At 68.9% G+C, this 55,711-nt stretch carries 53 protein-coding genes (1 of these 53 cut by a window edge); 24 read left to right on the top strand and 29 right to left on the bottom strand.

Annotated elements, in window-relative coordinates:
- The first annotated feature begins 115 nt into the window (after positions 1–115).
- Positions 116–811, top strand: coding sequence for an SDR family oxidoreductase (locus ACESMY_RS14100; RefSeq protein WP_372785237.1), 696 nt, complete (start codon positions 116–118; stop codon positions 809–811).
- A gap of 219 nt (positions 812–1,030) precedes the next feature.
- Here the strand turns inward: ACESMY_RS14100 and ACESMY_RS14105 are convergent, their stop codons facing one another.
- Entirely contained in the window at positions 1,031–3,220 is a 2,190-nt protein-coding gene (locus ACESMY_RS14105; protein ID WP_372785238.1) for a TonB-dependent receptor, read from the bottom strand.
- 160 nt (positions 3,221–3,380) lie between these two features.
- A complete protein-coding gene (locus ACESMY_RS14110) occupies positions 3,381–4,967 on the bottom strand; it encodes a carboxylesterase/lipase family protein (protein WP_372785239.1) in 1,587 nt (528 codons plus the stop codon).
- Between the two features lie 300 nt (positions 4,968–5,267).
- On the opposite strand from ACESMY_RS14110, the gene ACESMY_RS14115 reads away from it, so the two are divergent.
- Entirely contained in the window at positions 5,268–6,050 is a 783-nt protein-coding gene (locus ACESMY_RS14115; RefSeq protein ID WP_372785240.1) for a FadR/GntR family transcriptional regulator, read from the top strand.
- A gap of 4 nt (positions 6,051–6,054) precedes the next feature.
- Here ACESMY_RS14115 and ACESMY_RS14120 read toward each other — a convergent pair whose 3' ends face one another.
- The 9 genes from ACESMY_RS14120 to ACESMY_RS14160 form a co-directional block, all read right to left on the bottom strand.
- On the bottom strand, positions 6,055–7,521 hold the full coding sequence (locus ACESMY_RS14120; RefSeq protein WP_372785241.1) for an AMP-binding protein: 1,467 nt from the start codon (positions 7,519–7,521) through the stop codon (positions 6,055–6,057).
- 37 nt (positions 7,522–7,558) lie between these two features.
- Positions 7,559–8,341, bottom strand: coding sequence for an SDR family NAD(P)-dependent oxidoreductase (locus ACESMY_RS14125; protein ID WP_372785242.1), 783 nt, complete (start codon positions 8,339–8,341; stop codon positions 7,559–7,561).
- Positions 8,341–10,458: an acetate--CoA ligase family protein gene (locus ACESMY_RS14130; protein ID WP_372785243.1), complete on the bottom strand. Its 2,118-nt coding sequence runs from the start codon at positions 10,456–10,458 to the stop codon at positions 8,341–8,343. Before ACESMY_RS14130 ends, ACESMY_RS14125 begins: the two co-directional genes overlap by 1 nt.
- 2 nt (positions 10,459–10,460) lie before the next feature.
- A complete protein-coding gene (locus tag ACESMY_RS14135) occupies positions 10,461–11,270 on the bottom strand; it encodes an enoyl-CoA hydratase/isomerase family protein (protein ID WP_372785244.1) in 810 nt (269 codons plus the stop codon).
- 19 nt (positions 11,271–11,289) lie between these two features.
- Entirely contained in the window at positions 11,290–12,216 is a 927-nt protein-coding gene (locus ACESMY_RS14140; RefSeq protein WP_372785245.1) for an acyl-CoA dehydrogenase family protein, read from the bottom strand.
- Between the two features lie 4 nt (positions 12,217–12,220).
- Complete coding sequence (locus ACESMY_RS14145) at positions 12,221–13,357, bottom strand: acyl-CoA dehydrogenase family protein (protein WP_372785246.1); 1,137 nt, start codon at positions 13,355–13,357, stop codon at positions 12,221–12,223.
- Between the two features lie 30 nt (positions 13,358–13,387).
- Entirely contained in the window at positions 13,388–14,521 is a 1,134-nt protein-coding gene (locus tag ACESMY_RS14150) for an acyl-CoA dehydrogenase family protein (RefSeq protein ID WP_372785247.1), read from the bottom strand.
- Positions 14,521–15,552, bottom strand: a complete 1,032-nt coding sequence (locus tag ACESMY_RS14155) for an acyl-CoA dehydrogenase family protein (protein WP_372785248.1) — start codon at positions 15,550–15,552, stop codon at positions 14,521–14,523. The genes ACESMY_RS14150 and ACESMY_RS14155 overlap by 1 nt, the downstream gene beginning before the upstream one ends.
- Positions 15,553–15,790: 238 nt before the next feature.
- Positions 15,791–17,299 (bottom strand): carboxylesterase/lipase family protein, encoded by a 1,509-nt coding sequence (locus ACESMY_RS14160; RefSeq protein ID WP_372785249.1) that lies wholly within the window; start codon positions 17,297–17,299, stop codon positions 15,791–15,793.
- 145 nt (positions 17,300–17,444) lie between these two features.
- Between ACESMY_RS14160 and ACESMY_RS14165 the strand changes: the two genes are divergently transcribed.
- Genes ACESMY_RS14165 through ACESMY_RS14180 form a run of 4 tightly spaced genes read left to right on the top strand, consistent with a single transcriptional unit; the run spans position 17,445 to position 22,572 of the window.
- Positions 17,445–18,455, top strand: a complete 1,011-nt coding sequence (locus ACESMY_RS14165) for a Gfo/Idh/MocA family protein (protein ID WP_372785250.1) — start codon at positions 17,445–17,447, stop codon at positions 18,453–18,455.
- Entirely contained in the window at positions 18,452–19,819 is a 1,368-nt protein-coding gene (locus ACESMY_RS14170) for an MFS transporter (protein WP_372785251.1), read from the top strand. The genes ACESMY_RS14165 and ACESMY_RS14170 overlap by 4 nt, the downstream gene beginning before the upstream one ends.
- Before the next feature lies 1 nt (position 19,820).
- The gene (locus ACESMY_RS14175) at positions 19,821–21,518 is read left to right on the top strand and encodes a thiamine pyrophosphate-binding protein (RefSeq protein WP_372785252.1); all 1,698 of its coding nucleotides are present in this window, start codon (positions 19,821–19,823) and stop codon (positions 21,516–21,518) included.
- Positions 21,519–21,546: 28 nt separating this feature from the next.
- The gene (locus ACESMY_RS14180; protein ID WP_372785253.1) at positions 21,547–22,572 is read left to right on the top strand and encodes an LLM class flavin-dependent oxidoreductase; all 1,026 of its coding nucleotides are present in this window, start codon (positions 21,547–21,549) and stop codon (positions 22,570–22,572) included.
- 4 nt (positions 22,573–22,576) lie between these two features.
- Here the strand turns inward: ACESMY_RS14180 and ACESMY_RS14185 are convergent, their stop codons facing one another.
- From ACESMY_RS14185 to ACESMY_RS14210, 6 genes are read right to left on the bottom strand one after another with little or no spacing between them, the layout of a single operon-like run.
- Positions 22,577–23,659: a Zn-dependent alcohol dehydrogenase gene (locus tag ACESMY_RS14185; protein WP_372785254.1), complete on the bottom strand. Its 1,083-nt coding sequence runs from the start codon at positions 23,657–23,659 to the stop codon at positions 22,577–22,579.
- Positions 23,659–24,924, bottom strand: coding sequence for a cytochrome P450 (locus ACESMY_RS14190; RefSeq protein WP_372785255.1), 1,266 nt, complete (start codon positions 24,922–24,924; stop codon positions 23,659–23,661). The genes ACESMY_RS14185 and ACESMY_RS14190 overlap by 1 nt, the downstream gene beginning before the upstream one ends.
- Entirely contained in the window at positions 24,921–25,148 is a 228-nt protein-coding gene (locus ACESMY_RS14195) for a ferredoxin (protein WP_372785256.1), read from the bottom strand. Before ACESMY_RS14195 ends, ACESMY_RS14190 begins: the two co-directional genes overlap by 4 nt.
- The gene (locus ACESMY_RS14200) at positions 25,148–25,921 is read right to left on the bottom strand and encodes an SDR family NAD(P)-dependent oxidoreductase (protein ID WP_372785257.1); all 774 of its coding nucleotides are present in this window, start codon (positions 25,919–25,921) and stop codon (positions 25,148–25,150) included. The genes ACESMY_RS14195 and ACESMY_RS14200 overlap by 1 nt, the downstream gene beginning before the upstream one ends.
- Positions 25,918–26,712: an alpha/beta fold hydrolase gene (locus tag ACESMY_RS14205; protein WP_372785258.1), complete on the bottom strand. Its 795-nt coding sequence runs from the start codon at positions 26,710–26,712 to the stop codon at positions 25,918–25,920. Before ACESMY_RS14205 ends, ACESMY_RS14200 begins: the two co-directional genes overlap by 4 nt.
- A complete protein-coding gene (locus ACESMY_RS14210) occupies positions 26,709–28,379 on the bottom strand; it encodes an FAD-binding protein (RefSeq protein ID WP_372785259.1) in 1,671 nt (556 codons plus the stop codon). Before ACESMY_RS14210 ends, ACESMY_RS14205 begins: the two co-directional genes overlap by 4 nt.
- Positions 28,380–28,476: 97 nt before the next feature.
- Between ACESMY_RS14210 and ACESMY_RS14215 the strand changes: the two genes are divergently transcribed.
- On the top strand, positions 28,477–29,667 hold the full coding sequence (locus ACESMY_RS14215; RefSeq protein WP_372785260.1) for a serine hydrolase domain-containing protein: 1,191 nt from the start codon (positions 28,477–28,479) through the stop codon (positions 29,665–29,667).
- A gap of 10 nt (positions 29,668–29,677) precedes the next feature.
- Here ACESMY_RS14215 and ACESMY_RS14220 read toward each other — a convergent pair whose 3' ends face one another.
- The gene (locus ACESMY_RS14220; protein ID WP_372785261.1) at positions 29,678–30,721 is read right to left on the bottom strand and encodes a TauD/TfdA family dioxygenase; all 1,044 of its coding nucleotides are present in this window, start codon (positions 30,719–30,721) and stop codon (positions 29,678–29,680) included.
- A gap of 154 nt (positions 30,722–30,875) precedes the next feature.
- On the opposite strand from ACESMY_RS14220, the gene ACESMY_RS14225 reads away from it, so the two are divergent.
- The 6 genes from ACESMY_RS14225 (at position 30,876) to ACESMY_RS14250 (ending at position 37,483) form a co-directional block, all read left to right on the top strand.
- Positions 30,876–31,619, top strand: coding sequence for a class II aldolase/adducin family protein (locus ACESMY_RS14225; RefSeq protein ID WP_372785262.1), 744 nt, complete (start codon positions 30,876–30,878; stop codon positions 31,617–31,619).
- A gap of 39 nt (positions 31,620–31,658) precedes the next feature.
- Positions 31,659–32,735 carry a tartrate dehydrogenase gene (locus ACESMY_RS14230; protein ID WP_372785263.1) on the top strand — a complete coding sequence of 359 codons (1,077 nt, stop codon included), beginning with the start codon at positions 31,659–31,661 and terminating at the stop codon, positions 32,733–32,735.
- Complete coding sequence (locus tag ACESMY_RS14235; RefSeq protein ID WP_372785264.1) at positions 32,736–33,815, top strand: zinc-binding dehydrogenase; 1,080 nt, start codon at positions 32,736–32,738, stop codon at positions 33,813–33,815.
- A 28-nt stretch (positions 33,816–33,843) separates the two neighbouring features.
- Entirely contained in the window at positions 33,844–35,295 is a 1,452-nt protein-coding gene (locus tag ACESMY_RS14240; RefSeq protein WP_372785265.1) for an NAD-dependent succinate-semialdehyde dehydrogenase, read from the top strand.
- A 647-nt stretch (positions 35,296–35,942) separates the two neighbouring features.
- Positions 35,943–37,139 carry a molybdopterin-dependent oxidoreductase gene (locus ACESMY_RS14245; protein WP_372785266.1) on the top strand — a complete coding sequence of 399 codons (1,197 nt, stop codon included), beginning with the start codon at positions 35,943–35,945 and terminating at the stop codon, positions 37,137–37,139.
- Positions 37,136–37,483 carry a cytochrome c gene (locus ACESMY_RS14250; protein ID WP_372785267.1) on the top strand — a complete coding sequence of 116 codons (348 nt, stop codon included), beginning with the start codon at positions 37,136–37,138 and terminating at the stop codon, positions 37,481–37,483. The genes ACESMY_RS14245 and ACESMY_RS14250 overlap by 4 nt, the downstream gene beginning before the upstream one ends.
- A 246-nt stretch (positions 37,484–37,729) precedes the next feature.
- Here the strand turns inward: ACESMY_RS14250 and ACESMY_RS14255 are convergent, their stop codons facing one another.
- Entirely contained in the window at positions 37,730–37,888 is a 159-nt protein-coding gene (locus ACESMY_RS14255) for a hypothetical protein (protein ID WP_372785268.1), read from the bottom strand.
- A 92-nt stretch (positions 37,889–37,980) separates the two neighbouring features.
- Between ACESMY_RS14255 and ACESMY_RS14260 the strand changes: the two genes are divergently transcribed.
- Positions 37,981–38,427, top strand: a complete 447-nt coding sequence (locus ACESMY_RS14260; RefSeq protein ID WP_372785269.1) for a PAS domain-containing protein — start codon at positions 37,981–37,983, stop codon at positions 38,425–38,427.
- Here ACESMY_RS14260 and ACESMY_RS14265 read toward each other — a convergent pair.
- Complete coding sequence (locus ACESMY_RS14265; protein ID WP_372785270.1) at positions 38,399–38,800, bottom strand: recombinase family protein; 402 nt, start codon at positions 38,798–38,800, stop codon at positions 38,399–38,401. The genes ACESMY_RS14260 and ACESMY_RS14265 overlap by 29 nt on opposite strands.
- A 306-nt stretch (positions 38,801–39,106) precedes the next feature.
- The gene (locus ACESMY_RS14270) at positions 39,107–39,868 is read right to left on the bottom strand and encodes a PEPxxWA-CTERM sorting domain-containing protein (RefSeq protein ID WP_372785271.1); all 762 of its coding nucleotides are present in this window, start codon (positions 39,866–39,868) and stop codon (positions 39,107–39,109) included.
- A 230-nt stretch (positions 39,869–40,098) separates the two neighbouring features.
- Between ACESMY_RS14270 and ACESMY_RS14275 the strand changes: the two genes are divergently transcribed.
- Both ACESMY_RS14275 and ACESMY_RS14280 read left to right on the top strand, forming a co-directional pair.
- Positions 40,099–41,211 carry a helix-turn-helix transcriptional regulator gene (locus tag ACESMY_RS14275; protein WP_372785272.1) on the top strand — a complete coding sequence of 371 codons (1,113 nt, stop codon included), beginning with the start codon at positions 40,099–40,101 and terminating at the stop codon, positions 41,209–41,211.
- A 429-nt stretch (positions 41,212–41,640) separates the two neighbouring features.
- Positions 41,641–44,112: an ATP-binding protein gene (locus ACESMY_RS14280; protein WP_372785273.1), complete on the top strand. Its 2,472-nt coding sequence runs from the start codon at positions 41,641–41,643 to the stop codon at positions 44,110–44,112.
- Between the two features lie 58 nt (positions 44,113–44,170).
- Here ACESMY_RS14280 and ACESMY_RS14285 read toward each other — a convergent pair whose 3' ends face one another.
- Positions 44,171–44,659, bottom strand: coding sequence for a nuclear transport factor 2 family protein (locus tag ACESMY_RS14285; RefSeq protein ID WP_372785274.1), 489 nt, complete (start codon positions 44,657–44,659; stop codon positions 44,171–44,173).
- Between the two features lie 230 nt (positions 44,660–44,889).
- On the opposite strand from ACESMY_RS14285, the gene ACESMY_RS14290 reads away from it, so the two are divergent.
- Complete coding sequence (locus ACESMY_RS14290; RefSeq protein WP_372785275.1) at positions 44,890–45,372, top strand: SgcJ/EcaC family oxidoreductase; 483 nt, start codon at positions 44,890–44,892, stop codon at positions 45,370–45,372.
- 30 nt (positions 45,373–45,402) lie between these two features.
- On the top strand, positions 45,403–45,840 hold the full coding sequence (locus ACESMY_RS14295) for a MerR family transcriptional regulator (protein WP_372785276.1): 438 nt from the start codon (positions 45,403–45,405) through the stop codon (positions 45,838–45,840).
- A 299-nt stretch (positions 45,841–46,139) separates the two neighbouring features.
- On the opposite strand, the gene ACESMY_RS14300 is transcribed toward ACESMY_RS14295, so the two are convergent.
- The 7 genes from ACESMY_RS14300 to ACESMY_RS14330 are packed head-to-tail and all read right to left on the bottom strand — an operon-like array spanning position 46,140 to position 50,471.
- Complete coding sequence (locus tag ACESMY_RS14300) at positions 46,140–46,496, bottom strand: MarR family winged helix-turn-helix transcriptional regulator (RefSeq protein ID WP_372785277.1); 357 nt, start codon at positions 46,494–46,496, stop codon at positions 46,140–46,142.
- 9 nt (positions 46,497–46,505) lie between these two features.
- The gene (locus ACESMY_RS14305) at positions 46,506–46,730 is read right to left on the bottom strand and encodes a hypothetical protein (RefSeq protein ID WP_372785278.1); all 225 of its coding nucleotides are present in this window, start codon (positions 46,728–46,730) and stop codon (positions 46,506–46,508) included.
- 25 nt (positions 46,731–46,755) lie between these two features.
- Positions 46,756–47,208 carry a MerR family transcriptional regulator gene (locus ACESMY_RS14310; RefSeq protein WP_372785279.1) on the bottom strand — a complete coding sequence of 151 codons (453 nt, stop codon included), beginning with the start codon at positions 47,206–47,208 and terminating at the stop codon, positions 46,756–46,758.
- Positions 47,205–48,551 (bottom strand): sensor histidine kinase, encoded by a 1,347-nt coding sequence (locus tag ACESMY_RS14315; protein ID WP_372785280.1) that lies wholly within the window; start codon positions 48,549–48,551, stop codon positions 47,205–47,207. The genes ACESMY_RS14310 and ACESMY_RS14315 overlap by 4 nt, the downstream gene beginning before the upstream one ends.
- Positions 48,548–49,330 (bottom strand): response regulator transcription factor, encoded by a 783-nt coding sequence (locus tag ACESMY_RS14320; protein WP_372785281.1) that lies wholly within the window; start codon positions 49,328–49,330, stop codon positions 48,548–48,550. Before ACESMY_RS14320 ends, ACESMY_RS14315 begins: the two co-directional genes overlap by 4 nt.
- Positions 49,331–49,341: 11 nt before the next feature.
- Entirely contained in the window at positions 49,342–50,010 is a 669-nt protein-coding gene (locus ACESMY_RS14325; RefSeq protein ID WP_372785282.1) for a cytochrome b/b6 domain-containing protein, read from the bottom strand.
- Entirely contained in the window at positions 50,010–50,471 is a 462-nt protein-coding gene (locus tag ACESMY_RS14330; protein ID WP_372785283.1) for a cytochrome c, read from the bottom strand. The genes ACESMY_RS14325 and ACESMY_RS14330 overlap by 1 nt, the downstream gene beginning before the upstream one ends.
- Before the next feature lie 305 nt (positions 50,472–50,776).
- Here ACESMY_RS14330 and ACESMY_RS14335 point away from each other — a divergent pair, with 305 nt between their 5' ends.
- The 6 genes from ACESMY_RS14335 to bioD form a co-directional block, all read left to right on the top strand.
- Positions 50,777–51,799 carry an efflux RND transporter periplasmic adaptor subunit gene (locus ACESMY_RS14335; RefSeq protein WP_372785284.1) on the top strand — a complete coding sequence of 341 codons (1,023 nt, stop codon included), beginning with the start codon at positions 50,777–50,779 and terminating at the stop codon, positions 51,797–51,799.
- A gap of 47 nt (positions 51,800–51,846) precedes the next feature.
- Positions 51,847–52,461 carry an ABC transporter ATP-binding protein gene (locus tag ACESMY_RS14340; protein ID WP_372785285.1) on the top strand — a complete coding sequence of 205 codons (615 nt, stop codon included), beginning with the start codon at positions 51,847–51,849 and terminating at the stop codon, positions 52,459–52,461.
- Positions 52,458–53,681: an ABC transporter permease gene (locus tag ACESMY_RS14345; protein WP_372785286.1), complete on the top strand. Its 1,224-nt coding sequence runs from the start codon at positions 52,458–52,460 to the stop codon at positions 53,679–53,681. The genes ACESMY_RS14340 and ACESMY_RS14345 overlap by 4 nt, the downstream gene beginning before the upstream one ends.
- Before the next feature lie 14 nt (positions 53,682–53,695).
- Positions 53,696–54,928, top strand: coding sequence for an ABC transporter permease (locus tag ACESMY_RS14350; RefSeq protein ID WP_372785287.1), 1,233 nt, complete (start codon positions 53,696–53,698; stop codon positions 54,926–54,928).
- A gap of 170 nt (positions 54,929–55,098) precedes the next feature.
- The gene (locus tag ACESMY_RS14355) at positions 55,099–55,527 is read left to right on the top strand and encodes a hypothetical protein (RefSeq protein ID WP_372785288.1); all 429 of its coding nucleotides are present in this window, start codon (positions 55,099–55,101) and stop codon (positions 55,525–55,527) included.
- A gap of 51 nt (positions 55,528–55,578) precedes the next feature.
- A protein-coding gene (gene bioD / locus ACESMY_RS14360) for a dethiobiotin synthase (protein WP_372785289.1) crosses the window boundary here: on the top strand, positions 55,579–55,711 show its start. Its footprint extends 491 nt past the window's final position; 133 of the gene's 624 nt are visible here — the first part of the coding sequence; the start codon lies at positions 55,579–55,581; its stop codon lies beyond the right edge, outside the window.

Consider the following 55,711-nt stretch of genomic DNA (forward strand, 5'->3'; position numbering starts at 1 on the left):
ACGCTGAAGAACTGCCATTCCTTGCGCGCGGTCAATCGCTGCAGCACGAGCGCATTCTGCCTCAGAATTGCGGCACGCAGCGGCGAAATGAGTCTCGCGCGCTAGAATCAGGTTCATGCAGACCAGCCGTTTTCTCATCACCGGCGGCAGCCAGGGTATCGGCGCCGCCATCGTCGGACGCGCGCGCAAGGCGGGCCATCAGGTCGTGTTCACCGGCCGCAACGATCAGCTGATCGGATCGGTCGCTCAGCAGACCGGCGCGCACGGTGTACGCGCCGACGTGTCGGCGGCCGACGACAACGCGCGGACACTCGAGGCGTGCCAGACGCACATGGGCGGCGTCGACGTGCTGATCAACAACGCCGGCTATGCGTATCGCGCGGAGATCGGCAGCCTCGATCTCGATGCGATGAAGCGGATGTTCGAGACGAACGTGTTCGGCCTCGTCGACCTGACCAATCGCGTCGTGCCGTCGATGAAGGCGCAGAGCCAGGGCGACATCGTGAACCTCGCGTCGACGTCGGGAATGAAAGGCGCGGCGACCGCGACGCCGTATGCCGCCAGCAAGTGGGCGCTGCGCGGGATCACCCAGTGCTGGCAGGCGGAGCTGCGGCCTCATGGGATCCGCGTGACCTGCGTGTGCCCGTCGGAGGTGCAGACCGGGTTTGGCGGGCGGACCGGCCGCAACAATCCGAACAAGCTGTACGCGGACGATATCGCCGGCACGATCATGGCGGCGCTCGACATGCCGCGCCGCGTGCTGTGGCCCGAGCTGGCGGTGTTTGCGAGCAATCCGTGGAAGGAAGACTAGACCGCCGGGAAACGAGCGCGCGCCCGGGGTGCCGCGCGCCCGGGCGGTCACATTTGGGCCCCCGTATAGCGACCCCCCCGCCGCGGGCGGTCGGGGGTTGGCTTTTTAGGGGGGTATTCTTTTACGGCCGGCCCGTAATACGGAGGGGCGCCGGGGGTTGGGCGCGGGGCGACCTTTGCAACGCCCGGGGCTCCCGCCCCGGTCGTGACCTGACGCGGTCTAGAAGGACTTGCTGATCCGTCCCCCGACCATCCGCGGCTCGTTGAGGAAGCCGGCATAGCCGCCGGTGATCACCGGGGCGTTGAAGCCCAGCTGCAGGTAGTCCTTGTCGAACAGGTTGCGCGCCCAGAGCTCAAGCTTCAGGCCGTCGGCGCTTTCCACCCCGATCCGGGCGTTGACGATGCTGAAGGCCTTCTGGAACAGGAACGGATCGAGCGCCTGGCTGAGGTACATGCTGCTCTTGTAGGAGTATTCGCCGCGCACGTAGCCGGCCCAGCTCGAGCCGCCCAGCGGGTGGCGATATTCGACCGAGCTGTTGAAGGAATTCCGCGGAGCCTCCGCGAGCGGCCGCCCGCTCAGGTCGCAGATAGGCGTCGCGGCGCCGGCCGGGCACTGGCCGTTCTTGAAGTCCTTGTAGGTCGCGTCGGTATAGGCGTAGGCCGCCTGCACCCGCAGCCCTTCCAGGGGCCGGGCGATGATCTCGGCCTCGAAGCCCTGGGTGATGAACCGCTTGGCGTTGGTGGTCACCAGGTTGAAGCCGTCGAAAGCCAGGGTCTGGAAGTTGTTGTAGTCGGTGTGGAACGCCGCGCCGGTCAGGGTCACCCGCCGGTCCATCAGATAGGCCTTCACGCCGATTTCCATGTTGTTGTTGGTTTCCGCCGCGAACTGCAGGTGCGTGAAGTTCGGCAGGCGGGTCAGGTCGAAGCCGCCCGGCTTGAAGCCCCGGGCGTAGGTCGCATAGGTCATCACGTCCGGCGTCCAGTCGTACTTCGCCGTCAGGGTGTAGGTGGTCGCGCTGTCGTCCCTCGTGCTGTGGATAGAGCCGAGATTGGCGAAGGCGAAGCTGTTGGAAAGCTGGGTGAAGTCGACGGTCTGATGTTCCTGCGTATAGCGGGCGCCGGCGGCCAGGGTGGCTTGCGGGGTCAGGTGGTAGGTCAGGTTGGCGAACACCGCCTTGGAAGTGTCCTCGTGGTCGGACGCGATGTTCGAGCGTCCGTCGGTGCCGGGCTTTCCGAGGCCCGCGATCCCGACGTACTGCTGATCAACCGCGTCGTGGGTGAAGTAGTACAGGCCCCCCACGTATTCCAGCTTCTGACCGGTCGGCGAGGTGATCCGCAGTTCCTGGCTGAATTGCTTGTGGTGCTGGTGGACGAAGAGACCGTCGATGATGTCGAGCGGCAGGGCGTCGGTGTCGCTGTCGGCCGAGATCGTCCAGTTCCGCGCCGCCGTGACCGAGGTGATCACATTGCCGCCGGCGATGGTCCAGTTGCCTTCGCCGGAGACACCGCCGCCGCGGTTCTGGTTGGTGTTGACCCGATTGGTGACGGTGGTGCGGCTGTAGGGGAAGCCGGGAGGCGCCAGCGGCGCGACCGGGATGCCGAGAATGTTGGCGCCCGGCTTCAGCGCGATGAACAGGTAGGCGCAGCACTCGTCGTTCTCACGCTGCACGTCGCCGGTCAGGGTGTAGTTGAAGTTCTCGCCGACGTAGCGGAGCTTGGCCCGCATGCCGGTCTTCTTCTGGTCGTCGACATCCCGCTTCAGGGTCGCGTTGTAGACGATGCCGGAGCGGTCGACCGAGTAGCCGGCCAGGCTGAAGCCGAGCTTTCCGGGAATGATCGGCCCGGTGACGCTGCCGCGGACCTCGACGCGATTGTAGTTGCCGACCACGCCCTCGGCGTAGCCGTGGAACTCGTCGATGTTCGGCGAGGCGGTGATGATGCTGATCAGCCCGGCCGCGGTGTTCATGCCGAACAGCGTCCCCTGGGGTCCGCGCAGCACCTCCACCCGTTCGATGTCGAGCAGGTCGCTGATGCCCATGCCGATGCGCGACATGAACACGCCGTCGACGAAGATGCCGATCGAGGACTGCTTGCCCTGGTCCTGGGACGAGCCCACGCCGCGGATACTGACCGTCGCGACGCGCGAGTCGCCATTGTTGTTGATGACCATGGTCGGCGTGTACTGCTCGAGATCCATGAAGCTCGTCAGGCCGGCCTTCTTCACCTCGACCGACGAGATCGCGGTCATGGCGATCGGCACGTCCTTCAGGCTTTCCTCGCGCTTCTGCGCGGTGACCACCAGCTCATCGACTTCTCTGGAATTGGCGCTGGCGGCGACGGCCGGCATGGCTGTGAGGGCGACGCCCGACAACAGCACCGCCATCAGGCATTTACGACCCAGTTGGACCACGGCATTCCCCCTTGTACCGGCATCTGATTGCGGCGCCTCGCCGGTCCGAGGCGGCGCCTATCGGGATAATAAACCTAAATATTAGCCTATATCCAGCGCTATTTACGCCGTAACGCATTGGCGGCGGCGCGCGGGCCGCGGACGCCTCGAAAACGCCGGCTCAGCCGCCGCCCGGCATCCGCACCGCGACCCCGTCGATGAACCGCAGCCGCTCGAGATTCGGGACCGGCCCCACGTGCACGCTGTCGCCGATGTGCAGCACGCCGGCCGCCCCGCCGCCGTAGCGCGGCCACCGCGGCAGAGGCCCGCGGCCCGCGGCCGCCCGCGGTCCGTTCGGGTTTCCGCGGGTCGCGAAGTTCACCCAATAGGTCTGCAGCAGGCCGGACAGCGCGCGGTCCGCGGGTTCGAAGTCGCGATCGATCGTGTCCAGGGTCGCGAACACATAGGGCAGCTCCGCGGCGTGATAGGCCCCGAAGCGTGAGGCCGGTTCGATCTCCGAGAAATGCTGCCCGGGCCGGAAAGGGCTCCGCCGCTCGAAGTGGTAGAGGTAGACCGGCTGGCCGCTCCGCGCGTGCAGGCGGGCGCCGCGGTAAATGCGCGCCGCGAAGCCGACGTCGCGCGTGAGTTCGAGGCTCTGCTCAACGGCGTCGGCGTCGGTGGGCGTCGCAAAGAACGCGCCCGCCCGTTCGGCGTTGGCCCCGAAGACCGCCTGCAGCACATTCCGGAACGCCGCCCGCGTCGGGAACACCGGATATTTTGTTCCCTCGTCGCTGTTCCACCCGGTCAGCAGGGGAACCCGCGCCTCGCCCCCGCGGGCGAAGGTGGCGCTAAGCGTCTCGCTCAGGAAACGCCCGTCGACGATCGGCGGCGCGGCCAGCTCCGGCGCGAGGAAGCTGTCGGCCGGCAGCGTCCGCAGCTCGGCCAGCGAGGCGGCCCCAAGGGTCGCGGCGATCTTCCGTCCGTTCGCCTCGCCCTGCGCCAGACTCCCAAGCTCGAACAGCCCCAGGCTCTCGGCGATCGCCCGCTGGAAGAGCCCCCGCGCCAGGGGCGAGGCCATCAGCGCATAGACGCTCCCCGCCCCGGCCGACTGGCCGAAGATGGTGACGTTGGCCGGATCGCCGCCGAATGCGGCGGCGTTGCGCTTCACCCAGGCGAGCGCCGCCACCTGGTCCAGGAAGCCGTAGTTTCCCGATGCGCCGCCGCCCTCCGCCGTCAGCTCGGGATGGGCCATGAACCCCAGCACGCCGACCCGGTAGTTGAAGCTCACCACCACCACGCCGCGCCGGGCCAGGCGCGCGCCGTCGTAGACCGGATAGCCCGCCGACCCGTGGTCGAAGGACCCGCCGTAGATCCAGACTATCACCGGGGCCCTGGCGCCTGGCTTCGCCGGCGGCGCCCAGACGTTGATCGTCAGGCAGTCTTCGCTCTGCGGGGGCGAGCCGTAGACTTCATAGCCGAGCGAGGCCGGCGGGGTCGGGCGCTGGACGCACTGCGGACCGGCGGCGACGGCTGCTTTCACCCCCGTCCAGGCGCGCGGAGGATGCGGCGGCTTCCAGCGCAGGTCGCCCAGCGGCGGCGCGGCGAAGGGTACGCCCAGATAGGCCCGGACGGCGGCGTTCTCGCGCCAGACACCGCTGACCTGCCCGCCATCGACGCCGATGGGATCGCCCGTGACGGCGGCCAGGGCCGGTGCGGCGGGGCGCGCCAGACAGAGGCAAATCGCCAGGGCCAGGACGCGCCGCATCATAATCGTTTCCTCCGCCCACGGATCGAGAGCCGCGGTTGTCATCGAATTATTATACTGTATGACGCGGATGACTGTGGAAGCGCGCACCCATTCTATCGCCGCGGTGAAAATCGCAGCCGCGCCGGCGGCTCACGCCCTGCACGCCCACAACTTCGGGTTGGCTTTCTGGCGGTCTCTTGCGCCTCGGCAGTCGATGCCGCAGGGTCAGCGACGGGCAAATGAGTGCAGTTCACCCATCCGACGGGCGTTCGCAGTTCGCAAAGGGCGCTCCGGCTGGAGCGAGAGGCTGAGGGAATCAGGTTGAGAAAGAAAGCCATCGCGCCAGAGGCGGGCGAGGCCATTCGATCCGAGCGGTCTATACGGGTTCCCAAAGCAGCCGAACTGATCGCCGAGACCATTCGCCAGCGCGTGGTCCAGGGCGAGCTCAAGTCCGGCGACGCCCTGCCGTCCGAGCCCGACCTGATGGTCGAGTTCCACGTCTCGAGGGCGTCGCTGCGCGAAGCCTTCCGGATCCTCGAGGCGGAGTCGCTCATCGAGGTGAAGCGCGGCGCGCGTGGCGGGGCCCGTATACGGCTTCCGCGCGACGACACCGCGGCCAAGTCGGTCGGCATCCTGCTGCAGATCCGCGGCGCGACGCTGCGGGAGATGTTCGACGCCCGGCTGATCATCGAGCCGCCGCTGATCCATCACCTGGCCAACGTCCGCACCGACGAAAACCTGGAAGAGCTGCGCCAGCACATCGAATACGAACGCGAGCACCTCACCGACTTCCGGGCGTTCGGCGTCGCCGCGGCTGAATTCCACCGCATCCTGGTGCGGCAGGCCGGTAACATCACCCTGGCCCTCTTCGTGGGCATGCTGGACGAGCTCTACCTGCGCCATCTCACGCGGTTCATCGCCCGCGCCAGGCCCGACCAGGTCTCGCTGAACAAGGCGGCCTTGAACGGACACAGCCAGTTGCTCGAGATGATCGCCGCGCGCGACGGCGAGGCCGCCGAGACCATCTGGCGCTACCACATGCAGCGCTCGCGCAAGGTGATCCTCGCGGAACTCGGCGAAGACACCCCGCTCGCCGTCTACTGAGGGCTCAGCGCCCGGTCGGCTCGGCGAGACGCTGGTCGCGCAACCGGCTGCGGCGCACCTTGCCGGACTCGTCGCGCAAGGGCTCATCCGTCAGCTCGTAGCTGCGCGGCCGTTTGTAGCCGACAAGGCGTTCGCCCAGGTGGCGCGCCAGGTCGTCCAGGTCCAGGCCCGGCCGCGGCTGGATGATGGCGTGGATCTGCGATCCCATATCCTCATCCGGCAGGCCGATGACGGCGCAGGACTGGACCAGCGGATGGTCCTCCAGGGCCGCCTCGACCTCGGCCGGATAGACGTTGGCCCCGCCCACCAGGATCATGTCGGTCCGCCGATCGGCCAGGTAGAGGTATCCCTCCGCGTCGAACCAGCCCATGTCGCCCAGCGATTCCCAGCCGCCTGCCTGCGCGCGCGCCTCGGCGCCGATGTAGTGGTAGGTCTGGCCGCGCTCGGGCGAGGGGCGTAGGTAGATTTCGCCGTGCACGCCCGGCGGAACGGTCCGGCCGTCGACGTCGACCACTTTCATCTCGCCGGCGAAGAGCCGCCCGACCGAGCCGCGATGCGCCAGCCATTCGGTCCCGCTGATGATCGTGACGGCGAGGCCCTCGGTTCCGGAATAGAGCTCCATCAGGACGTCGCCGCCGACCCAGCCGATCCAGGCCTCCTTCAGCCACGGCGGACAAGGCGCCGCCAGATGCCAGACGGTCCTCAGCGAGGAGATGTCGTAGCGGGCCTTGACCTCGTCGGGCAGCCGCCAGATCCGGCCCATCATGGTCGGAACCTGATAGAGCCAGTTCGCCCGGTGCCGGGCGACGGCTTCCAGCACGGCCTCGGCGTCGAAGCGCGGCAGGATCACCACATGGCCGCCCGCCATCAAGGTGCAGAAGACGCCGGCCCAGGGTCCGCTGTGGTAAAGCGGACCGGGGATCACCGAGATGTTGTCGGGTTCGATCCGCCAAGCGGCGATCGTGCCCGGTTGCGTGGTCGCCGGCACGTTGGAGACGATCAACTTGGGACGTCCGGTCGAGCCTCCGGAGGTCAGGGCGTTGGCGTAGGTGGCGATCTTCTCCGGCAGGGGGCCGTCGTTGTCCGAGCCGGCCAGGAGGTCGTTGACGGAGACCCGCGGGCGGCCGGCTGACGCGATATCGGGCCCGGCGATCACCACCGGCGGGTTGGCGAGCTGGACGATGGCGGCCAGCTCGGCGGCGGGCAGGCGCCAGGATACCGGCTGCGGCGTCGCGCCCAGTTTCCAGATCGCGAAACAGGCCTCGACGAACCCGGCGTCGTTGGGCAGGGCGACGGTGACGCGGTCGTTATCCGCCACCCCCAAATCCGCCAGGGCCCGGGCCATGCGGTTGGTCCGCAGATCGAGGTCGCGCCAGCTCAGGGTTCCGGCCGCCGACGTCACCGCGGTCGCGTCCGGCCGCAGCTTCGCGAAATGAGCCGGGACCGACGCCAGCGGCATCTCATCGATCATTGAGGACCTCGAAGTTCGGGCCGCGGCTTGGCGACCGTCAGTAGACCAGGGTGCCGCCGCCATCGATGATCAGGGTGACGCCGTTGACGAACGACGACGCCGGGCTGAGCAGGAAGGCGATGACCCGGGCCACCTCGTCGGGCTGGCCGAGCCGGCCCAGCGGCGAGCGTTCGATCATCAGCTTGCCGTAGGCGCCCTTGGTGAGGTCGCCGATGCGCGGCGTCTCGATGACCCCCGGCGCGACGGCGTTGGCGCGATAGGCGCCGGCGGCCATCACCGCCTGATAGCGGGTGAGCCCGGCGATAGCCGCCTTGCCGGCGCCGTACCAGCCGTTGCCGATCCCGCCGACGGCGGCGATGCGGTCGGCGACGACGGCCGGCGGCGGCCCGCCCGAGAAGGTCCCGGCCACGGAGGCGACATTGACCACCGCCGCGCCGTCCGGCGGCGGCGTCTTCGACCAGGCAGCGGTCATGATCTGGACGCTGCCGGCCGTCTGGGCCAGGCCTTCCTGGATGGAGAGCGGAGCCGAGCTTGGCGGGCCGGCGTTGTTGGCCAGGTAGGCGATCGGCCCGAATTCCTCGCGCAGCTTGGGAAACAGCGCGTCGACCGCGTCCTTGTCGGCGGTGTTCAGCAGACGGGGGTGGAAGCCCGAGCCGAGATCGAGCGCGTCGAGCCCTGCCTGGTTGATGTCGAGGCCGATGACCGTGAGGTTCTGGGCCAGGAGCTGGATCGCCAGCTGATGTCCGATCCCGCTGGCCACGCCGGTGACGACGGCGACGCCGCCCTCCGGAAAGCCGAGGAAGTCTGCGACGGCCGCCATCAGGAAGCTCCCACAACGATAAGCGCGTCGGCCGCCAGGGCCGAGCCATCGGCGACCCGCACCGGATTGACGTCGATTTCGGAAATCTCCGGCAGCTCAAGAGCCGCCTGGCCCAGGGCCACGGCCAGGCGCACGACGGCCTCCAGCTCCTCAGGCGCAAGGCCTCGTTTGGAGGTCAGCAGCCGCCCGCCGAGCAACCCGCCCAGCGCGGCCTTCACGTCGTCGGGCGCGAACGGCGCCTGCATCACCGCCGCCTGGCCCAGCACCTCGACCAGCACGCCGCCCAGGCCCACCGCGACGATCGGACCGAACACCGGATCGCGCTTCATTCCGCAGAGGATCTCGAGCCGGGCCGGCGCCATCTCCTGCACCAGCACGCCTTCGATCCGGGCGCCGGGCGCGTTGCGGGCGACATCGGCCATCAGACCCGCGAAGCCCTCGCGGACCTCGTCGTCGCCCGAAAGGCCCAGGCGCACGCCGCCGACATCCGACTTGTGCGGCAGGGCGTAGGACATGACCTTCAGCGCGACCTTGCCGCCGAGCCGCGCCGCGGCGGCCACGGCCTCGTCAGGCGCGCGGCTCATCTCCTCGCGGGTCACCGGCGCGCCGTAAAGCGCCAGCAGCGCCTTGGCGTCGACTTCCATCAAGGTCTCACCGTCGCGCGGGGCCTGCAGGATCGCCCGCGCCGCGGCGATGCGGGCCGGGTCGGCCCGTGGCGTCGCCGGCCGCGTCGTGCGCGGCTTGCGCAGCGAGAAGGCCGCCAGGGCCGAGAGCGCGTGCGCCGCGCGGCGCGGGTCGGTGTAGGCGGCGATCCCGGCGTCCAGCAGGCTGGTCGGCAACAGCGTCGAGACGAACGCCACGGGCTTCTGCGTCGTCGCGTGCGCGCGGATGTACATCTCCGGATGGGTCGGGTTGCCGATGATGACCGGCGCGATCATGTCGACCCCGTCGCCGGCCGGAACGCCGGTCAGCACCGCCTCGAACGCGCCGGGCTTGGCCAGCGCCTGGGCGGTCACGTCCACCGGGTTGGCGACCGAGCCCATGAACGGCTTGGGCATCAGTTCGAGCAGCGCCGCCTGCTCGGCCGCCGGCAACAGCGGCACCGCCAGGCCCTCCAGGACGCAGGCGTCGGCCAGGATCACGCCAGCGCCGCCGGAGCCGGTGATGATACCCACGCGACGGCCGTGTGCGCGGCGGCCGCCCTGGAAGATCACCCCCAGGTCGAGCATCTCCTCCAGGCTGTGGGCGACGAACACGCCGTACTGCCGGCAGACCGCGTCGAACGCCTCGGCCGACCCGACCAGCGAGCCGGTGTGCGCCTGGGCGGCCAGGGCGGCCTCCTCCGAACGGCCGGCCTTCAGCAGGATGAAGGGCTTGTCGAGCTCGGCGGCGCGCAGGGCGGTGTCGATGAACAGCTCGAGATCGTGCAGGCCCTCGCAGGCGCCCAGCAGGACGCGGGTGTCCTCGCGTTCCACGATGTAGCGCAGGGTGGCCGCGATGCTGAGGTCGACCTCGTTGCCGGTGCTGACGAACCAGCCGAGGTTCAGGCCCGCATAGATCGCCTTGCGGACCATGTAGCCGCCCAGGCCGCCGCTCTGCGAGATCAGCGCGACCGGCCCGCCGCGCGGCAGCGGATCGGTCGGGTCGATCACGAAGTTCGCCATAACCCCGTCGGCCAGGTTCATGAAGCCGATGCAGTTGGGGCCGACGACGCGGATGCCGGTGCGAGCGACGATGGCGGCGACCTCGGCCTGCAGGGCCACGCCCGGGCCGCCGACCTCGGCGAAGCCGGAGGTGATGATCACCGCCCCGCCGATCCCTTGCGCCGCGCAGGCCTCCAGCACCGCCGCCACCCCCTCGGCCGGCACCACGATCATGGCCAGGTCGATGTCGCGCGGCAGGTCGGCGACACTGGGATAGGCCTTCAGGCCCTGGATCTCCTGCTCGCGCGGATTGACCGGGTAGATCGGGCCGGAGAAGGCGCGGGCGATGTTGGCGGTGACATAGCCGCCGATGCCCGGCATGCGGTTGGACGCGCCGACGATCGCGATCGACTTGGGCGTGAACAGCCGGTCGAGGGCCGACGTCCCGGTCTTCACCAGCGTTGCGATAGACATGCTCAGCGGCCCGTGAACACGGCGGGGCGCTTGCCCAGGAAGGCGGTGGCCGCCTCGTGATGGTCCTCGCTGACCATGGTGGCGCCTTCCAGCAGGAGGCCGGTCTCCAGCAGCAGGTGTATGCGGTCGCGGATGACCCGGTTGAGGGTGGCCTTGGTGCCCTGGACGGCCAGCGGCGCGATCTGCGCCAGCCGGGCGGCCAGGCGCTGGGCCTCGTCGTCGAGCTCGGCCGCCGGAACCGCCTTCAGGGCCAGGCCCAGGCGAACGGCGTCGAGGCCGTTGACCCGCTCTCCGGTCATCAGGTGCCACTTGGCGGCCGCGAAGGACTCCAGCAGCGGCCAGAGCACCGCGCCGCCGTCGCCGGCCACCAGGCCGATGTTCACGTGGGTGTCGGCGATCACCGCGTCCTCGGCCATCACCACCACGTCGCAGAGCAGGGCGATGGTCGCGCCCAGGCCCATGGCGAAACCCTGCAGGGCGCAGACGATCGGCTGCCGCACGGCCAGCAGCATGTCGATCATCCGCGTGGCGTCGAGGGTCGACAGCACGCCCAGCGCCGGACTGGTCGCGCCGCCCTCTTCGGCCCCCACCATGGTGCCGACGTCGCCGCCGGCGCAGAAGGCCTTGCCCTCCCCGCGCAGCACGATCGCCCGTACGTCGGCGTCCTCGGCGGCCAGCGCCAGGATTTCGCGAAGACCGGCGTGCACCTCGCCGTTGATGGCGTTGCGCTGGGCCGGCCGGTTGAGGGACACCGTCAGCACGTGTCCCTCCTTGCGGGCCAGGACCGTGGTGAAGGCGTCGTAGGCGGACATTGCGGGCTCTCCGTTCGCTTCAGCTCGCCGCCGGCCAGCGCGCGGCCACCAGGTCGCGGGCGTGGCCGCGCATGCCCTGCATCTCGAGGCGCAGGGTCTGCAGGCGCATGGTGTAGAGGTGCAGGTCGTATTCGGTGGTGAAGCCCATGGCGCCGGTCAGCTGGTGGGTCTCGAAGAACACCCGGTGCGCGGCCTCCGAGGCGGTGATGGCGGCGCTGGCGGCCAGTGCGGCGGGCGCGCCGTGATAGGCCGCCTCGCGCATCGCCCACTGGGCCGCATCCACCGCGACGTGGCACTCCACGATCCGATGCTGCAGGGCCTGGTAGGTGGCGATCGGCCGGTCGAACTGGCTGCGGTCACGCATGTAGCGGACAGTCAGGTCCACCGCCGCGCGGGCCGAACCGGCGATCTCCGCGGCGATGGCGATCCGCCACCAGCGCCGGGCCACCGCGCCGGCGCCGCGCGCCAGCCGCGCGCCGCCGACCTCGGTCACCTTGGCCATCGGGTAGCCGAACTTCGAACGCACGGTGGCGGCCGTGAACTCGCCGCGCCGGGCCACAGTCGCCTCGTCGCCGTCGACCACGATCAGCATGTCGGCCTCGGCGCCGTAGCGCACCGCGTTCAGGCCTTTCTGGTCGGCTACGGCGATGACCAGCGGCAGCACGCCGTCGACCACCGAGGGCGCGATCAGGCTGCGGGCGCCGACCGGGGCCAGGCCCGCCGCCTGCGCGGTCCATTCGACGACCAGCGCCGCGACCAGGGGCCCCGCGTCAGGCTCGGCGTAGAGGTCGAGGAAGCCCGCCTCCTCCATCTCGGTTAGCAGCAGGCGGTCGAAGTCCTCCGCCTTGCGCAGGGCGCGGGCCCGCACCGGCCCCGCGCGGCGTTCGAACAGTCGGGCGCAGGAATCGGAGATCGCCTGCTGGGTTTCGTTCAGCTGCATGTCCATGGGATCACCTTGGGGCCGCGCCGATCACGTCGCGCGCGATCAGGTTCAACTGCATTTCGAGGGTGCCGGTGGCGACGCCGGAGGCGAGCGCGTGGCCGAACTGGGCGGCGCCGTAGCTGCCCTTCAGGAGGCCGCCGCTGCCTTCCACCTGCAGCGCGGCCTCATAGACCGCCTTCTCCGCGCGGATCGTGGCGACCCGATAGACATAGGCCGTCAGGTCCGGGGCCTGCCCCTTCGCCCGCTCGTCGACGACGCGGTAGATCAGCACCCTGGCCGCGTCGCAGGCGGCCTGGGCCTTGGCCACCGCCTCGCAGATGATCGGATCGTCGAGCAGGCCGGCCTCGAGCGCCGCCTTGGCGACATGGTCGAGGGTCGACGAGGCGCGGCGGAACCGCGCCACCCCGACCCGCTCGTTGACCAGCAGCTTGCGGATGATCGGCCAGCCGCCGCTGTCCGGCCCCAACCGCCACGACTCCGGCGCGCGGACATCGTCGAAGACGCACTGGTTGAAGGTGCCCGGCGCGAAGATCGAGGGGATTTCGCTGATGGTTACGCCCGGCGCGTCGGTCGGCACCAGGAAGATCGAGATGCCGTTGTGCTTGCTGGCCTCCGGATCCGTCCGCGCCAGCAGGAAGCAGTAGTCGGCGGTGTCGGCGTAGGATGTCCAAATTTTTTCGCCGGAGATCACATACTCCGACCCGTCCCAGGTCGCCTTGGTGCGCAGCGCCGCGAGATCGGAGCCGGCCCCCGGTTCGGAGAACCCCTGGCACCAGACCACATCGCCGCGGCTGATCCGCTGCAGGTGGTACTGCTTCTGCTCCTCGGTGCCCGCCAGGATCAGCGCCGGGCCGACCCAGTTGACGCACATATATTGCGCGGTCCGGGGCTCGCCGTGGGCGACCATCTCCTCACTGAGGATGAGCTGCTGCCAGGCGGATTGCTCGAGGCCGCCGTATTCGCGGGGCCAGGCCGGCGTCAGCCAGCGACGCTCGGCCAGCTTGGCGGCGAAGGCCTTGGAGAACTTCTTCTGCTCCGGCGGCTCGAGCGAGAAGGCATCGAAGTCTTCCGGCAGCTCGGCCTCTAGGAAGGTCTTGAGATCGTGACGAAACTCCGCCTCTTCCGGTCTCCAGTCAAAGTCCATGTCGTCTCTCCCTTGGGCGCTGCGGACGCACTACCGCGGCATCCCGAGAACCTGGTTGGCGAGGATGTTTTTCTGGATCTGCGACGTGCCGCCGAAGATGCTGATGGTCCGCGAGCGCAGGTAGCTGGCGAAGCTGGTGTCGCCGGGCTCGGTAAAGGCCGCCGCGCCGCTGAGCTCCAGCTCCAGGGTCCGCATCGCCTGCTCGGCCTTGGTCAGCAGCAGGCGCGCGACCGAGCCCTCCGGGCCCGGCGGCTTGCCCGCGTTGCGTTGCGACAGCTGCTCCACGACGTTGAGCCGCAGGGCCTCGCCGATGACATAGACGCGGGCGATCGCCTTGCGGGTCTCGGGGTCCTGCAACAGCCCGCGCTCGGCGGCGATGCCTTCGAGCCGGCGCAGCGCCGTCTGGAAGGTGGCGATCATGCCGATGTCGCCGGGGCCGCGCTCGAAGGCCAGCACCGTCATGGCGATCCGCCAGCCGGCCCCGGTCTCGCCGATCTGCTGGTCGATGGGCACCTCGACGTCGTCGAAGAACATCTCGCAGGTTTCCGGCGCGCCGTCGGAGATCTTGATCGGCCGGATGGTGATCCCCGGCGCCTTCGCCGAGGTGAGCAGGCAGGTGATGCCCCGGTGCTTGGCCGCGTCCTTGTCGGTGCGCACCAGCAGCACGCACCAGTCGGCGTGCTGCGCGCCGCTCGTCCACAGCTTCTGGCCGTTCACGACATAGCGGTCGCCCTTGAGTTCGGCGGAGGTCCGCAGGTTGGCGAGGTCGGACCCCGCACCCGGCTCGCTGAAGCCCTGGCACCACTGGATGTCGCCACGCAGCATGGGCGGCAGGAACCGCTGCTTCTGCTCCTCGGAGCCATAGGTGAAGATCGCCCGGCCCAGGTAGTTGTGGAACGAGATGCGCGGCGTGTCCGCCCGGCCCAGTTCGTCGTTGAGGATCGCCTCATAGGTCGCGGTGAGGCCGTGGCCGCCGTACTCCACCGGCCAGGAAAGACCCACGAAGCCACCCTCGTAGAGGGTGCGCTGCCAGCGCCGGTGCAGCGCGCCCATCTGCTCTTCGGTCTTGGCCTCCTCGCGCCAGTTCGTCGGTGCGTTGACCAGCAGCCACTCGCGGACCCGGGTCCGGAAGGCGAGCTCCTCGGCGTTCTCGCGGTAATCCATCACGCCTGTCCCAGGCGCGCGTCCGCGATCGCCAGCAGTTGATGGGCTTCGTCGCCGAAGATCTTGCGGTCGAACATCGCCCGGCGATTACGCAGGTGGGCCTCGTGTTCCCAGACCTGGCCGATGCCGCCGTAGCCCTGCATCAGCATCTCGCCGACCTGCTGGGCCACGGGCGCGCAATAGGCCTTGGCCGTGCGCGCGGCCAGCAGGCTCGCCTCACCGTCCAGGGCGTCGACCGCCCAGGCGGCGTAGTTGGTGGCGCTGGCGGCCGCCTCGGTCTCGACCAGCATTTCGGCGCACATGTGCTGCACGGCCTGGAAGGAGCCGATCGGGACCCCGTACTGGATGCGGGTCTTGGAATAGTCGACGAGGCGCCGCAGCCCGGTCTGCAGCACGCCCACGATGTCGGCGCAGACCAGCGTGAGCGCCAGCGCCGTCCAGCTCATGAGGTCGGCCTCGGAAAGCGGCTCGCCGACCGGTTCCGGCTTCGCCGCGGCGGACGCCGGCGCGCCGAGCGGACGGCTCAGGTCGACGCCCTCCAGGGCGGCCATGCCGGCGAGATCGATGCGCGCGACGCGGCGGCCCGGGGCCAGCGCCAGGCCGTAGGCGGCGCCCTCGGCGTCGATGCAGATGCAGCCGGCGAGCGCGTCGGCGTCGGCGAGCCGATCGAGGCCGGGGTTCAGCAGGACGCTATAGCGGCTCCGGCCTTCGGCGATGTCGTCGAGCCAGGCCTCCGGCGCGCCGGCGCGCGCCAGCAGGTCCGAAGCCAGGCAGACGCCGATGAACGGGGTCGGCGCGATCGCACCGGCCAGGCCCTGGGCCACCAACATCACCTCAACGGCCGAGGTCAGGGGCGCGCCATCCTCGTCGCGCACCCGCATGCCCAGCAGCCCCGCCCCGGCGAGCGCGCGCCACGCCGCCTGGCGATCGAGCCGCGCGAGGTCATTCGGCTGGGTCACCGTCACCGACTCGGCGATGCGAGACGCCGTCGTCTTCAGCATCTCCTGCTCTTCGGTGAGAACGGCCCGCATTCACTCCCCCATTGTTCATAATTATTACCCTATATAATATAGGCTGTTCCGAGGTTGTCACGCGGAAAGTCGCGGCCGGACCGCGCGGCCCGGCAAAGGTTCGGCGCGGACCTGGCGGTCCGCGCCGAAGAGGGAGGAGATGGACCCGAAGGTCCGGTGCGTCGAAAAACGACCTCTCATTTTTGGACTATTTATTATACTATATACAAGCGATTTCGTCGGTCGCCCGTGCGCCGCCTCAGGCCGGGTCGAAGGGCGCGGCGGCCAGGGCGTCCAGGATGGCCGCCTTGGGATCCGCCGACGCCCGGGCCGAGCCGTCGCGATCGATGAACAGCAGCTCTCCGCCGGCCCGATCGAAACGCGGCCAGGGCGCCAGTCCGGGCCCGTTGGGATCCCCCGAACGCACGAAGTTCGCCCAGTAGCCGTTCATCATCCGGCCGACCGCCAGGTCGCGCGCGTCGGCCGATCCGGTCTTGTCGAAGACGAACTGGACCTCGGTGGTGTGGGCCGCGCCCTTCAGCTGCGCGGCATAGGCCTGCGGCACATATCCGAACCGATAGAGATAGACCGGCGCTGCGGCCGCCCGATCGGCCATGCAGCGGGCGGTGTATCGCGCGGGCTCGACGAAGACGATGTCGCCCATCAGGCCGGCTTCCGCCGCGTCCGCGTCGCCGTAGGCCCTGGCCAGCGCCGCGGCGGCGCCCGGGCCGGCGGCTTTCAGCAGGGCCGCGGCCATCGGGCGGGCCTCCACCATGTCGTCCACCTCCCGCGAGTTGCAGCCGACCAGATAGGGTACGGGCGCGACCGCGCCCTCCGCGAAGGCGGCGCCCGGGTCCTTCGGAACCAGCCACCCATCCACCATGGGCCCCGAATAGGTGTCGCGGGGCGCAATGAAGAAGGGCGCGACCTGCAGCGCCTCGGCCGGCAGGGCCCGCAGCGCAGCCAGCGCCGCCGCGTCGCCGCCGGCGACGCCGTGGTGGGCGGCGAAGGTCTCCCCTATCTCCTGGGCCTTCGGCCAGGACACCAGGCTCTTGCCGAATGTGCCGACCCGTCCGCCCGCCGATTCCGCGACCGCGCGATGGAACAGCGCCCGGGCCGGCGGCGAGGTCATCAGCATGTTCACAGACCAGCCGCCGGCCGACTCGCCCATGATCGTGACATTGCCCCGATCCCCCCCGAAGGCGGTGATGTTGCGGCGAACCCACTCGAGCGCCGCGACCTGGTCCATCAGGCCGAAGTTCCCGACCCGCTCGCCGCCGGCCTCCCGCGTCAGGGCCTGGTGTGCGAAGAACCCGAAGCGGCCCAGCCGGTAGTTGATCGTGACCACCACCAGCCCGCGCCGGGCGAAGGCCGCGCCGTCGTAGGTCGCAGCCGACGCCGCGCCGTTGGTGAACCCGCCGCCATGGATCCAGACCAGGACCGACGCCGGCGCCGCGGGCCGTTTCGCCGGACGCCAGACATTGAGCGTGAGGCAGTCCTCGCCGTGCGGCTGCGTCCCGGCCAATGGATCGCCGGGGTCCTCCACATGAAAGCCGTCGAAGCCGAACGCCAGGGCCGGGCGCACGCCTTTCCATGGCGCCACGGGTTGCGGCGCGCGCCAGCGCAACTGGCCCACCGGCGGTGCGGCATAGGGCACGCCGCGAAACACCGCGACGTCGCCCTCGATCCGTCCGCGCAGGCGGCCGGAATCGATGCGGACCTCGGCGGCGGGCGCCTTGGGCGGGACGGGCCTCGCTATGTCAGTCATCGAAGTTCAGGGCCCTTGAAGGCGGAAATCGGGACAGGCATGTCGTCCATTGTCTCACCGGTTAAGTAGTGTAATATTTCGCTTATAATAAGCAATGTGCCAAGGCGGGAGCGAACCCGAGGGCGCGGAACGGGGGGAAGCGGTGATGCCGGTGCGGGTGGGGATTCTCGGCTGCGCCCAGATCGTCAAGGCCGTCCTCATCGACCCGGCGCGCGTGACGCCCGAGATCGCCGTCGCCGCCGTCGCCTCGCGCGACGCCGGCCGGGCCGGCGCCTACGCCGCCGAGCACGGCATCCCGCGATCCTACGGCGACTACCAGGCCCTGCTCGACGACCCGCAGGTCGAGGTCGTCTACAATCCTCTCCCCAACAGCCTGCACGCCGAATGGACGATCCGCGCCCTCAAGGCCGGAAAGGCGGTGCTCTGCGAGAAGCCGCTGGCGTCCAACGCCGAGGAAGCGCGACGGATGGTGGACGCCGCCGACGCCGCCGGCCTGCCGCTGATCGAGGCCTTCCACTACCGCTACCACCCCGTCGCCCAGCTGATCGGCGAGACCCTGCGCTCCGGCGTCCTGGGACGGCCGCGCAAGCTCGCCGCGCGGCTGAAGATCCGTGGCGAGCAGATGACGCCCGACAACATCCGCTTCCAACCCGAGCTCGGGGGCGGCTCGACGATGGATCTGGGCGCCTACTGCATCAATCTTCTGCGCATGTGCGTCGGCGAGGAGCCGACGGTGACGGCCGCGACGCCCACCTTGCTCTCCTCGGAAATCGACATCGCCATGCACGCCGGCCTGGCGTTTCCCGGCGGTGCGGTCGCCGAGTTCGAATGCTCGCACAGGGCCGAGCGGCTGGAGACCTGGTTCACCCTGGAGGGCGAGCGCGGGACCCTGCGCTGCGACAATCCCTTCCTGCCGCAGCGCGGCGTCACGGTGACCGTCGAGGCCGGCGGCGAGGCCCGCACCACCCGTTTCGACGAGCCCGCGACCTACGTCTTTCAGGCCAGGGCCCTGGCGAGGATCATCCGCGAACGCGGGCCGATCCTCACCCCCGGCGCCGACGGGATCGCCAACATGGCCGTGATCGACGCGGTCTACCGCGAGGCCGGCCTTGCCCCGCGTCTCACCGGCCGCGCCGTACGGGAACTCCAGACATGACCGCCACGACTTCGGACAGCGCCCGCAAGACCGCGCGCGGCTGGTACGCCGTGGCGGTCCTGGGTTCGCTCTACATCGTCGCCTTCGTCGACCGGCTGATCCTGGGCCTGCTGGTCGAGCCGCTGCGCACCGACCTGCACATCACCGACACCCAGATCAGCCTGCTGATGGGCGTGGCCTTCGCGGTGTTCTATTCCTTCGTCGGCCTGCCGCTCGGACGGGTCGCCGATATCGGCAACCGCAAATGGCTGCTGGTGGGCACCGCGCTGATCTGGGGCAGCTGCACCTTCGGCTCGGGCCTGGCGACCAGCTTCTGGGTGCTGTGCCTGCTCAGGATCGGGGTGGCGATCGGCGAGGCGGCGCTGACGCCCACGAGCCTCTCGTTGATCTCCGATCTCTTCCCGCCAGAGCGGCGGGCGCGGGCCACCAGTGTGTTCATGTCGCTGGGCGCGCTGGGCGCCACCGGCTCTTATATCCTGGGCGGGTTGGTGGTGAACGCCATCGGCAATGTGGACCATCTTGTGCTGCCGCTGATGGGCTCGGTGAAGCCGTGGCAGGCGGTGTTCTTCCTGGTGGGGGCGCCCGCCTTCCTGTTCGCCGCGATCATCGCCTTGACGATCAAGGAGCCGGTCCGGGAGACCGCGCCGGTCCCCAATGCGAGGGGCCTGACCTTCGCGTGGCTGAGCCGGCCCTATGTCGCCGCCTTCCTGTTCTTCATCGCCACCGCCATCGGACAGGTCATGATCTATGGCCTGAGCGGCTGGGCGCCGACCTATCTGGTGCGCCAGTTCCACTGGGCCACCGGCGACGCCGGTATCCGCATCGGCCTGGCCAGCATGACCATGGGCGTCTCGGGCATGCTCGTGGCGCCGCGCGTGGCGGAAGTCTGGCGCGCGCGCGGGCGGGCCGATGCGCCCATCCTGGTGCTGGCCGGCGGCCTGCTGCTGGGCTTCCCACTGGTCATCGCCGCGTCGCTCGCGCCCAGCGGCGTCGCCTTCCTGGCGTTCTACGCCGCGGCGATGTTCTGCATCATGGGGACCGGCATGATGCCGTTCATCTGTGTGCAGTGGGGGATCCCGTCGCACCTGAAGGGCGAGTTCCTAGCCGCCGGCCTGCTGGCCAATTCCATGGTCGGCATCGCGCTAGGCCCCACGGCCACGGTCCTGGCCGCGAAGGTCTTCGGCGGCGGCGCGCACCTGGGCCAGGGCCTGGCGCTGGTGGCCGCGATCTGCGGTCCGCTCGCCGCCGGCTTCACCCTCCTGCTCCGTCGCCCGATGGTCCGCCTGCTCGGCGCGCAGGTCCGCGGAGACGGACCGCAGGGCGCCGGGGCCCCTGCCCTCTCGGTGGTCGGAGAGCTGGTCTGAAATGAGCACGGTCAAGGTCTGCGACGTCATCGTCTCCATCCTGGAGGCCGCCGGGATCGACACCTGCTTCGGTGTGCCGGGCGGCCAGACCGTGCCGTTCTATGGCGCGGCGCGGGCCCGCGGCTTCAACCACATCCTGATGCGCGACGAGCGGAACGCGGCCTGCGCGGCCGACGCCTATGCGCGGGTGAGCGGCCGGGTCGGGATGTGCGACGCCACGGTCGGGCCGGGCTCGACCAATCTGATCTCCGGCCTGGCGGAAGCCTACGCCTCGGCGATCCCGGTGCTGGCGCTGGTGGCCGACATCCGGACCAACCGCGAGCACCTGCGCCACCGGGGCGTCTCCTCCCAGGCCCTGGAGCAGGGGTCGATCCTGGCGCCGGTGACCAAGTGGGTCGGCCGGGTTCAGACCCCGGGCAGCCTGGTGGCGGTGTTCGACCACGCGCTTCGGGTGGCGACCTCCGGGCGTCCCGGGCCGGTCGTGGTGGAGATCCCCGAAGACTTCATGGCCGCGCCGATTCCGGAGCCGGACCTGTCGAAGTTCAGCCCGGCGAGCGCGGTCTGGCCGCGCCATCGCACCGCGCCCCTCCCGCAGGCGGTCGCGGACGCCGTCGCGCGCCTAGCGAGGGCCAAACGGCCGATCGTGCTGGCCGGCGGCGGCGCCATGGCCAGCGGCGCGGGCGCGGAGATCGCCCGGTTCGCCGACGAGTTCGGCATACCGATCGTCACCAGCATCAACGGCAAGGGTGTGGTCAGCGAGCGCAATCCGCTGGCCCTCGGCGTGGTCGGCGTGTTCGGCGACATCGAGGCCAGCCGCACGCTGAAACAGGCCGATACCGTGCTGGTGCTGGGCAGCAAGTTCGCCCAGTTCAATTCCTTCCTTTGGCGACTGCCCAACGCCGGGCAGGAAATCATCCACGTCGACATCGACGGCGAAGAGCTGGGCCGCGCCATTCCCGCCGCCCTTGAGATCGTCGGCGACGCGCGCGAGGCGGCCCGCGCGATCGGCGACGGCCTCGCCGCCCGGAAGGCCCGGTTCTCCTGGAAGCCCGAAGGCGAGCCGTTGCCGCAGCCCGGCACCAAGCCCGACGATCCGGCCGTGGCCCCCGAACGGGTCATGGAGGCGATCAACGTCCTGATGGACGATGGCGCGATCCTGGTGTCTGACGCCAGCCTCGCCTCCGGCTGGACCGCCTCCCGTTTCCAGACCCGCCGGGCCGGCCGCAGCTACCTGGCCCCCCGCGGCCTCGCCGGCATCGGCTGGGCCGGGGGCGCCGCCATCGGCGCCGCGCTCGCCGCGCCCAGGGGCACCCCGGTGATCGCGGTGGCCGGCGACGGAGCGGCCGGCTACTGGCTGGGCGAGATCGAGACCGCCGCCCGACTGAAGCTGCCGATCACCTTCGTGATCCTCAACAATGCCGGCTATGGCTGGGTGATCCAAGGTGAGCGCAGCCTGGGCATCACCCCGGAGTCCGTTTTCGCCCCGGTCGACTTCGCCGCCATCGGCAAGGCCATGGGGACCGGCGCCGCGCGCGCCGCCTCGATCAACGAGGTGCAGGCCGGGTTGACCGAGGCCTTTGCGGGCAAGGGTCCCTACGTGCTGGACGTGCTGAGCTCGGAACGTTCGTCGCCCAGCATCGACTGGGGCGTGCTTGAGCCGAAGTCCGCCAATGCGCTCGGCGCCTACGGCATGGGCTAGCCAGACTATCGCAAGCGGAGGACGCAGGATGCGTTTCGGACTCTTCGGCGGCCCAGCGCGTCCGCCCGGCCAGGCCGGCGACGGCAAATCGTTCCGCCAGTTCGTCGACTATGTGACGGAGGCCGAGCAACTCGGCTTCGAGTCGGTGTTCCTGGTGGAGCACCACTTCACCGGCGCGGGCCAGGTCAGCGCCTCGCTCACTCTGCTGAGCTACCTGGCAGGCCTGACCTCGACCATGCGGCTGGGGACGGCGGTCACCGTCATGCCCTGGCACCATCCGCTGCTGCTCGCCGAGCAGGCGGCGACGGTGGACATCCTGTCCAACGGCCGGTTGGATTTTGGCGTCGGCCGCGGCTACCGGGCCAACGAATTCCACGGCTTCAATATCGATGCCGAGGAGGCGCAGGACCGCTTCGAGGAGGCGTTGGCGCTGGTGCTCAAGAGCTGGACGGCCAAGGAACGCTTCTCCCACGATGGCCGCTTCTGGTCGTTCCGCGATGTGATCGTCGAGCCGCAGCCGGTGCAGGACGATCCGCATCCGCCGATCTGGGTCGCCGCCGGCAGCGAGGGCTCGGTGCGCAAGGCGGCCGCCACCGGTCAGCGCCTGCTGCTCGACCAGTTCGGCTCGACCGAGCTCTCCGCCCAGCGGGTGGCCTGGTACCGCGACGCCCAGGCCAAGGCGGGCGTCGCCTCCCTGCCCAATCAGGTCGCGCTCACCCGCGGCCTGTTGCTGGTGGACCATGCGTCGAAACTGCCCGCCGAGTTCGAGATGCGCCACCGGATCGGCCAGATGATCGCCGCCAGCGCCATGGTGCCCGGCCAGGCGCCGCCGCCCAATCCGACGGGCCCGTTCGTGCTCGACAAGTCCAACGAGGCCACCGCGCAGGCCACCGTCAACGGGACGCCGGACGACTGCATCGCCCGGCTGAAGGAACTCGAGGCGGCAGGCGTCGATTACGTGCTGTTCAACGACCCGTGGGGCGGCATCGAGCGGCTGCGCCTGTTCGCCAGGGAGGTGATGCCGGCCTTCCGCAGGACGGCGGCGGCCGCCTAGACTTTCAGCCGTTGACGATCACCGCCCGGATCACGTCACCGGCCGCCAGCGCGTCCAGGCCATCGTTCACCTCGTCCAGGGTCAGGACGCGCGACACCAACCCGCCCAGGTCAAGCCGGCCGTCCTCGGCGAAGGCGACGTATTTCGGGAAGTCGCGCCGTATGTCGGCCGAGCCGAACAGCGAACTGGAGAACCGTTTCTCCGACAGGAAGAACTGCCAGGCGTCGAACTGGAAGGTCTCGCCGCGCGGCGGCAGACCGACGACGACGATGGTCCCCGCCTGGCGCGTCAGGTCGAAGGCCTGGGCCGCCGTCGCCGGCAGGCCGACCCCGTCGATGCAGGCGTCCGCGCCGCGGCCGTCGGTGATCTCGCGCACCCGTTTGGCCACGTCCTCGGCTGCCGGATCGATGACCGCCGTGGCGCCCAGCCGCAGCGCATCGGCGCGGCGCTGCGGGCGCGGATCGATGCCGATGACGGTCTCCGCGCCGGCGATCCGAGCGCCCTGGATCGCGGCCAATCCCACGGCGCCGCAGCCGATCACCGCCAGGGACCCGCCAGGGCCGATATCCGTGCGGTTGAGCACCGCGCCTAGGCCCGTCGTGACCCCGCAGCCGACTAACGCCAGGTGCGCGTCCGGCAGGGCCGTGCGGATGGCGATCAGCGAGGCCTGGTGCACGCACATCTTCTCGGCGAAGGACCCCAACCCGTAGAGACCGGTGGCCAGCGACCCGTCGGCGCGGCGCGCGCGCAACGGCTTGCGCACCTCCAGCCCCAGCACGCAGATGTTCGGCCTGCCCGCCAGGCAGTTGACGCACACACCGCAGCAGGGCGCCGTCGAGCTGATCACCCGGTCGCCGGGCTTCAGGCGGGTGACCGCCTCGCCCACGGCCTCGACCACGCCGCAGGCTTCATGACCCATGACCATGGGCGCGCCATAGTCGTACTTGCCGGCCCGCACGCTGACGTCGGTCTGGCAAAGGGCGGTGGCCGTGACCCGGACCACGACGTCCTGCGGTCCGGGCGCCAGGAGCTCGACCTCTTCGATGGCCAGCGGGGCGTGGGCCTCCAGGAAGACGGCGGCGCGCATCAGCCCCAGGCCGCCGGAACTCCGGTCGGCATCCTGTAGAGCAGGCCGGTGAGCTGCGGCTCCGGCTCGTCAGGGTCGAACCGCAGGTTGGGCAACCGGTCGAGCAGGGCGTTCAGCGCGGCGCGCAGTTCCATCCGCGCCACCTGGCCGCCGACGCAGAAGTGCGGGCCGTAGCTGAACGACAGGGTCGGCTTCACCGGTCGGAAGGGGTCGAACGCATCCGGATTTTCGAACTGCGCCGGGTCACGGTTGGCCGCGGCGATGCCGGGCTCGATGATCGAACCCTTGGGGATCTTCACGCCGGCGATCTCGGTGTCCTCGGCCACCAGGCGGAAGGGCGAGGTGAGCACCGGCCCGTTCCAGCGCAGGACCTCGTCGACGACCGCGGGCACGAGACTTCGGTCCTCGTAGAGCCGCGCGAGAAGTTCGGGCCGCTGCATCAGCGTGACCAGCACGATGCCGAGGCTGCGGAAGGTGGTGCCGACGCCCGCCGGCACCAGGTTGCAGACCAAGCCCAGGACCTGCTCCTCGGTGATCCTCTGACGCTGGTCGCCCTCGGTGATCTCGCTCTCGATCAACAGGCTGATCAGGTCGTCGCGCGGCGCGCGCCGACGCTCGGCGATCACGGCGCGCATATAGTCTTCGACCTCCAGGCGCGCGGCCCGGGCTTCCGCGGCCGGCGCGGCGCCGATCTGCATCAGGCCGGCCCAGTGCTGGAACTGATCGAGGTCGTCGCGCGCGACGCCCAGGGTCATGGCGATGACGAACACCGGGAACTGGGAGCAGTATTCGAAATAGAGGTCGGCCCGGCCCTTGGCCACGAAGCCGTCGATCAGCTCGTCCAGCCTGGGTTTCACCCACGACTGCCACATGCCCATGGCCTTCTTGCCGAAGGCCGGTTGCACCAGCAGGCGGAACTGGCGGTGTTCCGGATCGTCGGACCCCATCAGCGAGACCGGCCCGAAGGCGTGCTGGGTCATCCGCCGGATGCCGGCATTGGTGAAAAGGTTGTTCTCGCGCAGCACGTGCTCGGTGGCGGCGTAGCTCAGGGTGCAAAACCGCTGGGCGTCTTTCCAGGCTTCCGAGGTCGGATCGCCCATGCCGAACATCGCGAAGAACGAGCTGTCGTGGACGCCGCCGTTGATCGGACGCAACTCGGCGAACCGAGGATAGGGATCGTCGACGACACCGGCGCCGGTGCGGCTGGTGGTCTTGCGCTCCCAATCGTGGCGGCCGACCCCGCCGGTCTCGGTGGATGCGGTCATGACGGAACTCCTGGGGTCTCGATGCTGATGGCCTGCACCGGGCAGGCCGCAACCGCCGTGCGGATGGCGGCCTCAGGGTCTGAACCGCCGTCCAGGAGGCGCACCAGGCCTTGTTCGTCGGTCTCGAAAGTCTGTGGCGCGAGGCTGGCGCAGGTCTCGCTGCAGACGCAGCGGGCGCGGTCGATGCGGACCCGCAGGCCGCTGGGGTGGTCGAAGCTGTCCATCAGTAGACCAGCGTCCCGCCGCCATCGACGACGAAGGTGATCCCGTTGACGAAGGAAGCCGCGGGGCTGAGCAGGAAGGCGATCACCTTGGCCACCTCCTCGGGCTGGCCCAGCCGGCCCAGCGGCGAACGCGCGATCATCAGCTTGCCATAGGGTCCGCTGGTCAGGTCGCCGATCCGCGCGGTTTCGATCACGCCCGGCGCCACGGCGTTCGCCCGATAGGCGCCTCGACCGAACACGGCGTGGAAGCGGGTTACGCCGCCGACGGCGGCCTTGCCCGCCATGTACCAGCCGTTGAAATCGGAAAGGTCCCGCCCCACCAGCACCGAAGGCGGCGGTCCTCCGGCCACGGCGCCGGCCACCGAGGCCAGGTTGACGACGCTCGCGCCCTCTGGAAGGCCGGTCTTCACCCAGGCGGCGGTGACGATCTGGACGCTGCCGGCGGTCTGGGCGAGGCCTTCCTCGATCGTCAGATTGAGCGCGCTGGGCGGACCGGCATTGTTCACCAGGTAACCGATCGGCCCGAACTCCGCGCGCAGGGCGGCCATCATGGCGCCCACCGGCTCACGGTCGGCCGTGTTCAACACCCGGCCGGTGAACCTCGGACCCAGATCGAGAGCGGCGAGCCCGGCCTCGTTGATGTCCAGGCCGATCACCCGCAGGCCCTGCCCCAGCAGTTCGCGGGCGGTGCACAGGCCGATGCCGCTGGCCGCGCCCGTGACGACGGCGACGGCGCCGTCCGGAAAGCCCAGGAAGTTCTCGACGTCGCTCATGGCGGGGTGGTTTCCATATGGTCCAGGAGGAAATGGGTGACCGCCGCCGCGAAAGCGGCCGGCTGGTCGAGACTGATAAAGTGGCCGGCTTCGGGCACGACAGCGGTGGTCGACCCCGGCAGGGCGGCGGCCAGGGCTTCGGCGCGGTCAACGGTCGGCCCGTCGGCGCCGAACAGCAGCAGGCAGGGCAGGTCGAGTTTCGCGAGCGCGGCCGCCAGATCGAAGTCCCGGATCGCCGCCATGACCCCGACCAGCCCGGCCGCGCCGGTGCGGACGCGTTCCCGGTTCCAGCGGTCCAGGAGCTCGGTGTCCACCACCCGGTTGAAACGCGGCTGGACCGCCTCCAGCGGCTGCTCGGCCTGCCCGAACATCTGCTCCACGCGCGGCCAGGCGGCCAGCCACCAGTCGCGGGTGCGGAACTGCATCTCGTCCAGCACGACGGCGGAGACCTCGCCGCCGCCGGCCGCGTGGCTGGCGGCGATGAACGCCCCGACCGAACTCCCCAGCAGCGCTGGCCGCCGCAGCCCGAGCGCCGCGATGAGGTCCGCGAGGCTCCCGGCATAGGCCTCGATCGAAGGCGGGGCCGTGACATCGTCGCTGTCGCCATGGCCCGGCATGTCCCAGGCGATCACGTCCCAGCGGGCGGCCAGGGCGTCCAGCGCCGGCGCGAACTCGTGCCAGGAGTGTCCATTGCCGTGCAGCATCACGAGGCTCGGTCCGCGGCCCGCCCGAATATAGGCGACCTCGCCCAGGCGGGTGCTGACGCGCCCCTGGACCGGCGTCGCGATCATGCGGCGGCCCCGCTCGCCGTCATGTTCCGGCCGGCCATGTGCTGCGCGGCGATGACCGAGAACACCATCGAGGCGCCGATCGAGGACCCCGCGCCGGGGTACATGTGGCCGAACACCGAGGCCGAGGTGTTGCCCGCGGCATAGAGGCCGGGGATCGGCTCGCCGGCCTCGGTCAGCACCCGGCCATGCTCATCGGCCACCAGCCCGCCGGCCGTCCCGACGTCGCCTGGGAAGGTGGAGACCGCGTAGAACGGCGCCTTCTCGATGGCGCCCAGGTTGGGGTTCGGCTTGTTGCGGCCATCGCCGTAGAACCGGTTGTAGACGCTCTCGCCGCGATGGAAGTCGGCGTCCACGCCTTGGCGCGCCATGGCGTTGAAGCGCTCGACCGTGGCCCGGAAGACCGTCGGATCCATCCCGCACTGGCCGGCCAGCTCTTCGAGCGTCGCGGCCTTCTTCATGTAGCCGCTCTCGAACCATGCCTTGGGCGTCATCCGCGGCGGGGTCATGCCAAAGGCGTAGGTGTCGCGGTGCCGGCTTTCCAGGATCATCCAGGAGGGCGCGCCGTTGGCCCGTTGGCGGGCGAGCATGATCTGGCCGACTTCCATGTAGGGATCGGCCTCGTTGACGAAGCGTTCGCCGCGGCTGTCCACGATGATCGCGTGCGGGAAGCAGCGGTCCCAGACGTGCAGCATCACCGAGCCCGGCGGCCGGGTGCCAGGCACCCACCAGGCCTCCTCCAGCAGGTCGACCGCCGCGCCCAGCGCCCTGCCGATGCGGATCGCGTCGCCGGTGTCCTCGCGTGTCGACATGGTCCCGTCGATGCCGGCGGGCGACTGCCTTTCGGCGCGCATCTCGGCATTGCGGGCAAAGCCGCCGGCGGCCAGCAGGATGCCGCGCCGGGCGCGGATACGCAGGGTCGTGCCGTCGCGCTCAACCACAGCGCCGACCACGCGGCCGTCGTCCAGCACGAGCTCGACCAGTGAAGTCCCGCGCCAGATCGGCACACCCGCTTTCAGGAGCGCACCGAACACTCGGCCCATCAGCGCCTGGCCACGGGTCAAGAGCTTCGCGCCGGTCAGCCTGGCCCATAGCGCGCGCAGGCCCACGCGCGCCCAGACCGCCGCCGCCTTCAAGGTCCGCGGGCCGAGCGCCAGCACCGCGACCTCGACTGAGTTGGCCGGAACCACCAGCATGGTCGGACGCAGCTGGTCGCGTGCGGCGCCCAGCTTGCGGCTGTCGAACGGCAGGGCGTGCAGGGTCCGGCCTTGCGGCACGCCGCCCTCGCGCTCGGAGTAGTAGTCCGGCCAGCCGGAATGGGCGAGCGGCACGCCCTGCCGCTTCAGCAGGTCGAGCAGGGCGTGACCACCCGAGACGTAGGCCTCCAGGCGGGCGGGCGAGGCGGCGGGTCCCGCCTCCCCGACCAGTGCGCGTAGATGGGCGTTGGCCTTGGCCGGCGAGTCCGTCGCCCCGGCGGCCTTCAGGAACGGATTATCGAGGATCCAGAGGGTGCCGCCCGACAGGCTGGTGGCCCCGCCCACATAGGCCGACTTCTCGATCACCAGGACGTCGAGCCCCGTCTCGGCGCCGGCCAGCGCGCCGGCCAGGCCGCCGCCCGCACCCACCACCAGGAGGTCACAAACATGATCCCAGGCCTCAACCGCCGCCATCCGCCCACCCTACGCCCGCCCCTTTTCTCGAGAGGCTGAATATTCTATTTATTACACTATAATGGCGTGAGCGGACGCGTCACTGGAAAATGAAACGGTGACCGCGCCCCGGGGGGATCTGCACATGGCCAGCGGCTTTCCGCGCACCTCCGCCGTCCTTGGCGACTACGTGGCCTCAGGGCGCCTTGCGGGGGTTTCCCTGGCTGCCCGGCATGGCGGCGTCACCCGGTACGTCAACGTCGGACGTCCGGCCTTCGACCACGCCGAGGCCATCGGCCCCGACACGATCTTCCGCATCTACTCGATGACCAAGCCGGTGACCGGCGTCGCCGCGATGATCCTGATCGGCGAGGGCCTGTTGGGACTCGACCAGCAGATTTCCGAGATCCTGCCGGCGTTCGCGGCCATGCGGGTGATCGTCGGCGACGATGTCGCAAAGACCCGGCCGGCGACGCGGCCGATCCTGATCCGCCACCTGCTGACCCACACCGCCGGCCTCTCCTACGGGATCAATCCTGAAGGGCTGCTGCCCCCGGTCTATCGCCGCCACGGCGTCGAGCCGTTCACCCTGTCCCGCGACGGATCGACCGATGCGCCGCCGACCTTGGAGGCGTTCGCCGAGCGCCTCGCCCCCTTGCCGCTAAGCACCGACCCCGGCGCGCGTATGGACTACAGCGTGGCGCTCGACCTGCTCGGCCTCATCATCGAGCGGGTGGAAGCCAAGCCCTTCCCGCAGGTGCTGCGCGAACGCCTCTTCGATCCGCTCGGCATGAACGACACCGGCTTCCACGTGCCCGCCGAGAAGCTCGGGCGGCTGGCCACCAACTATCGCCTCGCCGAGGGCGGGCTCGTCGTCGAGGACGCGCCGGCGCAGAGCGCCTACGCCCAGCCCGACCGCCTGCCCTCGGGCGGCGCGGGCCTGGTCTCGACCGCGCGCGACTATCTGCGCTTCTGCGCCATGCTGTTGAACGACGGCGAGTTCGAGGGCGTGCGGATCATGGCGCCGCAGACCGTGCGGCTGGCCTGCTCGAACCTGTCGCCGCCGGGCGTCTTCACGCCGCTCGGCGACGGCTTCGCGGCCGGCATGCGGATCGTGCGCCCCGAGAACGTCCGCGACGGAGACCTGCCGGCGGGGGCCGTCAGCTGGGGCGGTGCGGCGGGCACGACCATGTGGGTGGACCGGGCTAACGGCCTCGCCCTGGTGATGATGACCCAGTTCATGCCGCAGGACGCCTACCCGATCTGGGAGGAGATCCGGCGCGCCGCCTACGAGGACCTCGCGGCCTAAGCCGGCCTCGTCAGAACACCAGGCCGACCTGAACGTCGCGGCTCCCCGTGAAGGGTTGGCGGCCGTGAGCGGTGTAGATGTTGTCGAGCAGCATGAAATCCCCGTGCTCGTAGGGCAGGTTCACCGCCAGGCGGTCGAGGATGTCGTAGAGTGGCGTGACCATGTCCTCGGGGATATCGCCGCCGTCGCCGAACAGGATCTCGATCGGGCGTGGCCGGCCCCCCGGGAAGGCCTTGTTGAGCGTGTCGTAGTTCTGCGCCAGGCGGGCTTGGTTGAAATGCATGCCCTGGACCTGCGCGAACCAGACTTCCTCGCCCGTCACCGAATGGTTCACGAAGCCGCTCGAGCGGTAGCGCATCGACAGCGACCCGTCGTCCTCCCAAACCGCCTCGCAACCCACCGCGCGGCAGGCCTCCTCCGCCTGTTCCACGGTCTCGACCTGGAGGACGTCGGTCCATTCGCGGCGGAAGAGCGCCACCAGAGGATCGCTCACCGGGCCCGGGGCGCGGTAGTTGCGCCGATAGAGGACGCCGCGCTCGTGCACCGCATCCAGCAGGTTCGCGGGGATCTGCTTCTGGAACCGCCGCATGTCGCCGATCGTCGTGCAGCCGCCCGTCTCGGATGGCTTCAGGCAATAGAAGGCGACCATCTTCGGGAAGCTGGGCAGATAGCCCATTTCCTGATGCAGGATGATCTTCTGGTCGGCCGGGACGCGGGAGGCCTCGAAGACCTTGCCGGCGATGTTCTTGCGCGGCGTCAGGCCCCCGGCATAGCCGTTGGGATCGGTGTCGTAGCACTGGATCATGGCGTTGAACGCCATGGTGTCGGGAATGGCGAAACCGCGGAGCACGACGCCGCCGTAGGTCGGCAGCAGGGCTTCCAGCGTCCTGTGGTGTTCCGCGAACCACGACTGCACAGCCAGCGGGTCCTTGGCGAGGGCCGGCGAGGCGGGCTCGACCATCAGCGGCAAGCCGTAGGCGTCGTAGGGGTGATGCGTGACGTCGCCCGGCAGGTCCCCGCTTTTCAGGTTGGCGGTCTTCAGGTTGGCGCGCATCGGTTCCTCTCCACCCCAACTGTCACGAGCCGCAGCGGGTGGCAATTGGTACCATTTCTTACACTATTTACAACCATCGCCATATCGTCCAGACCGGTGGGCGCCGGAAGCGCGAAGTCAGCATAGGTTGCTGAGGCCGGAGAGAGCGTCGAGCATGTCAGCGGACCAGAACGAGGCGGAAGCCGGCCTTCGGTGCGATCTGGCGGCCTGCTACCGCCTGGTGGCGATGATGGGCTGGGACGACCTGCTGTACACCCACCTCTCCGTGCGCATCCCAGGGCCCGAGCATCACTTCCTGCTCAATCCCTTCGGCCTGCTGTTCGAGGAGGTCACCGCCTCGTCGCTGGTCAAGGTGGACCTCGACGGCAATATCGTCGCGCCGTCGCCGCATCCGATCAACACCGCGGGCTTCACGATCCACTCGGCGGTGCATGCGGCCCGCGACGACGCCCAGTGCGTCATGCACCTGCATACGGTGGCCGGCACGGGGGTCTCCTGCCAGGAAGGGGGACTGCTGCCGCTGCATCAGGAGGCCATGCTGATCTGCGGCCAGCTCGCCTATCACGACTACGAGGGCGTGGCCCTCGATCACGAGGAGCGCCCGCGCCTGGTCGCCGACCTGGGCGACCGCAATTTCATGATGCTGCGCAACCACGGCACGCTCACCTGCGGCGGCAGCATCGCCACCGCCTTCCAGCGGATGTACCGGCTCGAACGCGCCTGCGAGATGCAGGTGGCCGCCCTGGCCGGCGACCGGCCGCTGGTGACGCCCAACCAGGCGGTCCAGCAACTGACCCACGAGCAGGGCTCCTCGGACCCGCAGCCCATCGCCGACCAGTACCTGTGGCCCGCCCTGCTACGGAAGCTCGATCGGATGGGCTCCGATCATCGGCTGTAGCGGGCGGACGACGAGGAACGAGAGAGTGGGCGGCCAGAGATGAAACGCTACGAGATCGCCGTCATCCCCGGCGACGGCATCGGCAAGGAGGTGATGGTCGAGGGGACCCGCGCGCTCGAGGCCGCGGCCGCCCGGTTCGGCTTCGAGGTCCGCTTCCGGCCGTTCGACTGGAGTTGCGAAAGCTACAAGGCCACTGGCGCGATGATGCCTGACGACGGCATCGACCGGCTGCGCGGTCACGACGCGATCTTCCTCGGCGCGGTGGGCTTCCCCGGCGTACCCGACCACATCTCGCTGTGGGGCCTGCTGATCCCCATCCGGCGGAGTTTCGACCAGTACATCAACCTGCGCCCCGTCCGGCTGCTGCGCGGGGTCCGGTCGCCGCTGCGCGACGTCGAGCCCGGCGACATCGACTTCTGGATCGTCCGCGAGAACAGCGAGGGCGAGTACTCCCAACTCGGCGGCCGCCAGTTCGCCGGGACGCCGCAGGAGATGGCGCTGCAGACGGCGGTCTTCACCCGGCGCGGCTGCGACCGGGCGATCACCTATGCCTTCGAGCTGGCCCGCCGGCTCGGCAGGACCCACGTCGACTCGGCCACCAAGTCGAACGGCATCTATCATTCCATGCCGTTCTGGGACGAGCGGTTCGCAGCCGTCGCCGCGGGATATCCGGACATCACCACCGAGCAGCACCATGTCGACATCCTGGCGGCGCGATTCGTGATGCAGCCGCAGCGATTCCAGGTGGTGGTCGGCAGCAACCTGTTCGGCGACATCCTCTCCGACCTCGGCCCCGGCGTGACCGGCACCATCGCCGTCGCGCCGTCGGCCAACATCAATCCGGAGCGGGAGCACCCTTCGATGTTCGAGCCGGTGCACGGATCGGCGCCGGACATCGCCGGCCGCGGGATCGCCAATCCGATCGGCCAGATCTGGTCGGCGGCGATGATGCTGGACCACCTCGGCGAGCCGCAGGCCGCAGCGGCCATCCTCAGCGCCATTGAGGCGACGCTGACGGCGAAGGGCGCGCCGCTGACGCCCGATCTGGGCGGGCGCGCACGCACCGGCGACCTGGGCGGCGCCATCGCCGCACAGATCCTCAAGGGGGACATCTAGATGCAGGCGGTCGTTCGGCGGGACAGCCAGCTGATCTGCACGGAGGTCGAGGACCCGGTTCCGGGAGCCGGCCAGGTCCTGTTGCGCACCCTGGCCTGCGGAATCTGCGGCTCGGACCTGCACGTCCATGTCCACGCCGAGCGGCGGGCCGAGGTGGCCCGCAAGGCCGGCCGCGCCAACCCGGCCGATCCTGCCAAGGACCTGATCTTCGGTCACGAATTCTGCGGCGAGGTCCTGACCTACGGTCCGGAAGCGGAGCGCCGCTTCGAACCGGGCGCCCGCGTCGTCGCCCTGCCCTATGCGACGGGGCCGGGCGGGCGCGAGACGGTGGGGTTCTCCAACCGCTTCCCGGGCGGCTACGGCGAACGGATCTGCGTCGATGCGGCCATGCTGATGGCGGTTCCGGATCACCTTTCCGACCGGGAAGCGGCGATGGTCGAACCCTTCGCCGTGGGCGTCCACGCCGTGGCCGAGGCGACCCTCGACGCCGACTCCGTCTGCATGGTCATCGGCTGCGGGCCGGTGGGGCTGGCGGTGGTCGCCTCGCTGAAGGCTCAGGGGTTTGGTCCCGTGATCGCTGTCGACTATTCGCCCGCCCGGCGCGCCATGGCCGAGCGCCTGGGCGCCGACGTGATCGTCGACGCCGCGGCCCAGTCGCCGCACACCCACTGGGGACCGCTCGGTGTCTCGCCCTCGCTCTTGCAGCGCCAGGCCGCGCAGGACCTTGGACAAAGGGTGCGCAAGCCCGTCGTCTTCGAGTGCGTCGGCGTGCCGGGAGTCCTGCAGGGGATTATCGAGGGCGTGGCGCCCGGCGCTCAGCTCATCGTGGCGGGGGTCTGCATGGAAGAGGACCGCTTCGAGCCCTCCATGGCGATCAACAAGCAGCTCAGCATGCGCTTCGTCTCCGCCTACACGGTCAAGGAGTTCGCCGACACCCTGGCCCACATTGCCGACGGGCGCATCGACGCGGCGCCGGTGATCAGCCGCGTGGTCGGCCGCTCGGGCGTGGCCGGGGCTTTCGAGGCGCTGGCGCGCCCCAACGCCGACATCAAGATCGTCATCGAAAGCGGCCGGCCTTGAGGGCCGCCGCGGCGCCTGAGAGGCCAAATTGACCCTCGTCCTGAACGACCCCGGACTCCTGCGGTTCGAGAACCGCATCGGCGCGCTATGGGTCCCGCCCGGCGCCGCGTCGATCGCGGTTTCCAATCCCGCAACCGGCGAGACGATCGGGCAGGTCCCTCGTTTCGGCGCGGCGGAAACCCGCCAGGCGATCGAAGCCGCCGCCGCGGCCCTGACCGGCTGGCGCGCCCAGACCGCGGGCGAGCGGGCCGCGATCCTGCGCGCCCTGAGCGGCCTCCTGCTGGAGCACGTCGAGGACCTGGCGCTGATCCTGTCGTCCGAGCAGGGCAAGTCCCTGGCCGAAGCCCGGGGTGAGATCCGGGGAAGCGCGGCCTATATCCAATGGTTCGCCGAAGAGGGCCGCCGGGCCTATGGCGACGTCATCCCCTCGCCCTGGAAGGACCGTCGGGTGCTGACCACCCGCGAGCCGGTGGGCGTGGTGGCGGCGATCACCCCGTGGAACTTCCCCTCCTCGATGATCGCCCGCAAGCTGGGCGCGGCGCTGGCGGCCGGCTGCACGATCGTGGTCAAGCCGGCCTCGCAGACCCCGCTCTCGGCCCTCGCCTGGGGCGAGCTTTGCCAGCGGGCCGGGGTTCCCGACGGGGTCTTCAACTGCATCACCGGTTCGGCCGCGGAGATCGGCGGCGAACTGACCCGCCATCCGGCGGTCAAGAAGGTCACCTTCACCGGCTCGACCGCCGTGGGCAAGACGCTGATGGCCCAGTCCGCGGCGACCATGAAGAAGGTGTCGATGGAGCTGGGCGGCAACGCGCCCTTCATCGTCTTCGCCGACGCCGACCTCGACCGGGCGGTGGCCGGCGCGATCGACTCGAAGTTCCGCAACAGCGGCCAGACCTGCGTCTGCGCCAACCGCTTCCTGATCCACGACAGCGTCTATGACGCCTTCAACGCCAAGCTGGCGGCGGCCGTCGGCAAGCTGAAGGTCGGGGCCGGGACCGAGCCGGACGTGCAGCAGGGCCCGCTGATCGACGAAGCGGCCGTGCGCAAGGTCGAGGAGCACATCGCCGACGCGGTGGCGCGCGGCGCCCGCGTGGTCGTCGGCGGCGCCCGCCACGCGCTTGGCGGCTCGTTCTTCCAGCCGACGGTCATGGTCGACGTGTCGGCCGACGCCCTGGTGGCGCGCGAAGAGACTTTCGGCCCGCTCGCCCCGGTCTTCCCGTTCAGCGACGACGCGCAGGCGGTGCGCATGGCCAACGACACCGAATTCGGCCTCGCCTGCTATTTCTACACCAGGGATCTCGGCCGCGCGTTCCGGGTTTCCGAGCAGCTCGAGTACGGCATCGTCGCCGTCAACGAGGGCCTGGTCACCACCGAGGTCGCGCCCTTCGGCGGCGTGAAGGAGTCGGGCATGGGCCGTGAAGGCGCCCGCTCCGGCCTGCAGGACTACATGGTCGAAAAGTACATCTGCCTGGGGCTCTAGGGTGCGGCGCCGGCGCCTGGACGCGGCCCCCGCCAACCGCTGCCTGCGCGGCTTAGAAGGATGGTGCCCGAGGTCGGGCTCGAACCGACACACCTTGCGGTACCGGATTTTGAGTCCCACACGCCTGATGTAAGTAACGGATTCTACTATGCTATTTTTTTGACACAAGCCGAATGTGTAAGAGAATGTGTAAGTTTTCGGAGCTAGTGGCTCGCTGCGGCGGCAGCACCGGGTCTTGATGTCGGGCGCCTTCAGCCCCGCTTTCGGTTCTTTGAAGAGGTCCGGAGGGTCCACTCCTCACCGCAAAGGCAGTGCTCGCTGCCGCCTCATAGGGATCCACACACGCGGTGGTCCGGGCAGCTATCCGAAGGTGATCCCCGCGAGACCTGCGCCGAGGAATTGGCCAGTAACGAAAGACCGTGCGCGAGCGCCTGGACGCCTAGCTGGCCTTGGGCGACGGACAATGGCCGGAGCACGCGGCTATAGTCGGCGTCGCCCAGATATCGGCGTTAGCCCCGACGTCTTCTATCGCGCAATGCAGAGTCGGCGGTGATCCGGCGAAGCTATCCAAAATGGCTGGCGGCCCACTGGCGTTCGCCCCGGGCTTCCGCCAATCTCTGCCGACTGACGGAGCAAGGATCGTAAAGATGAACACCGCAGACCGACGGACGGTCCTGGCCGGCGCGGCCGCGCTCCTCGCCGCCGGCGCGGCACGCGCCGAGACGGCTACGCTGCCTTTCGGCAATGGCGAGCGACCGGTGGCCGCCTATCCGGAGAAGCGCCCGATGCTGGTGCTGACCGAACGGCCGCCGCAACTGGAAACGCCCTTCGAGGTGTTCGACCATGGCGCCTTCACGCCGAACGACGCCTTCTTCGTGCGCTATCATCTGGCCGGCACGCCGCCCCGCGGCCTGGATGCGGCGACACACCGGGTGAGGGTGCGAGGCGCGGTGGAAAAACCGCTCGACCTCAGCCTGGACGACCTGCGGCGCGACTTCCCGGCGGTGGAGCTGGCGGCCGTCAATGAGTGCTCCGGCAATGGTAGGGGATTCTCAACCCCGCGCGTCGCGGGCGGCCAGCTCGGCGAGGGCATGATGGGCAACGCGCTCTGGCGCGGCGTCTCGGTCAAGGCCTTGCTCGACCGCGCCGGCGTGAAGGCCACCGCGCAGGCCGTGGAATTCAACGGCGCCGACCGGCCGCAGATACCGTCGGTCGCGGACTTCGTGAAGGGCCTGGGCATCGACCACGCGCGCAACGGCGAGGTCATGCTGGCCTATGAGATGAACGGCGCGCCGCTGCCGCTGCTCAACGGCTATCCGCTGCGGCTGATCGTGCCCGGCTATTACGGCACCTACTGGGTCAAGCACCTGACCGACCTGACCGTGCTGGAGCAGGCCTCGCAGAGCTACTGGATGCAGAAGGCCTACCGCATCCCGGATAACGACTGCGCCTGCGTCCCGGCTGGGACGGCCCCTCCGGCAACGCGGCCGATCGGCAAGCTCAACGTCCGCAGCTTCATCACCAACCTCCAGGACGGCCAGACCGCGAAGGCTTCGCCGCGGGTGCTGGTGCGCGGCATCGCCTTCGATGGTGGAGCGGGTGTCGCGGCGGTGGACCTGTCCACAGACGGCGGCAAAACCTGGAAGCCCGCCGCGCTGGGCCAGGACCACGGGAAGTATTCCTTCCGTGAGTGGTCGGCGCACGTACCGCTGGATCGGGGCGAGCACTTCTTGATCGCGCGCGCCAAAAGCAAGGCCGGCGATCTGCAGCCGCTGACCGCCAACTGGAACCCCAGCGCCTATATGCGCAACGCCGCGGATCTGGTGCGGGTGATGGCCGCATGAGCCCGCTGTCGCGCTCGCTGCTTGTCGTCATCTTCCTTGCCACGTCCTGGGGCGCGGCCGCCCGCGAGCCCGGGAGCAAGGCGCCGCCGGCCTACAATCCGCCACCGGAATCCTCGCGGTTCATCGCGGCGCCGGGCGTTGAGGCGGCGCAGAAGCACTGCCTCGCCTGCCATTCGGCAGACTATGTCAGCACCCAGCCGCCGCACATGCCCGCCGCCTTCTGGCAGAACGAGGTCGCCAAGATGCGCAATGCCTACGGCGCGCACCTTTCCGACGACGACGCCAAGGCGGTCACGGACTATCTGGTGACGACCTACACGGAGCCTTCGGCCGGCCGTCGATGATCTGGTAGCCCGCCGGCGTCTGCATCCAGCTGTTGATAGCGAGGATTCCGACGAGGAGAACAGCGTGCCGGCCGCCGCCATCAAGGCGGCGAAGAAGAGCACCCAGCGCGGAACCACCGCGCGGCCGAACAGCGGGATGATTCGGAAGGCGGCCCGCGCGAGTGTCCTTGTATCGCCAGCGCCTTTCATGAGGCGGGCTCTGTCAGGTTGAGCACGATGATCTTCGGCTCAGCTCGTGCGTCGTCGCTATTCGAACGCGCGCCATGCGACGTAAAACACCGCGACCACGATGGCCGTGAAGATCAACATGTTGACCAGCATCCGCAGCATGCCGCGCTCATGCTCATCGGTGAGGCCGAGACGGTCGCAGACGGCGTTCGACGGGGCCATCAGAAACTTGAGCATCGCTATCCCTTCCAGTGTATCCGGACCGGGGGTTGATTTCCGATGCGCTGGCCGCGGGCCAAATCGCGCGACGCCGATCCTGAGTGAATTCCGTGCAACCCTATGACTGGGGCCGAAAGCACCTTCAGCCCATCGCTAACGAATGGGAGCACCGGCTGGGCATGCAAGCGCAGGTGGCGCGCGAAGCCGAGACGCTTGCCATCAATCAGTTGCTGTCCAGCACGATCAAATCCGCGCCCGTCTCGCTGGTGATGACCGACCGCGACATGCACGTCGTGCAGACCAGCGACCGATGGCTACGCGAGATGGGCCTGGAAAACGCCGGGCCGGTCGTGGGGCGCACGATCTATGAGCTTTTCCCGGAAGCTCGCGAGCGTTGGGAGGCCGCGTACCTGCATTGCCTGGAAGGCAACACCCTGCACACAGAGCGAATGCAGATGCAGACCCACGACGGCCGCCAGCCTTGGGTGCGCACCGAGATGACCCCGTGGCGCAACCCCGGTGGAGAGGTCAACCAAGCCGCTTTCCTCGGCTCCTAGCTGCCTTCAAGCCGTTTCTGACCCGTTCGCTGGCGTGTTCGGCCTCTAGCTGGGCGAAGACGGCGAGGATTCCCAACATCGCCCGCCCAATGGGCGCACCTGTATCGATCGCCTCGGTCACGGGAGAGGCTGAGATGAGCGAGATCGATCTCCTTCTTGACGTCGCTTCCCAGGTTGCCCACGCGCCGTGGCTTGAGGTCAAAGGGGAGGAAAACGTTCGTAGCGCTAGTTCGCCAGCCACTCGAAGACCTGATCGCCAGTCAGCACTCGCGCGCGACGTTTTCAGACGCCCGGATGGGCCACTTGGCCAAGGCCTATGACGCCGATCTGCGCACGAGCCTCGGGCCTTGGGCGAAAGATGGACTCCTGACATTTGAAGTTGCGACTCGGCTAACTTGGGGGCGACCCCGTCGGCCTTAAACGACGGAAGGACTGCCAGCCGAAAACAGTGCGTTCAAAGGCGTCGCCGCCCTGGCAATGGGGGGGGCGAAAACATCTGTTTTTGCCGCGGGCAACGACGGCCGTTTCGGTTCTGCAAGCCAATCTCCCGGCCCAGAAGCTGACCTGCGAGCTTCCGCTAGGGTGGAAACCGGTCATTCGGCTTCGCCAAGCCCGAACAGCGAAAAGCCCCGGCGCTCCTGCGAGGCCGGGGCTCTGATCGTGCGATCCGTATGCCGGATCAGGCGGGGAGCGAGACCTGGCCGCGACGGCGGCGGAGCACCGCGCCCAGGCCGCCGAAGCCGACCACCATCATCGCCCAGGTAGCGGGTTCGGGGACCCCGCCCGAGGGCGTGAGATTGATGTCCAGATTGCTGCCCACCAAGTCGCCGAACGGCGCGCGCGGGTCTTGTATGTAGGACAACACGACCTGATCGCCGACAGCCAGGGCGACGTTGGAGAAATTGAATACGGTCGGGTTTAACCGGCCCTGAGTCCCGTCACCGAGGAGCACTCCCGAATCGACCACGGTCCCGTTGATCGACAGGCTCCAGTCCTGGGTACGGTTGATCGACCGCGCGTTCCATACCAGACCGCTTATGTCCGCCGAACCGTTCGAAGGACTGGTGAACAGAACATTGGCGATGCCCTCGCCGCCGCCATTGGCCTGGTCCGTTGTGTGATCGAGGATATCTCCAACCTGCCAGTCGCAGGTCGCGCACATGGCGGACCCGGCGGCGACGGCCTGGAAGAACCCGGGCAGGAAAGCGCCGCTTGTATTGCCTTGCGCCCAAGCAGGCTGGACGACGCCATTGAGGTCTGACGGTCGCCATGACGCCACAAACGGGAGCGCGGACACCCCCTGGCGATAGGTCCAGACCCCGTTGGGATTGCTCGCGTTGCTCCAATCGGTTTTCAGGTCATAGACGGACGCCTGCGCCGCACCGGCCAGGGCGGCGGCGGCGATCGCCGCCGCGCCTACGAAAAGCTTGTTAGATTTCACGCCCAACTCCCAAACTGAAGGTCTCGGCCCACGGTCGTCCACGGACACCGATGAGATGTGACACGCGCCAAACGCAGGCCGCGTCATCCAGATGGTTGAGATGGGGCGCTTTTCGTCGACCGGAGCGGATCGCCTTTCGGGGGAAGAAGCTTGAGGTCTGCCCGCCGCTATGGCGATGGTGTCGGTGTGGCGCGGGGCAGGCCCGTGATCGCAACACCCGATGAGCGCCCGTGAACGCCCGCGAAGTCTTTCTGGACGAACTCTACGAAGCCGCGGTGGACGTTACCCTGTGGCCGCGCGTGTTGCGGCGTCTAGCCGACCTGGCCGGCGGGCACGACGCGGTGCTTCGGTCCTATGATCTCTATACCGAGGCCGGTCCGGTGGTCGCCAGCCGCATGGACCCATCGGCTTTGGCCGCCAATTTCCGCGCGTTCGCGACCCGGAATCCGCTCAAGACGCCCCTGGATCAAATCGCCGGGCGCAAGTGGACTCCCGGATACAAGCGGGACATTGACTGGCTGCCAAAAGAAGATTTCGTCGGAACCGAATACTACAACGATTTCTACAAGAAATTTGACATTCATTCCGACGTCTCCGTCGGCTTCGAAAGCGCGAACGCCTGCTGGACCGGCGTGGATATTTATCGATCCGAGAAGCAGGGCGCCTTCACCGGTGACGAGCTCGCGCTCTGTATGTCACTGCAGCCGCATATGGCGCGGGCGATACGGCTCTCGCGCGCTACGTCCGACATGGCCGGGGTGGCCGATGGGCACGCCGAGATCGTCGACAACTCGCCGACCGGCCTCTTCGTGCTGGAGCGCACCGGTGTGGTTCGCCACATCAACGCGGCCGGAGAACGCCTAATCGCGGGAGCAAAGGGTATCACGGTCCGCAAGGAGCTTCTGGTCTGCGCCGCCCATGCCGACACTCAGCGCCTGAGAGCCATGATCTGTCGCGCCGGAGATCCTGATTTGCGCGCTGGCGGCTCCATGGGCCTGGCCGCGCCGCGCGGCGGGCGCCGGATCTGGATCGAAGTGGCGCCGCTCGCGGCCAGGCATGCGTGGGCCTTCGCCGCCGGGCCTGCCGTCATCGTCAGCATCACCGATCAGGCAACTGGCGGCCATGTGCCAGAATCGATGCTGCGCGACCTGTTCGACCTCACGCCGGCCGAAATTCGAGTGGTGGCCTCGCTGTTCGCGGGCATGGAGCCAAGCAAGGCGGCGGAGCATCTGGGCGTCGCTATGCCGACGATACGGAGCCACCTCGTTCACATCTACGCAAAGACGAATACGACCGGGCAAAGCGACCTCTGCCGGCTGCTCGGCCGCCTCACGCGCGACTGAGAGGGCAAGGGGAAGGGTCGAAATCGGTCTTCGGGTTCGTGTGGCCCGAACGCGGCTTTGAGCCCCGGCAGTGCCGATCCCGGCCTATTTCGGATAGAGCACCTTAGAGTCCCGCCAAATGTAGATCACGATGGGAGCCGCAAAACCTGACCGCGGTCGGGGCGACTACGGGCTGAAGCCAGAGTTCCGGGCTGTTCGTCTCAACGACTTCCAAGTGGGCTTTCGGCTCCGCGCCGATCGCTCGGGCCGCACTCGCCTCGACCTTGTGCTTAGCGCCTGTCGCGTTGGTTGACGGGTAAAGCCCACGAGCGGGCCACATGTCTCCGCACCGCGGCCCCGAGGCGCGCTTCGCTTGCAATCAACCGCCACGAAAATTTAAGCCTTGATTGCTAAGTTCCCTCTCCCGAACAAGGCCTTGAGGGAAACGGGATGTCCGCGGCGACCGATGCGCGCGAGGCGCGACGCCTGGAAGCGCTGCGCCGGATAGAGTTCGAGGATGCGCGGCCGATGTTCGAGCGCATTTGCGGGCTGGTGCGACGGGCCACCGGCGCCCCATTCGCCTTTATCGGCCTGATGGAGGCTGATCGCCTGTTGTTGGCGGGCGTCGAGGAGGACGGTGATCACGTCGTGCCGCGCCAAGAGGCGCTGTCCAATCTGGCGATCGAGAGCGGCGAGCCGATGTGGGTCGAAAACGCCACCCTGGACCCGCGGTTCGCCGAGTTGCCCAACGTCCACGGCGAGGTGCGTATCCGGTTCTATGCTGCCTCCCCGATCCGCCTCTCCAGCGGCGAAGTGATCGGCGCGCTGATGCTGCTCGACCGCACGCCGCGCGGTTTCGATCCGCAGGCGGCGGCCGACCTGGCCGAGTTCGCGGCGCTCGTCGCCAACGAGTGGAAGCATCGGCTGGGCATGCAGGCGCAGGTGGCGCGCGAAGCCGAGACGCTGGCCGTCAACCAGTTGCTGGCCAGCACCATAAAATCCGCGCCCGTCTCGCTGGTGATGACCGACCGCGACATGCGCGTCGTTCAGACCAGCGACCGATGGCTGCGCGAGATGGGCCTGGAGAACGCCGGGCCCATCGTTGGGCGCACGATCTATGACCTATTCCCGGAAGCGCGCGAGCGCTGGGAGGCCGCATACTTGCATTGCCTCGAAGGCAACGCCCTGCACTCAGAGCAGGTGCAGATGCAGACCTACGACGGCCGCCAGCCCTGGGTGCGCACCGAGATGACCCCATGGCGCAACCCCGCTGGAGTGGTCACCGGCCTGCTGATCATGACCTTCGAAATCACCGATATGGTCGAGGCCCTGGAAGACGCCCGGCGCGCCGAGCGACGGATGACTATGGCCGCCGAACTCGCCAACCTGTCGATCTGGGAAATGGACTACCGCCGCCGCGAGCTCAAAGGGGGCGGGGCGGCGCCGGTCGGTGACGGCGCGGGCACGACCTACGACGATCTGGACCGCGACATCTGGGCGGCCACCCACCCGGATGACCGCGCGCAGGCCCAGGCGCTTTGGGAGGACCACGTGACCACCGGCGTTCCCTTCCGCACAACCTATCGCCTGCTAAGCAAGAATGGCCCGCCAGTCTGGGTAGATTCCGCTTGCGAGGCGATCAAGAACTCGGAAGGCCGTATCACCCGCGTCCTTGGCGTGCTGCGCAACATCGACGCCGAGAAGCAGGCAGAAGCCGAGCTGCTCGCCGCCAAGGAGGCGGCCGAAAGCGCCAACCACGCCAAAAGCGAATTTCTGGCCAACATGAGCCACGAGATCCGCACCCCGCTGAACGGCGTGATGGGTGTAGCTGGAGCGCTGGCCAGGACGCGGTTATCGACCGAGCAGACCGAGATGGTTGGCCTCATCGAAACCTCGGCGCAAACATTGGAGTCGCTACTCACCGACATCCTCGATCTCGCGCGCATTGAGGCGGGGCACCTGGAGATCACAGCCGAAGCCTTCGACCTCGCGGCATCCGTGCGCGCCTGCGCGGCGTTGTTCGAGACGACCGCCCAGGCTAAGGGGATCGACTTTACCGTCGAGATGGACGAGGGCTCGCACGCCACCTTCCTCGGCGACGCCCCACGGTTGCGCCAGATCCTGTGCAACCTGTTGTCCAACGCGATCAAATTCACCAACCGCGGCGCTGTGACGTTGACCGTGTCGGCGCAGTCCAGCAGCGAGGTGGACGCGACGCAGCTGAGCTTCGCCGTGCGCGACAGCGGCATTGGCTTCGACGCGGTGACCAAGGCGCGGTTGTTCGGCCGCTTCGAGCAGGCCGATGGCTCGATCACCAGGCGTTTTGGCGGCACCGGTCTAGGGCTGGCGATTTCGCACTCCCTGGCTGAAGCCATGGGCGGCGCACTGGAGGCCGACGCGATACTTGGCCAAGGAGCTTGTTTCGTGCTGACCCTCGATCTTGAAGCCTGCGCCGATCTGACGGTCTCCCGGGGCGCTGACGTTCAAGGCAGGGAGGGAGATGGCCTGGCCGGCCTGCGGGTGCTCCTCGCGGAAGACCACCCAACCAACCGCCGGGTTGTCGAGCTGATCCTCGGCGCGGCCGGCGTGGAGCTGGTGTGCGTCGAGAACGGCGCGGAGGCCGTCGAGAGCGCGGCGAACATCGACTTCGACCTGATCCTGATGGACATGCAGATGCCAGTGATGGACGGGCTGACGGCGATCCGTCATGTGCGCGCCGGCGAAGCGCTGCGTCATGCGCGGCGCACCCCGGTGCTGACCCTGACCGCCAACGCTATGCCCCAGCACGCCGCGGCGTCCACCGCAGCCGGCGCCGATGGTCACATCACCAAGCCCATCACTGCGGAGGCTCTGCTACAGGCGGTGCAGGCCGCCACCGCACAGCCGCTCATATTCAACCGGGCCCACGCCATCATCGGCTGACCCGGCAAGCACCGTCAGCTAGGTCTGTCTTCGTGAGCAACTTCGGCGGCGCCATCCGTCAGGGCGCCGGCTTGGCCATTGTCTTCAGGATGTCCGCCGCGCTCTGCCCGACCGTCGGCACGACATTGCTGCACTGGACGAGCTTCCAACGGCCCTTTTCCAGCCGCCAGACGGTCGCGAAACGGATGGGCACGGTGCGGCCCTGCACCGTGAACGCGGTGTCGAAGAACAGGCTCGCCAGGTCGCCGTCCTTTTCAATGGAGACGTTGCGCATCGCGCCGAACGCCGCGCCCTGGCCCCAAAGCTTGTGGTCGGCGGCCAGCGTCCCCAGGAAACCGTCGCGCCCGGAGGTCACCTCTGCCACATCGCTGCCGTAGACGTGCAGGCTGCCGTGGCTGACCATGTCGGCCACGCGGTCCCGGTCGCCCGCGGCATAGGCCGTAAGCAAAGCCTGGGCGGCGGCCTGGACATCCGGCGCGCCCATGGCGGCTGGCGCGGTGAGACTGGCCGCCGCGGCCAGCACGAGAAGGGTTCGGCGTAGAGTCATCGGGTGGATCCTTCAGTGGCCAGGAGGCCGTAAAGCTCCGCCGGGGCGGGTCGAAGTCAAGTGAAGCTGCGGCAATGTTCCGGGCGCAAAGCCCATTGACTCCGTACCTGGGTACGGCAGCTACAAGCTGAACCGAAGCGGCGGCGGGCGGCCTCGATGCGAGTCTCGTCCTGGCCGGAATCTCGGACGGACCGACGCTTCATCGGCCGTCGCCTGAAGCGGAGAATCCTATGTTTCGTTCCACCCTCCTGGCGCTCGGCGCCCTCGTGGCGCTCGCCCCCGCCGCCGCTGGGGCGCATCCCAAGACATCCGACGCCGACGCCGTGCGGCAGATGATGGCCGGCTACATCGACGCCTGGAAGCGGGCCGACCCGAAGCTGATCGCCGCCAACTTCAAAGCTGACGGGGATTTCATCAATCCCACTGGCTTCCACGCCACCGGCCACGCCGCGATCGCCGCTTTCTACGCTCAGGCCTTCGCCGCCGGCTACAAGGGCAGCGACGCGGGCTTCACCGCCGAGACGACCCGCCAGATCGCCCCCGGGGTGATGGTCATCGACGGCGAATGGTACATCACCGGCGCCCATGAACTCGACGGCAAGCCGCGGGCGGACGAGCGCGGCCTGGCCACCGCGGTGCTGGTCAAGACCCGAGCCGGCTGGCGGATCGCGGTGTTGCGGGAGCAATCCAGCGCCAGCAAGATCATGTCCTGAGACGCAGGCGCACGAGCGGAGGAGCGGAGCATGCAAGAGCCTGGGCGGACCATCGGCCAACTGGCCAAGGCGGCGGGCGTCGGGGTCGAGACGGTCCGCTACTACCAGCGCCGCGGCCTCCTGGAGCAGCCGCGCAAACCCTCGACGGCCGGCTTTCGCCGCTACGACGAGGGCGCGCTGCAGCTGCTGCGCTACATCCGCATGGCGCAGGGCTTCGGTCTGAGCCTGCGGGATATCGAAGATCTGCTGCGCCGATCCTTCGACACCAACCGGTCCTTCTGCCACGCCGTGCAGGAAACGGTGGCGGCCAAGCTCACCAAGGTGCGCCAGGAACTCGCCGCGCTCCAGCGGCTCGAAGCCGAGCTTGAAGTCTGCCTGGCCAGCTGCGCGACGCGCGATCCGCGCCTTCCCTGCCCGATCCTCGTAGGCCTCTGCCGCGCGCCGGACGCAGCGGGCGTGGCGGCTTAGGGGAGACCATTCAGGGGTCTCGTCCGCATGACAATTCGGGCGAGACACGCTGGCGCTGGGAAGCTTCTCGTTCGCGAGCCTACTTCACGTTAGTCGGCTGCGCGCCAAACACCTATACCCAATTTATCTTATGCAAAATCAAAGATCTAGACGCCTGTCGCATAAGGTGTTGGCGGTGCCTGCTGGGGCCTTGAGGGGGCTCCGGCCGGGCGAGGCGATCCGCTTCCGTCGAGGGGCAACGCGGCGACCGGCCGTACCCGCTTGCCTGGTCGAAAGCTGACACCACACACCAATGCCCCTTAAGGGGAAAATTCGATGGGAATGGCGCGGCGGATCGTGTCATCGAGGCGGTCGCGCAAGTCACGGCCCTTGTCGGTTAGGTGGACGACATGGCTGCGCCCGTCCGTCGGATGGAGGAAGGCGTCCACCAGGCCGAGCGCCGGCGGGTGCGCCCAGTCGGAGCCCGGACGGCCCAGCGAGCGCAGGCTGCGCGAGGCGGTGGATTGGGTGAGGCCCGCCACATAGGCAAGTTCTTGGACGCTGAGGCCCTCGTTCTCACAGACGTAGAGATAGGCCACGATCTCGTTGACGCTGATGCGCGCGTCGAGCGTCTTCAGCGCGAGGATCGCCTCGAGCAGGGAGTCCCTGGGGCGCAAAAGACCGCCTTATTCGTCGGCGTAGCGGTTCAGGACGCCGGTGGCCGCCGAGCGCGGCGCGGCCCGGGTGAGCTTTAGCGCCTTGCGCTGGCGACGCTCGCGCATGGCCAGCGTCGCGTCGGGATAGGCGTCGCGCACCAGCTTCAGGATATCCTCCAGGCGCTTTTGGTGATCGGCCGCTTCGATGTAGTCGCCGACGTTCAGTTCAACGGATATCTGACCGCAAAGCTTCATAGGCGTCCTCGACAAGAAGGGTGTCTCACTGCGGAAATTCGCAAGCTGTTGCGACTGAGGCTTTCGCGTCTTTCGCTGGGCCGGCGGAAAATACGCAGTGCCCCAAGTGGGTAAGCGTTTCGATGAGCTGTTCCATTTGCGCCCTCATGCGATGCAAGCCGTCGATGCGGTCGTCGAGCGCCGCTAGGCGGTCGTAGGCGCGGCGGATGATCTCCGACCTGGCCGAGGCCCTCGCGTCCAAAGGCGATGTGTCGCTGGCCAGCACCTGTTCGAACGCCGCCAGTTCGCGGATGTCCCGCAGCGTGAATCCGGCGCCCTGGAGCCCGCGGATGCTACGAACCGCCTGCAGGTCGTGAAGCGAATAACAGCGGTACCCCGACGCCGACCGATCGGGCGCGCGCAGGAGGCCTTCGCGCTCGTAGAAGCGGATCGTCTGGATGTTCACGCCGGCCAGCCGCGCCAGTTCGCCGATCCTCATGCGCCCGGTCCTTCGGACCCAGAGACTTCGAACTCAGCGAGCGCGGCCTCAGCGCCCCGGGCGGTCGGCACGAAGAGATCGACTTCGAACCCGCCGGCCGCGTGGTTGCGCGCGGCCAACCGTCCCCGGTGCAGCGCGGCGACCCGCTCGGCGATGGACAGGCCCAGGCCGACGCCGGACGAGCCCTGGGCCCGGAAGAAGGGTTCGAAAATGCGCGGCAGATCGGCGGGTGCGATCCCCGGCCCAGCATCGCGGATGCGAACCCGCGCAACGCTCCCGACGGCTTCCAGGGACACCTGGACCGCGGCGCCCGCGGGACCGAAGCGCACGGCATTGCGCAGGACGTTCTCAATGGCGCTGGCAAGCAGCGCCCGATCACCGCGCACGACGATCGGGGCGGCCTTGCCGATCACCACCTTCTTGTCGTCCGGCTCGGCCTCCAGACGGGCATCCTCGACGGCCTCCTCAAGCAGGGCCAGGAGATCGACGTCCTCCAGGGTCATCGGCGGCCCGGCCTGGACCCGGGAGAACTGCAGGACCTGGCCGATCAGACTGTCCAGGCGCTCGACCTCGCGATCGATCCGCGCAAAGGCGGCGGCGCTCTCGCCCGGGCGCTCGTCGCGCAGTAGCGAGGTCGCTATCCGCAGCCTGGCGAGCGGCGAGCGGAGCTCGTGGGAAATATCCCGGAGCAGGTCCTCCTTGGACTCGATCAAGGCGCGCAGGTGAGCGGTCATCTGGTCAATGTCGCGGGCCAGCCCGCCGACCTCATCGCGGCGCCCGGTGATCGCCTCGGCCATGCGGGCCTCTATCGCCCCTGCTGCGACGGCGCGCACGCCCTCGCGCAAGCGGACCACCGGCCGGGTAAGCTGGTGCGCGAGCGCGGCGGAACCCACCCCGCTCACCGTGATCGCCAGCCCCAGCAGCAGGAGCGGCTGGAACATCAGCTGCCAGGCGCCGAAAGAAAACTCGCGGGTCCGGCGCACGTACATGCGGAAGGCCGGCGCGCCGGGCGCTGTCAGCCGCGGGACGAGCGCGCCGCCGGGCCCTGGCAGCGGGCGTCCGCCCAGGCTACGGCCCAGGAACTCCCGGCCCAGGTCGTCGACGAAATAGAACTGCAGTTCGGGGTGGGCATGCCGTTCGTTCATCACCCACATGCCGAGTCCGTCACGGCCCTCGCGGCTGAAGTCCGCCTGCGCCGAGCGCGCCAGCGCCGCGGGCGAGATACGGTCGATGTCGTCGGCGCGTTTGACGGCGAGCGCGAAGCTGACGGCCAGCGCCGCCGCCAGGGTCAAGGCCATAACCAGCCAGTAGGAGAGCCAGATGCGGGCGAAGAGGCTGCTCATCCCGCACCGTCTGACAGGGTGAAGGAATAGCCGCCGCCGCGGATCGCGCGGATCTCCGCACCCAGCTCCGGGGCCAAGCCCAGCTTGCGGCGCAGATTCGAGACATGGGTGTCGAGGCTGCGATCATAGGGCGTCAGCGGCCGGCCGAGTGCGCGTTCCGTCAGCGCGGCGCGGGACAGCTCGACGCCGGGCTGGCCGGCCAGCGCCTCCAGCACCATGAACTCGGCCGGCGTCAGCCGGACCTCGCGGCCTCGCACTGCGGCGGTCATGGCCGAAGGCGTGAGCGTCAGCGGCCCGATGCGGACTGGATCTCGCGGCCGGAACGCCTGGCGCAGCCGCCGCAGCACCGCGCGGATCCGCGCGGCCAGCTCGGCGGGGTCGAAGGGCTTGGCCAGGTAGTCGTCGGCGCCGAGTTCGAGGCCGAGGATGCGGTCGGCGGGCTGCCCCCGGGCGGTGACCATGATGATCGGCAGGTCGCGGTCGATGCGGATTCGGCGCAGGGCTTCGAGCCCGTCGAGGTCTGGCATCATGATGTCGAGCACAATCAGGTCCGGGGTTTCGGCCTCAAGTTTCTGGAGCGCGGACCGACCGCTGTCGGCGAAGGAAGTCAGGAAGCCTTGTCGCCCCAGAAACTCGCCGAGCATGCGCGCGAACTCCGCGTCATCATCGACGATGAGAATCCGGCCGCTCAGCTCCATGGTCCACATCCTGTCTGCCGACGGGCGGCGCGACGCAAGTTGCCCGCACGGATGCACCCCCAGCAAAGCCACCCCGGCCACGGCGAGACTACTCACGACGGATCCAGCCGCCAAAGGAGGAAGACCACGACCAGCGCCGCAGCGCCGCCGGGGATCGACATCCACCAGGGGGCGACCTGTGGCGCCACGCCCGCCGATGGGAGGCGCTTGCGCCCGTGCAGCATCGGGCTCACGAGGTCGTCACCGAACGCCAAGTGCAGCAGAACCACGGCCACGTGCAGCGCGACCATGACGAGCAGCGCCCGGAAAGCCAGGGCGTGGACCCGCTCAGCCAGGCGCGCGGCGTCGGGGCCGAGCGCCGACGCAAACGGCCCAGGTGCGAGATCGGCGCGATCGGTAGTGAAGAGACCCGAGACCACCTGCGTGGACAAGACGCCCAGCAGAGCCAGGACACTCCAGCCGCCCAGCGGATTGTGTCCCACGACAACACCGGCGCGCCCGCGGATGTATAGCCAGGCCTCGCGCGGACCCCGCACAAAGCCCCCGAACCGCGCCGTGGAGGATCCGGCGAAACCCCAGTAGAGCCGGAAGGTCAGCAGCCCTACGACGCCGTAGCCGCAAAGCCGATGCCAGGCCATCCGCTCGGAGGCGTAGGTCCACCAACAGGCCGCCACCATGGCCACCACGCCAAGATGGAAGAGCCGGGTCGGAAGGTCCCAAACCCGCACGGCGCGGCCATCCTTGCACGTCGCCGACGGCATCAGAAGCGGCTCAGATAGGTTTCGTGACAGGACTCGCAGGCGTCGGCGACCGCGCGCTGCTGGGCGCGCATTCGGCCTGGATCGCCCGATCGCGCCGCGGCGTCGAGCTGGCCGAGCGCCCCGTTGAGCGCGACCGCCTTGGCTTGGAAGTCTCGCGGCTCGGCCCAGATTCCACGACGTGCGTCGGTCCGAACGCGGGCGTCCGGGCCGCTGCCCGCGGGGAACCAGGCGACAATCTGCTGGGCCAGCTGGGCCTCAGCCAGAACGGCGCGGCTCACGCCAGCCCCGTTCGGTCGCGCCTGGCGCAGCTCATTGCGGATCGACTTGTGCAGGCTCAGCAGTCGATCGAAGTTCGCCTGACGCATGCGGACCACGACCGCGGCGTCGATCGCCGCACTGGCCGGGCCCGCAAGGGCCAACGCCAGCGCCACGACGATCGTCCCGCGAATACGATTGCGCATCTCAATGGCCCTGGCGGGCAAATTCGCCCCGGTACGCTGAAGAGGTTAGCGAGGCCGCGCAAGGTTGAGGAAATCTTTGCACAACTTTGCCAAACGGCGGGCTTGGGGCGGTTGACCCTGCACCGGGGTATAGGCCCCAGGCTCATCGATGGGCGGGGCGAACTCCCAGATCGATGCAGAGCCAATTTCACCTTGTTAGGCCGGACGCCGAAGCTCCCCCAAGAGGCGGCGACGAACCGTCTGGGCCGTCACGGCGCCGGGGTATCCGGCTGTGGTGGTGGCTTCTGGCGCTGGCCGCCCTGTCGTTGGCGCTCGGCGCCGGCGTCTGGCTCTTTCGCGCTTCGCGACCGGCCCCGGCTCCGGTGGCGCAGTGGGCTGTCGCAGGCCGCCGGGACGTCGCCAAGACCGTCGCGGCCACCGGTTCGGTGCGGCTCAAGACCGGAAGCACGGTGCGGATCGGTGCGCAGCTCTCCGGCATCGTCCAGCAGCTGAACGTGACGGTCGGCAGCCGCGTGAAGCAGGGCGATGTGATCGCCGAGATCGATGCCCGCCCCGTCCAGGCCAAGATCGAGCAGGCCAAGGCGCAGGTCGTCCGCAACGAAGTGTTGCTGGCCAAGGCGCAGGCCGATCTGCGGCGCATCTCGACCCTCGCCGACCAGGGCTGGGTTTCCCGCCAACAGCTCGATGACACCCGGTCGGCAGCCGCCGGCGCGGAGGCGACCCTCGCCGCCGCCAAAGAAGATCTGAAAGCCGCCGGCGTCGACCTCAACTACGTCAATATCCGCGCCCCGATCTCCGGCGTCGTCGCTTCGGTATCCACCCAGCGCGGCGAAACAGTCGCGGCGTCATTCTCCACGCCGACCTTCGTCACCATCATTCAGCCCGACGCGCTGGAGGTCGTGGCCCTGGTCGACGAAGCTGACGTCGGCGACGTCAAGATCGGCCAAGCGGCCGAATTCACCGTCGAGAGCTGGCCCGACCGGACCTTCCAGGGTCAGGTCGTCCGCATCGCGCCCGTGGCCACCGTGATCTCCGGCGTCATCAACTACGAAGTCGCCGTGCACATCGACGGCGAGGTGTCGGCGCTGCGGCCCGACATGACCGCCAACGTCACCATCACCACCGCGCGGCGCACCGTGGTCACCGTGCCGGCGGCCGCGCTCCGGCGGACCCCCGATGGGACCATGGTCACGGTGCGCGCGGCAGGCGGAGGCCCCCCGGTCTTGCGGCGCGTGCGCGCCGACCAGACGCGGGGGGGAATGGCGGACATCACCGGCGGCCTGGCGGCCGGTGAACAGGTTCTCGTGGAAACAGGAGTGCGAAAGTGATCGAGGTCGAAGGACTAACCAGAACCTTCAACGCGAAGGGCGCCAGTGTGACAGCGCTTCGCGATGTCAGTTTAAAGATCGGCAAGGGCGAGTTCGTGGCGATCCGCGGGGCGTCGGGATCGGGCAAGTCGTCATTGCTCAACCTGCTTGGCTGTCTCGACAGGCCATCGTCGGGCGTCTACCGGCTGGCCGGAGAAGACGTCTCGGCCCTGGACGATGGCGAACTCTCCAAGGTGCGGGCCCGCAAGATCGGCTTCATTTTCCAGGCTTTCAATCTGCTGCAGCGCACGACGGCCGTGGAGAATGTCGAGCTGCCGATGATCTATGCCGATCGCGCTGTGGACCGCGCGGCCGCCACGGCGGCGCTCAAGCGGGTCGGCCTCCAGGAGCGGAAAAACCACTTCCCTAACCAGCTCTCCGGCGGCGAGCAGCAAAGGGTCGCCATCGCTCGAGCCTTGATCAACGATCCGGCCCTGATCCTCGCCGACGAACCGACGGGCAATCTCGACCGGGAGGCTGGCGACAACGTCATGGCGATCCTCGGCGCACTTAACGCCGAGGGGCGGACCATCGTCATGGTCACCCACGACGACGAGGTCGCCGCCAAGGCGGGACGCTCGATCACCCTAACGGACGGCAGACTGACGGAGGCCAAGCGATGAACAGCAAAGCGATGGTGTCGGGCGTCCTTCGCTCGCTGTGGCGACGTAAGGTCCGCTCCCTCCTGATGATGTCAGGCGTCCTCATCGGAGTGGCGTCATTGACCCTGCTGTCATCCATCGGGGCCGGCACCAAGGAGGTCACCCTAGGCCGCTTCAAGAACATGCTTGGCGCCTTCGACACGGTTATCGTTCAGCCGGGCGGCGCGAAGAACCGGGGCATGGTTACGGTGTCCAACACCGACGCGACCTTGAGCTTTGACGACGCCGCCGCCATCGCCCGCGAGGCGCCGGCGATCCGCCAGGTCGTTCAGGTGCTGAACATCCTCGACGGCGACGTGAGCTACCAGGCCCACCACGAGACCGCGGGGGTCTTCGGGGTCTCCGTCAACTGGACGCAAGTGCGCCGCGACCGGGCCGTAGAGGGCGACTTCTTCGACCAAGGCGATGTCGATGCCCTGGCGCGGACGGCGGTCCTTGGCGCGGACCTCAAAGCGAAGCTCTTCCCCACCGAAGACCCCATCGGCAAGACCATCCGCATCGGCGGGGTGCCTTTCGTAGTCAAGGGTGTCCTAGCCCCGAGGGGGGTCGGCCCGTCCGGGCAGACCCTCGACAATCTGCTCTACATCCCGGTCACCACGGCCTCGAAGCGGCTGTTCAACCGCGACTACCTGACCATGGTGGTGGCTCAGCTCAAGGATGAGACGCAGAGCAAGGCAGCCGAGGCTCAGATCAAGGCGCTCCTGCGGGACCGCCACCACCTGGCCCCTGGCGTGCTCGACAACTTCACGGTCTCAAGTCCGCGCGCGGTCATCGCCCAGGTCAGCGCCATGGGATCGGCGATGGGCAAGATGCTCAACATGGTGGCGCTGCTGGCGATGCTGCTGGGCGGGGTCGTGATCCTCAGCGTCATGTTCATCGGCGTGGCCGCCCGCCGCCGGGAGATCGGCTTGCGGCGGGCCGCGGGGGCCAGCCGCAACGCCATCCTGGCGCAGTTCCTGCTGGAGGCCGCCGCGCTGTCTGGCCTGGGCGCGGTCATCGGCGCCGTTCTTGGTATCGCCGGGGCCCAACTGGTCGGACTTATGCAGCACCTTCCCTTCGTGGTCGACGTCCCGGCGGTCGCCATGGCGCTGGCGCTCTCCGTCCTGGTCGGCCTGATCTTCGGCTTGCTGCCAGCCTGGCGGGCGGCGCACGTCGATCCCGCCATGGCGTTGCGCCAATAGCCAAGGGTGACGGCGTGTTGGGCCGCCGGCGCGCACTCCAGCTGCTGCGCGTGGCGCTTCGGGCGTCGCTGCGGTTCCACCTGCAGACCGTCCTCATCACGCTGGCTGCGCTGAGCGGGGTCGCCGCGATAGTGGTCTCATCGACCTATGCCGAATCCGGAACCCGGGCGATTCTGGCGCGCTACGAAGCGCTCGGCGCGAAGATGATCGTCATCTCCCCTGCGGCCAGCCGTGCAGTGGGTGGGCGCGCCCGCACCGGCGCGCCCGTCACCACCTTGACCCTGGCCGACTACAAGGCGCTTCGCAGCGCCGAGCCAGAAATCGCGGCCGCGTCCGCGACGGTCGCGACCACCTATCGCGTGCGGGCCGGCGATCTCACCAAGCAGGTCGTCGTGATCGGCTGCGAGCCGGACTACTTCGCCATCAAGCATTGGCGCGTCTCGCTCGGAGATGTTTTTTCGGCGCAGGCGACGCGCATCGGCGCTCGCACGGTGTTGCTGGGAAGCGGGGTGGCCAAGGACCTCTTCGCCGACGCCGACCCGACGGGGCGGCGGCTGACGATCAACCGGGTCCCCTTCACGATCCTGGGGGTCCTGGAGGAGCGCGGGCGGCGCCTGGATGGCTCCGACGAGGACGACCAGGTCTACGTGCCTTTGGCCGCCGGCATGCACCGCCTGATGAACGTGGACCACCTGAACGGCATCATGCTTCAGGCAGGCCGAGCGGCCGCAGTCCGGCCTCTCGCGGCCAGCGCCGCCGAAATGCTCGCCGCCCGGCATCGCCGATTTGGCGGCCAGCAGCCCGACTTCACCGTGACCAACCAGCAGCTGATCTTGGAGGACCAGTTGGCGGCGTTCGGGCGCCTTTCCTTCCTCGTCCGGTGGGTCTCATGGAGCGCGCTGGCGGTGAGCGCGGTGGGCGTGACGGCCATCTGCTGGATCTCCGTCAACGGTCGCAGATCGGATATCGGCGCCATGCGCGCCCTGGGCGCGCGCCGCGACGACGTGTTGCTGGTGTTCGTCGCCGAGTCCTTGGCGCCGGGGGTTCTAGGCGCGGCGGCGGGACTTGCTGTCGGCTATCTTGCCTCGCGGGCGCTTGAGGCGCGGCTGGGTCAGCCCACCTGGTTCGACTGGCCATCGGCCGAGATCAACACTCTAATTTCCGCCGGGCTGTTCGCCGTGGTCATCGCGATCGCGAGCCGCCGGGTCATGGCCGTCGCCCCCGCCGCGGCGCTGGCCGGGGCATGAGCATGGTCGTTTGCGGTGGGTCGGAAGGAGTTGCGGCGAGGGACGCAGGCCCAGGAAGCCGCCACCACGCGACCGGGCTGCTAGCGCGCGGTGCGGTCGAAAATCTCTTGACCCTGTACAGCTATACAGGCCGTACGTCGAAGGCCCCAAGATCGGAGCGCGTAAGCCAGATGGGCGAGTTCGACCAAAGCAGTTCCGCCGCGCCACCGCCGTCCGCATCGACCCCTCCGACGGTCCTTGAGGCCCTGGCGGCGCTCGCCGCAGCGCTGCGGACCCAGATCGAATTCGATGGCCCCTCGCCGTCGCCGGGACGGCAGTTCGGCTCGAAGGCCCTGAAGATCAACGGCAAGATATTCGCCATGCTGGTGAACAACGCGCTCGTCCTGAAGCTTCCCAGGGACCAAGCCGTGGACCTCGTCGACACCGGCGAAGGCGCCTACTTCGAGCGCGGCCAGGGAAAGCCGTTGCGCGAATGGGTGTCCCTGCCGGGTCCACCGGACGCCCATCTGCCGCTCGCCCTGGTGGCCTGCGCATTTGTGCGGGATCACGTGCCGGCCCGAGCCAAACCGTTCCCCTCCTCAGCTCCGGTGAACCCCTGACATGACGATCGAAATCCAGTGCCTGTGTGGCGACGTCAACGGGGATACCGCTTGACGCGGAAGAAACCCTCTGCGCCGCTTGGCCTGTCCGTCGATGCCCTGAAGCCGGTGGTGAGCGGGTTCGATCTCCGTGACTGGGCCGGCAGCGACCCCGGACGCCTGCTGGCGGCCCTCGGCCAAACGC

The sequence above is a fragment of the Phenylobacterium sp. genome, assembly GCF_041691455.1.
Classification (GTDB): Bacteria; Pseudomonadota; Alphaproteobacteria; order Caulobacterales; family Caulobacteraceae; genus Phenylobacterium.

What these genes read in the sequence shown, in the direction of transcription:
- ACESMY_RS14100 (WP_372785237.1), top strand. Translation starts at nt 116, where the DNA reads ATGCAGACCAGCCGTTTTCTCATCACCGGCGGCAGCCAGGGTATCGGC.
- ACESMY_RS14110 (WP_372785239.1), bottom strand. Translation starts at nt 4,967, where the DNA reads ATGATGCGGCGCGTCCTGGCCCTGGCGATTTGCCTCTGTCTGGCGCGC.
- ACESMY_RS14120 (WP_372785241.1), bottom strand. Translation starts at nt 7,521, where the DNA reads ATGATCGATGAGATGCCGCTGGCGTCGGTCCCGGCTCATTTCGCGAAG.
- ACESMY_RS14125 (WP_372785242.1), bottom strand. Translation starts at nt 8,341, where the DNA reads ATGGCGGCCGTCGCAGACTTCCTCGGCTTTCCGGAGGGCGGCGTCGCC.
- ACESMY_RS14130 (WP_372785243.1), bottom strand. Translation starts at nt 10,458, where the DNA reads ATGTCTATCGCAACGCTGGTGAAGACCGGGACGTCGGCCCTCGACCGG.
- ACESMY_RS14135 (WP_372785244.1), bottom strand. Translation starts at nt 11,270, where the DNA reads ATGTCCGCCTACGACGCCTTCACCACGGTCCTGGCCCGCAAGGAGGGA.
- ACESMY_RS14140 (WP_372785245.1), bottom strand. Translation starts at nt 12,216, where the DNA reads ATGGACATGCAGCTGAACGAAACCCAGCAGGCGATCTCCGATTCCTGC.
- ACESMY_RS14145 (WP_372785246.1), bottom strand. Translation starts at nt 13,357, where the DNA reads ATGGACTTTGACTGGAGACCGGAAGAGGCGGAGTTTCGTCACGATCTC.
- ACESMY_RS14150 (WP_372785247.1), bottom strand. Translation starts at nt 14,521, where the DNA reads ATGGATTACCGCGAGAACGCCGAGGAGCTCGCCTTCCGGACCCGGGTC.
- ACESMY_RS14155 (WP_372785248.1), bottom strand. Translation starts at nt 15,552, where the DNA reads ATGCGGGCCGTTCTCACCGAAGAGCAGGAGATGCTGAAGACGACGGCG.
- ACESMY_RS14160 (WP_372785249.1), bottom strand. Translation starts at nt 17,299, where the DNA reads ATGACTGACATAGCGAGGCCCGTCCCGCCCAAGGCGCCCGCCGCCGAG.
- ACESMY_RS14165 (WP_372785250.1), top strand. Translation starts at nt 17,445, where the DNA reads ATGCCGGTGCGGGTGGGGATTCTCGGCTGCGCCCAGATCGTCAAGGCC.
- ACESMY_RS14170 (WP_372785251.1), top strand. Translation starts at nt 18,452, where the DNA reads ATGACCGCCACGACTTCGGACAGCGCCCGCAAGACCGCGCGCGGCTGG.
- ACESMY_RS14175 (WP_372785252.1), top strand. Translation starts at nt 19,821, where the DNA reads ATGAGCACGGTCAAGGTCTGCGACGTCATCGTCTCCATCCTGGAGGCC.
- ACESMY_RS14180 (WP_372785253.1), top strand. Translation starts at nt 21,547, where the DNA reads ATGCGTTTCGGACTCTTCGGCGGCCCAGCGCGTCCGCCCGGCCAGGCC.
- ACESMY_RS14185 (WP_372785254.1), bottom strand. Translation starts at nt 23,659, where the DNA reads ATGCGCGCCGCCGTCTTCCTGGAGGCCCACGCCCCGCTGGCCATCGAA.
- ACESMY_RS14190 (WP_372785255.1), bottom strand. Translation starts at nt 24,924, where the DNA reads ATGACCGCATCCACCGAGACCGGCGGGGTCGGCCGCCACGATTGGGAG.
- ACESMY_RS14195 (WP_372785256.1), bottom strand. Translation starts at nt 25,148, where the DNA reads ATGGACAGCTTCGACCACCCCAGCGGCCTGCGGGTCCGCATCGACCGC.
- ACESMY_RS14200 (WP_372785257.1), bottom strand. Translation starts at nt 25,921, where the DNA reads ATGAGCGACGTCGAGAACTTCCTGGGCTTTCCGGACGGCGCCGTCGCC.
- ACESMY_RS14205 (WP_372785258.1), bottom strand. Translation starts at nt 26,712, where the DNA reads ATGATCGCGACGCCGGTCCAGGGGCGCGTCAGCACCCGCCTGGGCGAG.
- ACESMY_RS14210 (WP_372785259.1), bottom strand. Translation starts at nt 28,379, where the DNA reads ATGGCGGCGGTTGAGGCCTGGGATCATGTTTGTGACCTCCTGGTGGTG.
- ACESMY_RS14220 (WP_372785261.1), bottom strand. Translation starts at nt 30,721, where the DNA reads ATGCGCGCCAACCTGAAGACCGCCAACCTGAAAAGCGGGGACCTGCCG.
- ACESMY_RS14225 (WP_372785262.1), top strand. Translation starts at nt 30,876, where the DNA reads ATGTCAGCGGACCAGAACGAGGCGGAAGCCGGCCTTCGGTGCGATCTG.
- ACESMY_RS14230 (WP_372785263.1), top strand. Translation starts at nt 31,659, where the DNA reads ATGAAACGCTACGAGATCGCCGTCATCCCCGGCGACGGCATCGGCAAG.
- ACESMY_RS14235 (WP_372785264.1), top strand. Translation starts at nt 32,736, where the DNA reads ATGCAGGCGGTCGTTCGGCGGGACAGCCAGCTGATCTGCACGGAGGTC.
- ACESMY_RS14245 (WP_372785266.1), top strand. Translation starts at nt 35,943, where the DNA reads ATGAACACCGCAGACCGACGGACGGTCCTGGCCGGCGCGGCCGCGCTC.
- ACESMY_RS14250 (WP_372785267.1), top strand. Translation starts at nt 37,136, where the DNA reads ATGAGCCCGCTGTCGCGCTCGCTGCTTGTCGTCATCTTCCTTGCCACG.
- ACESMY_RS14255 (WP_372785268.1), bottom strand. Translation starts at nt 37,888, where the DNA reads ATGCTCAAGTTTCTGATGGCCCCGTCGAACGCCGTCTGCGACCGTCTC.
- ACESMY_RS14265 (WP_372785270.1), bottom strand. Translation starts at nt 38,800, where the DNA reads ATGTCAGGAGTCCATCTTTCGCCCAAGGCCCGAGGCTCGTGCGCAGAT.
- ACESMY_RS14280 (WP_372785273.1), top strand. Translation starts at nt 41,641, where the DNA reads ATGTCCGCGGCGACCGATGCGCGCGAGGCGCGACGCCTGGAAGCGCTG.
- ACESMY_RS14285 (WP_372785274.1), bottom strand. Translation starts at nt 44,659, where the DNA reads ATGACTCTACGCCGAACCCTTCTCGTGCTGGCCGCGGCGGCCAGTCTC.
- ACESMY_RS14290 (WP_372785275.1), top strand. Translation starts at nt 44,890, where the DNA reads ATGTTTCGTTCCACCCTCCTGGCGCTCGGCGCCCTCGTGGCGCTCGCC.
- ACESMY_RS14295 (WP_372785276.1), top strand. Translation starts at nt 45,403, where the DNA reads ATGCAAGAGCCTGGGCGGACCATCGGCCAACTGGCCAAGGCGGCGGGC.
- ACESMY_RS14305 (WP_372785278.1), bottom strand. Translation starts at nt 46,730, where the DNA reads ATGAAGCTTTGCGGTCAGATATCCGTTGAACTGAACGTCGGCGACTAC.
- ACESMY_RS14310 (WP_372785279.1), bottom strand. Translation starts at nt 47,208, where the DNA reads ATGAGGATCGGCGAACTGGCGCGGCTGGCCGGCGTGAACATCCAGACG.
- ACESMY_RS14315 (WP_372785280.1), bottom strand. Translation starts at nt 48,551, where the DNA reads ATGAGCAGCCTCTTCGCCCGCATCTGGCTCTCCTACTGGCTGGTTATG.
- ACESMY_RS14325 (WP_372785282.1), bottom strand. Translation starts at nt 50,010, where the DNA reads ATGCCGTCGGCGACGTGCAAGGATGGCCGCGCCGTGCGGGTTTGGGAC.
- ACESMY_RS14330 (WP_372785283.1), bottom strand. Translation starts at nt 50,471, where the DNA reads ATGCGCAATCGTATTCGCGGGACGATCGTCGTGGCGCTGGCGTTGGCC.
- ACESMY_RS14345 (WP_372785286.1), top strand. Translation starts at nt 52,458, where the DNA reads ATGAACAGCAAAGCGATGGTGTCGGGCGTCCTTCGCTCGCTGTGGCGA.
- ACESMY_RS14355 (WP_372785288.1), top strand. Translation starts at nt 55,099, where the DNA reads ATGGGCGAGTTCGACCAAAGCAGTTCCGCCGCGCCACCGCCGTCCGCA.